The following is a 54588-nucleotide window of genomic DNA, read 5'->3' as shown; positions in this document are numbered from 1 at the left end:
AGGAATCGCCACAACCGGTCCAGCACGCTCTGTTTCAGGATGCCCAACCGGAGTCGCTCGTTCGCCTTCGACTTCAGTGGTGCCCGATTCAGCAGGGCGTCCAGGCGCAGGGTGAGGCACTCACCCTGCTGCGCGTACTCCTCTCGCGTACACACGCCCGCTCTCACGTTCCGGTGCAGTCGGATGCCGTCCCGGAAGACCTGTGCGACCCGCTGCCCGTACAGCTCTCCCCGCCCAGGTCGACCCTGCTCTCCAGCGGCGACATCATCCGCGTTGCGGATCAGGTGCGCCAGGCACTTCTGCTGCTGGACGTCCTGCAGGAAGCGGCTGTCATAGGACGAGGAGCGGTCGCTGACCAGCACACCCGCGAAGTTCTGCCCCAGCCCTTCCCGGACTTCCACATTGGTATGCCGCAGGTTCGCGCGGAACACCACGGTGTCTGCACTGCGGAAGGTGCCCACCCAGGCGTTCTGGGTGCCGATCGCCTGGATTTCACGGGTGAGCGGCACGGTCTGCTGGCCCGCTGGCGGCGGCAGATTCAGAAGATGACCGACGAGTACGAGCACGCCCGACGCTACGAAGATGAACTGCTGCGGGGCCGGTATCTGGTGGTCGTCCACGTCAGCCACGAGGAACAGGCCCCGCGGGTCTGCCACCTGCTGCGGTCGCACGGCGGGCACTTCATCCACTACTACGGGCCGTACATCGTCCAGCAGTTCTGCCCGGACCTGGACGCCTGAGACAGCGAGATGCCGACCAGGATGACTGAACGCATGACGGGAGCGGCCCAGATCCGGGTGATGATCGTCGATGACCACGCCCTGTTCCGCCAGGGGGTCGGGCGTCTCCTCGAAGCCGCTGGGATGAGGGTGATCGCCGGGGCCAGAGATGGCCGGGAAGGAATCCGGTTCGCGGCCAGTCTGCGCCCGGACGTGACGCTGATCGACCTGGAGATGCCTGGTCTGAGCGGCGTGCAGACCATCCAGGCCACCCTGCAGGAGCGGCCCGCGAGCCGCATCATCGCCCTGGCGTCGTCTGTTGATCCATTCCAGTCGATCCGGGCACGGGAGGCGGGCGCGAAGGGGTGCCTCACCAAGACAGCCAGAGGGGACGAGCTGGTGAGTCTGATCCGGCGGGTTCATGCGGGTGAGCCGGTTCTGGACGTCACGCGGCCCAAGAGGGTGGCTTTTCCAGACACGGCACTGAGCCTCCGGGAGTGCGAGTTGCTGCGGCTGGTGGCCGAGGGCCTGGGAAACCACGAGATCGCTGTACGCCTGAGCGTGTCCGAGAAGACCATCCGCAACCGCATGTCGCAGACGTTCGCCGCCCTCAAGGTGCACAACCGCACACAGGCTGCCGTGTACGCCCTCAGAACGGGCATCGCGGTGCTGCACTGAACCCGCACGAGCGCCGTGATGTGGGCGTTCAGCGTATCGGGATGGTCCACAGGTGCCCGCTCGGCTGTGCTGCCACCGGCTCACCCCGAACGACGACCAGCATCTTTCCATCTGCACTCCAGGCCGGAAAACGGTGTGGATCACCTGCGGTGACCTGCTGACGGTCCGTGCCGTCCATCTTCATCACCCAGACCTGGGAGGTTCCGGAGTGGGTACACGAGAACGCCACCCACTGCCCGTCCGGCGACGGGAACGGGGTGACATAGGCGGTTCCCTCGTCTTCAGGGCTGAGGCAGACCCGCCTCGCTCCGGGCCCGGTGGGCTGGAGGTAGATCAGGTTCTTCCCGTCTTCCTGAGCGTGGTACACGAACGAGCCGGCATCCGGGAGCAGCCAGGGCTGATCCTGCACGCCCGCTGTGTTCGTGAGCTGGATGGTGTTTCCGTCGGCGTCGCGCTGATGCACATGAAACGTCTGCCCCTCCGTCTGCTGGAAATACAGCAGCGTCCGCCGGTTGGTGGCGGCGACACTTGGACCGTAGCAGGCCTTGGGAGACTCCACCAGCAGCGTCACGGTTCCGTACGGCAGGTTGCAGCGCCAGAGGGCCGGTCGCCCGCTCCGGTCACTGACGAAGGCGAAGTCGTTCAGGCCGAAGAAGGCCGGACGCCCGGTGGCGTTGGTGCCCGGCAGGTTGCAGAGCGTCAGCTCGGTCAGCTCCGACCCGTCCGACAGCACCTGATAAAGACCGCGCGTTCCCCCCAGCAGGCGCTCGAAGACTACGCCAGCGCTGTCTGGCGTCCAGTTCGGGCGGACGTCCACGCCAGGCCCGGAGGTCAATTGGATGGCGGGGCCGAAGGTAAGCGGGGTCATGGGTCAAGCCTAACGGCCAAGGGCTGCCGCAGGGTTGGGTTCCCTTCCTCCAGTCTCTCTGGTCAGTGGTCAGGCTGTTTCACCAGCAGGCAGGGGCCCCTCACCGTCAAGTGAGGGGCCCCTGCCTGCATGTCTCTTCCTCAGCCCTTGGCGAGTTTGACGGGCGCGCAGATCGGAACCGCCGAGGGGTCGCTGGCGTAGTGCACATTGATGTACGCGCCTTTGTCGCCCTCGATCTTGACCTGCTCGGTTTTCACCGTCACGCTGGCATTCCCGCTGGCGTCTGCCGTGAAGTTCGGGAAGCCCACCGTCACCGGGCCGTTTGAGGCGCAGGGGTTGGTGCTGGAGTCCGGCCCAAAGGCGTGGTAGTGGGCGATGTACGCCTTGCCAGGCGTCAGGCCGGAGAGGCTGAGCACGGTGGTGACCATGCCGCCGCCCGACTCGGACGCGACGGCATTGCCGACTGCATTCGGATCAGCTTGGTTGGGGTTGTGCTTGAACAGGTAGGTGGTCGGCAGGCCAAACAGCGCGCAGGAGCCGAGCAGCAGGGGGCCAGCGATACCGAGTAATACGATCTTGTGTCCCATCATGATGTCCTCCGTGGTGCGAGTGTGCGTTGACGCCGCCTCAGCGGTTGGTCACAGTGATTGTGGCACTCATGCCTTCATGGTACGAGCAGTAATAGGTGAAGGTTCCAGGGGTCTTGAAGGTGTAGCTGTAACTCTCGCCGGGCTGGAGATCGGCAGAGTGAATCCCCGGCAGATCAACCGACAGCACGTTGTGCGTGACCTTCCCGGTGTGGAGCCAGGTGACGGTGGTGCCAGCTGCCACCGAGAGAGCGGCGGGCATGAAGAAGTTGTCACCGATCTTGACGGTCTGCTGGAGCGCGGCGGGCACCGCAGTGGTCGTGCTCTGGGCCGCCTGGGCCTTCCCAGTCTTCAGCACCGACGCGCAGAGTGGAACCACTGCCAGATTCGCGGCGGTATGGACATTGACATAAGCCCCGAGCGTGCCCTTGATCCGCGCCGGATCGGCCCGCAGCAGCACCGTGGCCTGACCCTGCGCATTGGACCTGAAGGCCGGGAAGCCGAGGGTGATGGGACCGTTGGAGGCGCAGGGGTCGCTGCTGGCCGCGCCCAGGGCGTGGTAGTGGGCCACGTACGGGGTGCTGGGCGTCAGGCCGCGCAGGGTCAGCACCGAGATGGAACTCGTGGGACTCAGGGTGCGAACGGTCAACTGACCGGAACCACCGCTGGTGGGCGTGATGGCAGCCTTGAAGGGGAAGGTCAGGGTGGGCGTGGCCGCCGCGCCCGCACTGCTCAACAGGAGCGCCGAAGCCAGTACTGAATTCAAACGGAAAAAGCGTGCCATGGTGTTCCTCCAGGGTCAGGGACAGAGTGAGATCGTGAGCGTATGGCTCGAATGAAGTTTCGCTTACGGAATCTGAGTGATTACGGCACCACCTCTTGGATACGTCGACATTAAACTATTGATATCTCCGGCTTTGTGGGATTCCACAAGAGTTGGAACGGAAAACGGCGCTAAACCCGGGTAGACTGGAGGTCAGCGGCACAGCTTCCATCCGGAGGATGAACGTGCCAGCTGACCCTCACCGAGAAGCCCCCGGGATGCCAGTCCGGGCGAAGCTCCGCGTCCCAGCGCCCGGCCAGCTTCTGAACCAGGGCCAGCCCCAGGCCATTGCCCGTCACCGCCTGAAGCGCAACCCCCCGCTCGAACGGCCGCAGGAGACGCGCCCACTGCGTCCCGTCCGGCCCGGACTCACTGTCCTCGATCTCGAGGACGCCGCCGCTCACCCGGACCCGCACCCGCGAACCGCCGTACTTCAGGGCGTTCTCCAGCAGGTTCTGCACGACCTGCTGCACGCCGGGCATCTCCGCCTGGACCCAGCTCTCCTCCACGTCCAGCTCCAGCCGCTTCCCGGCCGCTAGGAACGCCTCCCGCTGCGCCTCGGCACTGCTCAGGGCCACCGCCCCCAACTCGACAGGCATCAGGTTCAGCGGCGCGTCACTGCGCGCCAGGTCGAGAAGCCCCTCGCTGAGCCGCACCAGGGCGTTCACGCGGTTGCGCATGACCGACAGGGTCCTGAGGTACGTCTCGTTATCCCGAGGCCGTTCCAGCGCCAGGTCAAGGCGGCCCTTCAGGGCGGTCAGCGGCGTGCGGAGTTCATGCGCCGCGATGCGGGCGAATTCCTTCTCCCGGTCGATCATGCCTGACAGGTGATCGAGCATCAGGTTCACGGTGGCCGTCAGCCGCGCCATCTCATCCGACCCCGGCGCCTGCGGAACGCGCTCCAGGTACTGGCCGCCCTGCGCGATCCGGCGCGCCGTGCCGACCACCTCGTCCACCGGACGCAGTGCCCGGTCCGCCAGGACGTACCCGGCCGCGCACGACACCGCCACCATCAGCAGACTCCCGACCGTCAGAATCCGCCCGAGCGTTTCGAGGACCTCGGTCAGGGTGTCGCTGGGCCGCGAAACCCGCAGCAGCAGGTCCGCCCCGACCGGCAGCGTCAGCACCCGGCGCTCACCGCTGCTGCGCAGTCCAGGCGTCAACGGCAACCGCCGGACCGGACCGTGCAGACCGACCGTCTGAATCACGGTCCCACTCCCGGTGAGCAGTTCGATGCTCAGGTCCCCGGCAGGCCGGAGTTCCGGAGCCAGAAACACCCGGCCCTGTCCCGTCTCGATGCTGGCGCGCGCCACGCTCGCCGTCTCCTGCAACGTACGGTCGAGTGAGCGCTGCAGACTGCTGCGGGCCGTCACATACACGCCCAGCGCCCCCAGCAGAATGCACGCGCTAAAGATCAGCGCGTACCCGAAGGTGAGCCGCGCCCGCAGGCTGCCGTGCGGAACCAGCAGCCGGAACGCACCTGCCCCCGGAGACGGGAACCTCATGCCGGGTCGCCTGAAATGCGGCCCAGGCGGTACCCGTGCCCCCTCTCGATCAACGTCTCGTGCGTCTTGCGCCGCACGGTGCTGACGTACACGTCGATCACCTTCAACTCCACCCCGCCGTCACCACCCCACAACCGGTCAACGATCTCCTCCCGCGTGAAGGCACGCCCGGGATGCATCGCCAGCAGTTCGAGCAGCATGAACTCCCGCCGGTTCAGGTCGGTGCGCCGGCCCTCCCGGTACAGGTCACGGCCGCTCAGGTCGAGCGTGAAACCGGCCGGCAGCGCCACGACATTCTGCGGGTGACCACTCACACGGCGCAGCAGCGCCCGGATCCTGGCCCGCAACTCCCCGAAATCAAAGGGCTTGGTGAGGTAATCGTCCCCGCCCGCGTCGAGTCCCTCAATGCGGTCCTCCACCGTGCCGCGCGCCGTGAGGTACAGCACCGGCGTCGTCAGCCCGTGCCGCCGCAACTGACGCCCGAGCTGAAATCCGGCGTCCGCTCCTTCCGGCAGCATCACGTCCAGGATCAGCAGCCCGTACGGGAACAGCCGGGCGAGCTCCCCGGCCTCGGCGGCCGTGCCGGCCACGTCGCACTCGTACCCCTCCTCCGCCAGACCGTCGCTCAGCAGATCCGAAATGAACGGGTCATCCTCCACGATCAATACCCTCACGCGGCATGCTCCCCGTCACGGACGGCACCTGGACGGTACACGCCGTACACGCCCAGCACCCAGGCGACGCCGCTCAGCCACCCCGCCAGCACGTCCGTCGGGTAATGCACGCCCAGGTCGATGCGTGACCAGCCGACCGCCAGCGTGAAGAGCGTGCCGAGCACCACCGCCGGCCAGCGCCAGCGGGTGTTCCAGACGAGCAGCATCAGCGTGGTCACGAACGCCGCACTGTACATGCTGTGCCCGCTCGGGAACGACGCCCCGCTCTCCTGCGCCAGGCGGGGCCAGAGTTCCGGTCTTGGACGGTGGAAGGCGAGCTTCATGACGCCATTGAGCGCCGCGGCGCCCAGGACTGCAACCACGAAGAAGCGCGCGGACCGGTGCGAGCGCCGCCAGAGGACCAATGCCAGCACGGCGCTCAGCGGCGCGATCACCTGAATCCCGCCGACGACCGCCAGCGTCAGGGCGATCCGGTCCAGGGTGGGGGTGCTGTGCGCGTGCAGCCACAGCATGAACGGGGACTCGAACGCGAAACGCTGCCGCTCCAGGACGTCCTCCCCGAGCGCCCCGACGACGAGCAGCGGCAGCAGGATCCCCAGCAGCAGCCGCACCAACGCCGCCGGACGGATGCGATCGATGAACGGACGCGGAGAAGCGGACATTCCCGGAGTCTGATCAGCGCCCGTAAAACGTGGGTATACCCGGCCACCCCCAGCCATGACAAGCGTATACGGGGGTTTAACTCGCCGTTCATACACTCCCCCCGAACAGGAAGAAGACGCACCCGGACCCCACCGGACCCGGAGCACCAAGCCGGACCGACCGCCCGGACACCCCCCACGCACGGCACCCACGGAGGCCACCCATGACAACAGAAACCGCACGCCCACCCTCCACCCTCCGGACCATGCTCAGCAAGGTCCCCGAGGTCACGGTCTTCTTCTGGATCATCAAGGTCCTGTGTACCACGGTCGGCGAGACTGCCGCCGATTACCTGAACACCACGCTCAAGCTGGGCCTCACCGGCACCACGCTGGTGATGGGCGTCATGCTGGCCGCCGTGCTCGTCTGGCAGTTCCGTCTGCGCCGCTACGTGCCGGGCGTGTACTGGCTGGCCGTGGTGCTCGTCAGCGTGGTCGGCACGCTCATCACCGACAACCTGACCGACCACTTCGGTGTCAGCCTCTGGACCACCACCATCGTCTTCGCCGCCGCGCTGGCCGCCGTGTTCGCCCTGTGGTACCGCAGCGAGAAGACCCTCTCCATCCACAGCATCCTCACCACCCGCCGGGAAGTCTTCTACTGGCTCGCCGTGCTGTTCACCTTCGCGCTCGGCACGGCCGCCGGCGACCTCGTCGCCGAGCGCCTCGACATCGGGTACTGGCGGTCCGCCCTGCTGTTCGCCGGACTGATCCTGCTGGTGGCACTGGCGCACCGGTTCCTGAGACTGGGAAGCATCCCGGCCTTCTGGGCGGCGTACATCCTCACGCGTCCACTCGGGGCGTCCATCGGCGACTACCTCTCACAGGACAAGGACGCGGGCGGTCTGGCCCTGGGAACGATGGGGACCAGCGCCATCTTCATGGCGGCCATCCTGGCCGTCGTGGTGTACCTGAGCGTGACGCGCCGCGACCAGCTCCAGGCGTCCGACGCGGCCTGACCGCGCCGTCGATCGGGACACCTCTCCGTCCACGCTCACCCCTCAGGCGGAAGTCCCACTGAAGATACAGATCCGCTGCTCACCCGCCCGGTCGGCACAAACCACCTGACTTGAAGAAGTCGGACAGGGCAACAGATCTGCACAGATGAACATTCAGAACCCAATACAGGAGCTGCTCCTGTATTGGGAAAAAGGACTCATCAGAGCAAACGGCATGGTTTCCAGCTCCTCCAGACACAAGGTGGCAAAGTCATGCGCTGAGGAACGGTGGCTTCCGTTCCGGAAGATCACGAACGCACGGCAGTCACACCTGCCGTCATGGCGCGCGCGACCGTCCACTCTGCTGGAACGCATGTCGTCGTCCGACCCCGTCCCCTGCGAGGAGTCCACCCACACCGCGGCCCCCGTCCACCATGAGGCGCCCCCACTCCCCCCCGACGTCAGCGGCACCGTCGCCTTCTACGCCGCACACTATCTCCCGGACGGCCGCAAGACGCACGACGTCCGGTCCGGTCCCGTGGACACGCGCCTCCCGCTCGCCAGCGCGTTCAAGACCATGCTGCTGTACACCGTCCTCCAGCAGGTCGACGATGGCCACCTGCACCTCGACCAGCAGTTCGAAACCACCGACGCCAACCAGAGCATCGAAGCGTTCCCCCCGGACCGGATCAACACCCTCGACCGGCTCGCCGAACTCACCATCCGCAACTCCGACAACACCGCGAGCGACATCCTTCACCTGGCCGCCGACCCCGCACGCGTCGCCGAACGGACGACGCAGCTGAGCCCCTGCACCCACATCCACCTCACCACCAAAGCCTTCTGGGCCGCCATGAGCGGCCTCATCCCCGAAATCATCGACCCGTCCACACCGGAAACGCTCAGGAGCAGTGCGCGCACCTTCGCGGCGCTCCCCGCCCAGGAGAAGCGTGACGTCGCGGCCCGCATCAACACCCTCGCGCAGGGTGTGCATCAGCAGGCGGTGTACGACGGCCTGGACACGTACTTCAACGGCGCGAACTATCACCCGGAGAACGACGTGTCCCTCCTCAACAGCAGCACCGCACGCGCGTACAGCGACCTGCTGTCCAGGCTGTTCCTGCAGTCGACGCTGAAGCCGGCGACCCGGGCGCGTTTCCGGGAGATCATGGCGAGCGGGTGCTGCACGAAACCCACGGAAGGGGTGCCGTTCCCGTACACGTACTGGGGCGCGAAAGCGGGCAGCGGGTGGCGGCTGCTGACGATGACCGGCTTCATGGAGTTGCCGGACGGTTCTGGGATCGCGTACACGTACGTGAACCACGAGAGTGACGTGCAGGACGCCGAGGAGATCGAGGGCCAGTTGCGCCCGGTCCTGAACTGGATCGTGTCGGCCGTGACCCCGCTCGCGGAATCCACCGGCACGCCCTGATCACGGGAACGAACCGGGGGCCTCGCAAGCGAGGCGGCTGCCTTCCTCCTCGTGTCTTTCTGCACCCTGCAGGCCGGGAATGCTGGCGGTGGTGCCCCAAGGTCGCCTTTCAGGACCCAGGCGCTGATCTTCGAGGACATCCCGCGGGAAATCCTCCCTCCGCTCAGAACTGATCCCGTCGAACAGGAGGCGGCTGAGGGACGGCGCGATGGAAGCGGACACGGACAACCAGCGGGAAGCGTCGCGGGCGGTACAGGCGTCTATCCGGCATCAGGGGTGCCCGGTCGAATTCGAACGAGAACGCGTGGGCTTCCACCGGGTGCCGCGGGCTCCAGTTCTTTTCCTGCGCCAGGAGCAGCCTGAGGTCAGGTGAGCCGGTGCTGAGCGTGTGCCCCCAATCAACAACGACATTCTTGCTGTCAGGAGAAAAAGATGAAACGACTGGTTCTGTTTTCAGGCCTCGCCCTGCTCGCACTGACGAGCTGCAACACCCTCTTCGCCACGCACTCGCTGTCGGCGGTGTTCGTGGCGTACGCGCCCTCGGGAAGCTGCCCGGACCTGTCCATCACGAACCACGGCCGGGACAGCGTGTCCTTCCTGACGGCAAACACCAGCGTCTCGGTCGACCCCGGCATGAGCCGACCGCTCGCCCCCATCCTGGGCGGCGAGACCATCGGCGGGAGGTACCCCATTAACGGGGGAACACTCACGAGCAGCGACCCTTACTCCTACGATTTCGGCTTCAAATGCTCACCGAATACCCCTGAAGTGAGAGGGACGTACCGCAGCTTCGCGACCATCAACATCAAGGAAGACCCGTCCATCCCGAGTGGCCTCTCCATCACCGTGAAGGAATTCGATCCCTCGGTCCGCCCGTAAATCAAAGAAGCAAAGAAGCATGGTCTCTTGCCGACATGTCACCGCTCACCTGGACCCGCATGGCCCGCCCGGCACCGCGGCCACCTGCATTCGAGCTCGGACCAGGAAGCCATGCAGCCATGCTACGCCGTGGTGAGAGGAGTCCGCGCTGTCTTCGCCAAGACAGTCGGTTGAGGCTATAACGCGCACACGGTCTTCAGCACAGGTGTGCCGTACTCGTCCACCTCGTCCACCACGCGGCGGCCGCCCACATGGCCACCGAACAGTTCCTGGATCTCAGGGGGTGTCGGTGAACCGGTAAGCGCCGCCCACGTTCACCTGCTCCACGATGCCCGTCTGCTCCAGATGGAGGACGTAGGCGCGCAGCACCTCAGGTTCGTGCCAGATCCCGAACTCGGCTTCATGGCCCTCCGCAAGCTGAGCAAGGGCCCAGGGATCGAAGTGGTCCATGTTGCGGTCAGCCCACCAGTCCCACTTCACCGTGTAGTTATTCAGGGTGGCCGTGAAACCCAGGCCGTGGTGGTGGAAGGACAGCCCTGGCAGTTCTCCTGCCCAGGGTAAACGGTCGTCCCAGACATCCTCGATGTGCGAAATACCGTATTGAGCTTCGATGCGGCCCACCACCTCCCGAACCAGCGCGTGATAGTGATCGACGAGCGCACGAAACGCCACCAGGTCGGGAGGGAACGACATGGTGGCAGTGTCGCACAGAGGCTGAACGTGGTCATCCAGCTGGCCGGGAGGGGCTGGGCCGCACGAGCGCCCGCTCAGTCCCCTGCGGTCACGACAAACCCCTGTGGTCGTTGTCTTCGTCACAGGCTCCGTGCCCTGAACTGCGGATCGTTCGTGGCAACTCGCCAAGTGATGACCGACCGTCGTCGGCTGGAACGGCGAAGTTCACCGCCATGGTCTCCTGAGCGCAGATGGTGGTCCCGACGCTCACGCCCCCATCACAGCTGTTCCGTTTCCCAGGTCCGCAGGAAGGTCAGGACCTCGTGCCAGTAGCTCTCCCCGGACAGGAAGACCGACCCGATCCGGTGGCGCAGACCCACGTGGAGGCCGAGCAGCCACAGGGTCCGCGCCACCACGAACCAGGGGAGTGCCGAACGGTCGGCGGGCGTGAGCCGGTCCTGACCATACCCGTCGAGAAAGTCGTCCCAGACGTTTGCGGGTTGCTTCCCCGTGCTCATGCTCCACCAGAAGACGGCAATGTCGTACGAGCGCCAGCCGACACCGCCGCAATCGAAATCGAAATGCGTCCACATGCCGTCGTCCACGTGCACGTTGCCGCCGTGAAGGTCACCGTGACAGATTCCCTCCGACAGGCCCTGCGAGGCCAGCTCAGCCAGCCGCGCCCGTGTCCGTGCACCCAGAGCCGCGAGGTAAGTCGCGTCCTCGGGACGGTCCTTCAGGAGCGGGAGCACCGTCGCAAGCGGAGTGTCGATCAGGTGCTCCAGATTCAGTCGGAACCGCTTGATCGGGGTGTCGAAGGTCTCCATGGCATCGTGGAGCGTCGCGACGGACGCCCCGAAGCGGTGCCCGTGACTCCCCTCTCTCCACCAAGGACTGCGGCCTGCCGCGAACGTGAAGAGCGCCCCCGGGCGTGGCCCTTCGGGTGTGCTCACCCAGTGCTGATGACGGCCGGTCCGGTCCGGCAGGGCCACACTCACCTCCGCGCCCTGCGCCTGGAGGTGGGCCAGCAACGCGGTCTCCCAGGCGACGTCCGTTTCCGTTCGCCAGCCCAGTCGGTACAGGCGAAACACGACCGGTTCGCCGGCCGTGCGAACGAGGTAGGTATCGTTCACGCCACCGGAGAGCAGTTCGCAGGACACAGGGCCCTGCAGGGCGTACTGCTCCTGAAGGTGAGCGGCCAACGCTGCGGGGTCGAGAATGGAGAAGGCGACCGGCAGGGGAGGCGGGGGACGGAGGCCGGGAAGATCCTCTTCAGAACGGGTGCCTGTCATCCATCGATCCTAGGGCCGATTCCCCACTCACGGACGGACAGTTGTGGTGTCCATCACCGGTATCTACTGCCTACCGTCCTGCCGGGCCAGGAAGCCCAAACCGGAAAACGTGGTCTTCCACGACTCGCCCGAGAGCGCACAGCAGGCGGTACGGGCAGACCTTCACGCTGGACGAGAGGTGCCGGGCCGTTGCGGACCTCGTCAATACCGTCTCGCTCCCCATGAATGCCGACGGCGAGGCCGGGTAGGGCGACTCGCCTGCCGAGGTGGCCCGCAGCGTCACGGCGTTCACCGCTGTGGGCGCGGCGGGACTGAATCTGGAAGACGCGACCGGCCGGACGCCAAGCAGCGTGCGTCTGTTTCACACTTCGTTCCCTGCCGCCCGGGTACGTTCAGGTCCGGCACACGCGGTTCACGCACGCATGACCCCTCACCCTGTCAGCGGTGTAGCCTCAATACGCCCGCCGCTTTATACGACCGCCCATGAAGTTGGAGGCCCCGCGATGATCCCGGAACCCAGGACAGACGAGCATCACGAACCCACCACATCCCACGCCCCGGCCCCGAAGCGGTCGGGTCACAGGCCGGACTGGTCTGATCGGCTGCTGAGCGTCCTGTCGTTCGCATTCTGGGCGGCCCTGATCAGTTCGTTCTTCGACTCCTGAAGTGAGCACCAACAGGTTGAGGGGATGAATCCGGGCAGGGGTCCTGCAGGGCGTGTCGCCGTGAACGGAGAGCGGCAACTCTCACAGCTTTGCTCTGAAATCGGACGGCACCGTGCGCAGCTGGGGCAACAACGGGTACGGACAGCTGGGGAACGGCACCACCACCAGCAGCAGTACGCCGGTCAGCATCGCGCTCGATGGCGTGGCCCAACCGACGTCCTGATCGGCAGCGTCGCCTTCACCAGCCCAGGGGAAGCGCACGTGCCGTGACCGCTGCCAAGTCTGACCGTCACTGCTCTTGTGGGACCGCGTTCAAGGCCGATAACATTCCGGCGATCCTCCGCAGCGACCGCACGGACCTGATATGCGTCGTGCCGTCATCATCCAAGCGCGACAAGAGAACATCCAGGCCATCCGCGCTCTCCTTCCCGCACTGCTGCTCAGGGCCCACGTGCGCCAACCACACTTCCTTCCCAGCTCTCCCTTGTCGCCCGGTACCATCGGAGGTGCCATGGCCTCCTCTCCTTCCACGTCCATCCTCGACTTCCAGACAGGCGAAGACCGCGCCGAACGCTTCCACCTGCACCCTCAGCCCGGTTCGGCCGGCCTCATGCTGCAGGGGAACCCGGTCGGGACACTCACCACCGACCCCATCACCACCGAACCCTTCAATGAACTCCTGCCGTCCTGGAACGCCACCCTCGTTCCTGGCGGGACGCTCACCCTTCACGTCCGCGTTCAGGTGTCCGATGACCGCTGGACGAAGTGGTACAGCTTCGGAACCTGGCAGACCGAACCCGGCCGGAACAGTGAAGACGGTCAGGACGACGAGGACGCCCGCGTCCTCACCGATACCCTGCGCCTCGAGACGCTGGCGACCACCTACCAGGCCCGCGTCACCCTTCAGGGGGAAGGCAGCCAGCTTCACCTGCTCACGTTCGCGACCAGCGAGCGTGCCCACCTGACGGGCACCCCGCGCCCGGGCCAGCCGGAGCACTGGGGTGTGGAACTCGCGGTGCCGGAGTACTCCCAGATGGAGCACGAGGGTGGCAGCGGCTGGTGCAGCCCCACCAGCCTCGCCATGGTCCTGGGGGCGCTCGGCACGCAGGTCAGCGTTCCGGAAACGGCCGCCGCGGTGTACGACGAGGAGTACCCCGGTGCCGGCAACTGGGTCTTCAACGTCGCTCACGCCGGTCAACTCGGGTACCATGCCCATCTCACCCGCCTGCCGGACCTGCAGGCGGCCGAAGCGCTGATCGCGCAGGGTGTGCCGCTCATCCTCAGCATCCGGTGGGGGGAAGGGGAACTGCCCGGCGCCCCGATTCCGAGCTGCAACGGGCACCTGGTGGTGCTGCGCGGCTTCGACGGAGAAGGGCAGCCGATCGTCAACGATCCGGCGGCCGCGACGGCCGCCGAGGTGCGCCGCACCTACCCGCGCGCCGACTTCGAACGGCAGTGGCTGGTCCACTCCGGGGGCCTCGCGTACGTCATCCGGCACCGGGAAGGGCAATTGAAGGAGATCCCGGCGTCCACCACCGACCGCTGACCGGCACCGGGAGCAGGTCGATCAGGGTCGTACGTCTACAGACCGGTCAATTCAACTCCTTGGAGGCCCTGTGCGGCGCGCGCGTAGACTGCCCGGACATCGCGGACTGAGAGCCCCTGACGCCCACCGAACGGATCTCGCAGACTGGAGAGACCTTCGCCAGCGCGTTTGCCGTGTACGGGCGGGACCAGGACCGTCAGCGCCACGGACCAGAAAGCCGCGCGGTACCGCTGTCGCCTTCGAGGTTGAGCGATCCTGAACGACAGGCCGCAGACGATGCTGTTCCGGTCCCCGTCCGGGGACTGCGCGCCCCGTTTCAGGAGGTCCGATGCTTACCGATCCCGCGCCTGTCCTCCCGATCTCCACGGCTCTCGCCCGCCTGTTCCTGGCGCTGACCGAGACGCTGGACGAGCCTGACCTGCTCACCGCTCTCGACCCCTGCTGGGACGTGCAGCCGGGCGTCAGCACCCTCTCGTGGCCTGCCCAGCGCCGCGCCCGGGCGCGGCTGGCGGCCCTCGACCCGGCCGACCTGCACCGCAGGATGCTCGCTGGGGGCGTGGAGGCCTCCGAACTGCCCTGGACGCTGACCCAGTTCCGACTGCCGCTCACCGGTACCCCGCAGGCGCCCAGAACGGGCGGGTGGACGGTCTTCTGCGAAGAAGTCTCGGCGCAGCACGGTTTCCTGGTGTGGTCGCTCCATTCCCCTGATCCCGACCCGGAGAACGCACTGAACGGTTTACGGCAGGCCCTCCGTTCCGGCCGCTCCGGTCCCGGGGTGGACCGGGACGCGCTGATCGCTGTGCCTGGATTCTTCCCGAACCCGGGGACCGCGCCTGGCCTGGAGCGAGGTCAGGAGATCCTCTCCAGAGCGAGTGCAGAGGGTGACCCGCTCTTCCCGGGGGACGTGCCTGCTGTCATCCCGGACGCCGGGTCGGATGCCCGGGACCTGTCGACGGCCGCGCCCCACTTCACCCGCTGGACGCGGCTCACCCTGACGCGGGACGACGCGCTGCGGCTCTTCGCGGGAGATCTGCCGGTCCCGGCGGGGATCGCGACGCTGCCGAAGATCAGGGCCGCCTTACAGGACACACTTCAGCTGGACGACGGCGAGGTGGGGCGGCTGCTCGGTCTCGATGCCGGACCGACCGGGGCACGTGACCGGCCCAGCCTGGACGTGCTGGACCGGCTGTACGCGCTGGGCGGGTTGATCGACCGCCTCACGCGCGAGGGGGGCGCGTCGGCCGTGGGGTGGCTGCGCCAGCCGGTCCCGGTGCTCGGTTGGCGGCGCCCCATCGACTGTTGCGGCACGCGGTCCGGGCTGAGTTCCGTCGTCGAGATGCTGGAGGGTCTGAACGACGGGGTGTTTGCCTGAGCGGGTTCCGGAAGAGCGGTCCGAGGGTAGCTCTGATCGGTCGGGAGGCCGTGCCGGGCCATGCGGCACCTCACCGTTCACGGGACGCTGGGGCCAGACCGGTGATCGCCGAAGGAGGGCCTGCAGCGGGCACCTTCCGCGCGACAGGCGGTCAGGAACCTGCTGGAGGGTTCCGCGCGGCTGTTCACTCAACCGCACACTCCACCGGGCTGCCTGATGGAGACCGCGGCCGCCACCGGCTCGGACCTCTCGCAGCCGGTCAGGGCCGCCCTGACCAAGCGGCGGCAAGACCTGCAGGCCCTCAGCCCGCATCCAGCACGACATCCAGGCAGGGACGTTACCCGCAGGCACAGCTGTCCGGCCGCTGGCGGCATTGACGGTCGCCCTCATGCAGGGCCTGCCCACCCTCGCTCGAGACGGTGCGGGCCGCGAGGAACTGCTCACGAACGGAACGGGCTCAGGAACTCCTTCAAGGGCGCGGGTGCCCGTGAACGCCGCTCACCAGTGCCCGTGGACCTGGCCGCGGATCAGGTCGTCGTACACGCGCTGCACGGCCGCCATCTGCTCGGCGTTCAGCGGCGGCAGGTCGGCAGCGGCCGCGTTCGATTCGACCTGCTGGGGGTTGCGGGCACCGGGGATGGCGCAGGTCACCTCGGGGAACATCAGGATCCAGCGCAGCGCGAACTGGGCCAGCGTCGAACCCTCGGGCACCAGCGGTCTCAGGCGCTCCACGGCCTCCAGGCCGGTCGCGTAGTCCACGCCGCTGAAGGTCTCGCCCTTGTCGAAGGCCTCGCCGTGCCGGTTGAAGGCGCGGTGGTCGTCCGCCTGGAAGGGCGTGTCGGCCCTGAGTTTGCCGGTCAGCAGGCCGCTCGCCAGGGGCACCCGCGCCAGGATGCCCACGTCGGCGTCACGGGCAGCGGCAAAGAACGCGTCGGCGGGCTTGAGCCGAAAGGCGTTGAAAATGATCTGCACGGTCGCCACATTCGGGTGGCGGATCGCCTCCAGCGCCTCGTCCACGCGTTCCACGCTCACGCCGTAATGGCGGATCATGCCCTCCTGCACGAAGCCGTCGAGCACCTCGAAGACTTCCGGCTGGCTGAACACCACGCTGGGCGGGCAGTGCAGCTGCACCAGGTCCAGCGTGTCCATCTGCAGGTTCTGGCGGCTGCGGTCGATGAACGCCCGCAGGTTCGGCCCGTTGTACCCGCCGGCCACATGCGGATCGAGGCGCCGCCCGGCCTTGGTCGCCACCGTGAACGACTCGCGGCGCTCATGGCGCAGCTGCGCGATCAGGCGCTCACTGTGCCCGTCGCCGTACACGTCGGCGGTGTCGAAGAAATTGATGCCCAGGTCCAGGGCGCGGTGCAGGGCCGCCATGCTCTGCGCGTCGTCCACCTGCCCCCATGTGCCGCCGATCGCCCACGCGCCGAACGAGATGGTCGAGACGTCGTAACCGGTCTTTCCGAGCCTTCTGTACTGCATGCGTGCCTCCTGTTGACGTTCCCGATGCTAGCGGAAGCGAGGGATCAGGTCGGTGATGTGCCCCGAGTGAACACCTGGCGGGTCAGGACCTGAACTGGTTCTGGTGATGGCGGACCACTCTCCGGGCGGCGTGCCACTCCGTGCAGGGCTCATGATCCGTCAGAACCACTCAACCAGCCGCAAAGACGTGCCTCCTCTCGACTCCCCATGTGTCATTGCCCTCAGCCGCCAGTGGCGTACATTGGATCGGTCAGGGCCAGCAGGGTGTCGTCGGCACCTCGCGGTTCTAGGTTCAGCAAGCGTCGCGCCTCGAACGAGCCGTGCCATCGCTCCGTCTCTGGCCGTATCTGCGCCAGGCGCGCTCTGTCCACCAGTGCGATCAGTACACTGCCTGCCGGCAGGTCATCCAGATGCGGCGATGTCGCTCACTGGCCGCATCGTCGGCCCCAATCTGAGTCTCTTTATCGAAGACATCAGCGCTGCCCCAACTTCCTTCGACCCGGTGAGCACCGACGTGTCGTGGAAGAATCCGGAACCGGGAACAGCCACGTCGGTGCTCCTGGCGGCGTCGCCGTTGGTCGCTGGGATAACCGGCCGGTATTTCGAAGACTGCACTGAAGCTGAACCTTACCACCCGGGGGTGCGACGTGGCGTAGCCGGGTCTGCACTCGATCCAGCCCGCCTGTGGCAGCTTTCGACTGATCTGCTCAATTGCTGACCACGCTCTCTTCGATCCAGGCGTTCCCACGGCTGCGACCGTCTCCTCGCGCGCGTTAGGTCTAGGGAACGGGTGGCGGTTTCCACTCTGGATGCTTGCCCCCGATTTCATGTGTCTGACGGGGGCAGGGGACGGGTGCCCCCAGCGTTCCCGGTAGAGTGGAGGGATGCCCGGCACGCCTGCACCTCTCCGCCTGTACCCGACCGAAGCCGCCGCGAAGAAGGCGGGCCTCGCGCTCGCTGACCTGCGCGGGGAACGCCTCTCCACCGTCCTGTACGCCCTGCTTCCGGAGGGGGAGAAGAAGCCCACCTACCTGCTGAGCAGCGCGTACCGCCTGACGGTGGCGGAGCGGCGCTGGGTGGAGGAGCACCGGGCGACCGTCACGAAGCTCGGCAGCTTCCACCCGGGCCGGAACTTCGCGCCCCTGCAGACCCGGATGGTCCGGAATCAGAAGCGCGCTCCAGCGCAGCCGAATGAATAGTTTGACACCGGGCGCATACCGGGCTAGATTAGAGAAATCAAGGCGACCTTCGGGTCGCCTTCTTCTTTGATCGTAAAGTCTGAGGGTGTGACTCCGCCGCCGACGCCCTTCACTTCAGGCATATCTGTGATGATTCCAGCCCACTCCTTCTGAATCCAGGGCCAGAAAATGAGAAATTCCTCGCCTGGCTGCCCCAACGGGCCCTGCAGAGCAGAGTTTCAGCTCACCCCGGTCACGTCAATCTACGCTGGGTCGGGATGTCTCCACGATGAGCCTTGATGCCGGGAAGCTCCAGCGACCTGCATGTTCAGTGGACCGACCGGCTATGTGGAATGAGACTTCCCGGCGAGATGCAGTTCATTCAGGCTCAGTGAGACAGATGATTGGGCAGGTCGAGATGGGTGGCCAACGAAGAGCTGTTCTGGCAGTCATCCGGAAAGCTGGCCGTGTCGTCACGACCTTCATTTCCCCTGCTGGTGGCCAGGATCCCAGGGGAGGCCACGGCTGCAGGGCAACGAGAGCGGCGGCCGTCGGCACTGGGGATCGACCTGGCTGCGCAAATGTACTGCTGAGGGTGAGGAGACTGAAGATCGCCACTAGCTTCGCTGATTTCGTGGAGCGGTTCGTGTTCATACGGCCTCCTGACCTTCAACGGATTTGATTCAATCTACTTCGGCACCTGTGAATCTGCCGAGAATCGGCTTGACGGTGAGTTCCCGGGAGACTCGGCTGGTCGTGCGTACATGGGTTCCAGGACACGGCACACCTGTCCTATGTCCTATCTCTTCTGGATGAGGCCGAGCGCACGGTTGACGCGGACCAGTCCCATCTGCACAGCTTCAGACCAGGGGTCGAGTTCAGCGGCACGTCTGTAGACGGCCTGGGCTTCGCGTGGTTGATCGGCTTCGAGTCGGGCACCCAATGCCAGGGCGACGCGGACGGCGTCGCCCTGCGCCTGCACCCGAAGGCGTTCCGTCCAGTCCGCGTCGCAGCGCCCCATGAAAGGCCCGTCGTACAGGTCCAGGGCACGCTGCAGGTCCGTGACCGGAGCCGTGTCCGGCACGCCGGCAAGCGTTTCCACGTCCACGCGGAAGGACAGTTCGTCACTCAACTGATATTCGCCTTGCCGGAAAGGCAGGGGGTCGCTGGACACGGCACACTGTCGACTTAGAGCGTCCCGCACGCAGCGTACAGCCACCCGGAAGTAATTCAGGTGGCGCTCTTCTGTTGATCCGTCCCACAGTGCCGTCATCAGTCCGTCGCGTGATGTGGGGCCGTGCAGAGCGAGGTAGACGAGGAGTTCCCGCGCCTTGGCCAGCCGTACGTTGACGGAAACTCCACCCACCGTGACGTGTACTCGTCCCAGCGTGGCGAGCTGCACCTGCAGCCGTGTCGAAGGTGGAGTGGAGCTGGGCGTCCGTTCCTGTGGCGCACCCCTCAGGGCTGGATGCAGTCGGAGCAGACCGTCCAGGGGACCAGCGTCGGCCCGCAACACCGTTGGATTTCCGAGCTCCAGCATGCTCGTTTCCAGCGCGATCAGCCGCGACGGCAGGTCACCTTCCTGCACACGCCCGATTTCCGCGAGATAGGCGAGCGCCCTGGGCTTGTGGGTGCGGTCGAGGGACCCGGAGACCACCCGTTCAAAATGACCGGTGGCCACATCCAGATTCCCGGCGGCGAAGGCCGCCTGTCCCTGATACAGGTGCATGAACGGTGTCATCCAGCCGGGGCGCTGACCCGGCCTGCCCACACCCTGACTGAAGGCCACCTCCGCCTCTGCAGGCAGACCCTCGTGCAGCAGCGTGTCTGCCAGTTTGGTCCACAGACGGCCCGCCAGGACCGCGATATCCAGTTGCTCAGCGTACCGGAGAGCCTCGCGATACCCGGTGCTGGCCAACTTGAATTCGCCCTGGTGGAAGTGCACGTCCGCACGGACTTCCAGTGCAAAGACCATGGCCGCGCTGGGCTCCACCGGAGCGGGCGAACCGAACACGGTATCGAGCAGATAGAGGGCCTCTGAAAGCTGACCCTGCGTACGGTACTGGTCGGCCAGGTCAGCCCTCGCTTCAAGGGCAAGGAGCGGCTGATCGAGTCGGTCGTGCAGTTCGATGGCCTGCTGGAGCAGCACCTCACGTTCCGGCCATCGGCCCTGCGTCATGCAGGCGAACTGGGTGACCGCCAGGGCGTCGCCCTGATGACCGACATGAACGTTCATTCTGGCCAGGTGAAGGCTCTGCTCCGCGGCCTGAAGTCCGGCGGCCCCCTGACCGAGATTGAGGAGGGCCAGCGCACGGTGCAGCTGGAAGAACCAGTGCATCTGCGCCATGGTCGGCTGCGCGAGCCCCAGGTCAGCCATGGACAGCTGCGACCGGTGCTGGCCGCGGCGGTTCGCGAGAATGCACCAGCCGGTGAGCGCCCAGGACTGACTCGTCGGGTCGGCAGCCAGGCGACCGAGCGTCTCTTCACCGTGCGCCAGTTCGCCCGTTTCGATCAGGCTGTGGCCGAGGAGGGCCACGAGATCGGACGTGAGCCGTTCAGCCGGCACCTGGGTCAACAGCTGCTGAACCAGGCGGAACTGACCGCGCCGTGCCGCGACCGTCACGACCCCCCGCAGTACCCGGACCACGTCGTCTGCCGCGCCGGCGAGATGGTAGTGCGAGACGGCAGTGAGCACGTCCTTCGCGGCTTCTGAGCGCCGGGCCGCAGCGGTGTGCAGTTCAGCATGCCGGTCGGGCGTGTCGAGCAGGAGTTGATCCAGAATATCGAGCAGCAAGCGGTGCGGGCGATAGGTGCCGTTTCCCAGCGGCGACAACGGCAGACCGGCCCGGACCACTTCGGGGAGCCAGTTCCCCAGCAGTCGGCAACCTGCCTCGCGGGCCAGTCCTGCGCTCCAGACGGGCAGGACAGCCAGTTCCGGCAAGGCGGCGCTGATGTCCGGGGGAAGGGTGGTGAGCAGGTCTCGGATCAGGTCACTCGCCTGCCAGTGGGCGGAGGGCAGCTGACTCAGCGCGATCGCCGCGGGCCAGCCGTCCAGGGCGCCGCCGACGGGCGCGACGGTCGGCCGACCTGTGCCCTGACAGTGCAGGAACCGGTCCGTTTCGGCGGTCGTGAACGCCAGGTCGGTGTCGTGCAGGAACTTCACGTCACGGCGGAGCGCCAGCCGGGTCGCGGACAGTCCGCCGGTTCCGTGCCCGGCAAGCAGCACACGGTGCTGACTCGGCAGGTGGCTGAGCACCTCCATCAACCACAGGCCAGCTTCCGGTCCGAGCTCGTCAAGGCCGTCCAGGATCAAATCCATTGCCGGGATGCGCGTGAGATCCCGCGCGAAGGCACGCGCACTGCTCGCCGTCGGTCGCCGCTCTTCCACTGCAGCGCTCCAGGCCTCAAAAGGAACCTCGGGGAAGGTCAGGTTCAGGCCGTACCGGATGGACGCCGCGAGATGGACGGGTTCCGCATTGTCCTGGTACAGGGTCACCCAGACCGTGCGCCTTCGGGTGGAGCGCGCGTGTTGTGCGAGGAGGGTGGTCTTCCCGAAACCGAAGGGCGCGATGAGCAGGACCACGGAATAGGCGACGTCCGAAAGGACGGACAGCAGGGCGTCGCGGTGCAGCTCGGTCGGTGCACGCTCTGGGACGGTGAACGCAAACGGGTCAGTGATTGCGGGGAGTAGGGGCATCATTGTTCCACCGATCCAGAATGTGTGGCGAGACGTCGCCTCACCGAACGTGCCTGCGTGAACGACAGGTGCCCTGGGAGGAGGAGGTTGGGGCCTGGCGCTTCCTGCCCCCGGAGTGCGGACGGTCTGCACCGTGCCAAGTCACCATGTCCAGGTGGTCGGGAGTGCCAGCCGTCTGCCAGAAACGAGACCGTGCATCAGTTCAAGCATGGTAGTGCGAATTGTAGTCTCCTCAGCACCTGGGTGGGCGTGAGCCCCGTATGCGGGCAGGGCCGGACGGTTCCCTCTGTCTCTCCGCCCTCCAACCGGTCGGAGAGGCTCAGCCTGCGTTGAGGCCCCGAGCTGAACGCAGGCTCCTGTTCGAGCAGTGCACTGGGGCGTGTACGCGGCTCCGTCACCGTCAACCCCCTGCTGAGCATTATGCCAGAGCGTCCTCCTGCCGCTTCAGGCCCTGGTTAGAAGCGCCGCTGGCTTCCCTGTCGGCGGGCTGGCTGACCTCGCTGGGTCCAGAGTGCAGAAGGCGGTTTACCGGATCAGGGTGCGCACCATGCATGGACCGTCAGCTCAGGGGATGGGTTTCCCGCTGATGCGGGCGAGGTTCAGTCATTCCCAGGGGCATTCTCTGGCCGTTCACACCCTGTGCATTAAGGTGGCCTTGAGCTCGCTGGCCGGCCAGTCCGAAGCTCAAGAACCACCAGATCACCCGTGACCAGACGCAAGTCCGGTGGGGCTCGCGACCACACTCGGCAGGCGCCTCACGACCAAGGAGCGCAGTCATGAATCAGAATCAGCAGCCACAGATGAAGAAGTTTGCCATCCGTAAGACTGAGACCATCAAGACCACCGCCGCGGCCTACGGCGGCACCTGCGGGCCCATCCCGCCGCTTCCGCCCATCTGGTTCTGACCGGAGCGCTTGTCCGGACCGTACAGCCGCGACGCGGCTGTACGGTCCTCTTTGGAGGGGTATGACCGATTTTGCCGCCTCATCCTTCGGAAGTCTGTTTCAACCCTCGGCGCAGGTGACGGTTCAGCCGTTCACGCGGCAGCCGGACGGTGACCAAGTGGTGCTGGGCTGGCTGGACGCGGACGTGTTTCTTGAGCTGCCGAGTGACGCTGTCGAACTGCTGGACTGGCTCGCCGCAGGGCAATCTGTCGCTCAGGCCCAGGCCAGTTATCAGGCGCGGTACGGCGTGACACCGGATCTGGTGGATCTGCTCGAACAGCTCGGTGAAAGTGGCGTGGTCCATGTCCGCCAGGGCGCGCCGCAGGCCCCGCAACGGTCAACACCGAAGCCCGGTGTGCTGCTGCCCCTTCGCCTGAGTTCGGCCCTGTGGAGTCCAGCGGCACTGGTGCTTTACGCCTGTCTTGCGCTCGGCGCGCTGATCGGAGCGAGCGCGACGCCCGGCGCGGTCCCCAGTTGGCGGGCCCTGTTCGTGGAGCAGCATCTCACGGCCCTGGGGCTGATCCTGATGCTGTCCGGTCTGGGGATCACCGCTCTCCACGAGTTCGCGCATGCCAGTGCGGCGCGCGCCCGGGGCGTGCCGGTACGGTTCAGCCTGGGCCGACGCCTGTGGACGTGGGTGGTTCAGACCGACATGACAGGCATCTGGAGTCTGCCGCGCCGCCAGCGGTACCTGCCGTTGCTCGCGGGCATCATCATGGACCTTGTCGTCACGGCGCTGCTGGTCCTGACCCTGGTGGCCGACCGGCGAGACCTGATCTCCCTCCCGGACTCGGTCCGCCTGCTGGTGCAGGCGCTGACCTTCTCCTATCTGCTGACGGTGGTGCCTCAGCTGTACTTCTTCGTCAGGACGGATCTGTACTTCGTGGTCACCACGGCCTTCGGCTGCAGGAACCTGATGGGCGATACGGAGTCTTACCTGAGGAACACGGTGGCGCGCTGGCGTGGTCAGCCGCCGCCGGTCGACCAGTCCAGCCTGCCGGAACACGAATGGCGGGTCGTGCGCGGGTACGCCTGGGTATGGGTCCTGGGCCGTCTCGCTGCCCTGACCCTGCTGCTGGGGGTCACCCTGCCGCTGATCTGGACGTACAGCTGGTCGATCTGCCGCACCCTGTCAGCGGGTTACGCTTCCGCGCCGATGGCCTTTCTGGACGCGCTGGGCGCGCTGCTGCTGTTCGTGATTCCGCAGGTGCTGGGACTGCTCGCGTGGTCCAGGACCTTCAGCACGGAGGACAAAGCCTATGACGTTCGTTGATTTCCTTCCCCGTTCCAACCGCGTGAGGATCGTCGAGGCTGCCGCCGGTCCGGCCCGCTCAGCGTACCTGCAGCAGGCCGTGAGGGTCGAATCCCGTTCCGGGACCAGGGGCTGGTGCCTGAATGTCGATCTGGAGGTGGGCGGCCCCTGGGCGGGCCTGAACACCTGGCTGAGTGAGATGCTGCCGGACCTGCTGCGGCAGGCACCGGACCTGGTCACTCAGCATGACTATGAACTGGCCATGCTCCTGCCGACCGTGGTTCGCCGCATCCCGGTCCGCAACCCCAACCTGACGGACCTGAGCTTCGGAGCGGAACGCACCAGAAACTACGCGGCGGACCGCGCTTACCGGGTTGTGCATGGCCTGATCGACCTCCTGACAGCCTGGCATGCCCGGAGCCGGGCCGAACGGTGGGTGCTGGCCCTGGACGGCCTGGACCGCGCCGGTTCCCTGGTGCGGCTGCTCTTCAGCGAGTGGCTGCGGCGCTGCGGTGACCGACTCCCGCTGACCCTGCTGATCGCGGTCGACCCGGGCAGGGCAGCAGACGTCGAGACGTTGTTCCCGGCGTTTCCGGCGTCCGTCCAGGCGTTGCGTCTGCCGACAGACCCCCAGGACACGACCGCGCCGGGTGAGTACACCCGGCGAATGGTGGCCCTGGAAGCGTGCATCGGTGAGGACCCGCTGGAGATGGAGGCGAACCTGCCGGCGTTGATTCGCGGCTGGGACCGCAGCGACCACCCGGGGCGGGCGGACCTGTACCGTTACGAGGCGCTCGCGACGTACACCACCCGGGGCCTCTACGCTGATGCCCGCGTGTACGGCGAGGCGATCCTGCCTGCCCTCGAACGCTCCGGCACGGACCGGACACGGCTTCTGAACACCTACGTGAAGCTGTACAACTGTCTGGTGGGGCTGGGAGAGGCGGAACCGGCCCTCGAACTCACTTCGCGCGCCCTGGCCCTGTCGCCCGAGCCGAGACAGGCCCTCACCTGGCATTACCTGATGGCGATGCTGCACGCCCGTTACCTGCCCGTGCGCGACGTCGCACTGGCGGAGCACCACCTCGATCTCGGACTGCGTGAAATCGAGAAGGCGGACCTCACCCGCCACGAGCGGCTGTTCCAGACGGCCTTCAACCGCAACGGGCTCGCACTCGTACGTCACTTTCAGGGCCGCCGCGCTGAGGCCATCGCCCTGTGCAAGACCGCCTTCGACGATCTCGACGCCGAATTCAGGCCCGACGAGCATCAGCTGCACCGGTCTGTGCTGATCTACAACATCGCGCAGGTGTACGACGCGATGCGTGAACCGGACGAGGCCACCGCGTACTACAGCAGGGCACTGGCGCTGGATCCGAACTACTCCGAGTATTACAACGAGCGGGGCAACGTCTACCTGCGCACCGGGGAACTGACCCTGGCCGCTCAGGACTACGCGCGCGCCATTGTCCTCAGCCCACCGTACCCGGAGGTGTGGACCAACCTCGGGCAATGCCAGGCCCTGGCGGGACTTGACGATCTGGCGGTCCGCAGTTACTCCCGGGCGCTGGATCTGCTGCCCGGTCAGGGCCTGGCGCTGCTGGGACGCGCACAGTGTTTCGACGCGCTGGAGCAGCTGCAGGACGCGCTGTCAGATTACACCGCCGTTCTGGAACTGGACGGGCCCGACCCGATGGTGCTCGCCAACCGGGCGGGCGTGCTGTACCGGATGGGACGGCCCGAGGAAGCGCTGGCCGACCTGGACCACGCGATCGCCCTGGACCCGACCTCCGAGGAACTGCAGGAGAACCGGGCGATCGCCCTGGCAGGCGTGGCCTGAAGCCACCTTCACCACAGTGGGGAGTCAACGCATGAGAACGATGGTGGTCGAGGACGAAGCCTGCGTCCGGCACACGCTGGCAGCCAGTTTACGGGAAGCCCAGGTGGCCGTCGATGAGGCGGAAAGCGCAGGCCAGGCCCGCAACATGGCCGGATGCTATCCATACGACGTGTTCGTGGTGGACGTGAGACTGCCGGACGGACCGTCCGCAGGATTCGAGTTCGTCAGATGGCTGCGCGAGCAGCACATCCACACTCCAGTCCTGCTGCTGACCGCCCGCGACGCCGTGGAGGACCGGATTGCCGGGCTGGACGTCGGCGCCGACGATTACCTGACGAAGCCCTTCTCGATCGGAGAAGTCCACGCCCGGCTGAGGGCCCTCCTCCGCCGCTCCCGCCAGACCCCTGCCATTGCCTTCGAGAGCGGCCGTCTCCGGGTGGACTGGAATACCCGGACGGTCTCCGTCGACGGTCAGAGAGCGAACCTGACCGCCAAAGAATACGGCGTGCTGGAGCTGCTGGCCTCGCATCCCGGCCGGATCTTCACGCGGGACGAAATCACGAGCCGGGTGTGGGACGAGTGCTTCAGCGCGGTCACCAACATCGTTGACGTGTACGTCAAGAACCTGCGCAGGAAACTGGGTGACGGAACGGTCGAGACGGTTCGTGGACTGGGGTACCGGTTCCCCTCGGCATGAGCCTGCGCACCCGATTGATCCTGCTCTCAAGTCTGTTCCTGACCCTGACGGTTGTGGCCGTGACCTCCATGTCGCTCCTCACTCTGGAGCGCGAAACCCGCAACACTGTGCACGCAGAGCTGAACACCCAGGTCAATCTGCTCCTGTTTGAACTTGCGACGGTCGGCGTTCCACCACCGGCCCTCAGCACCGCGTTGAGGGCCGACGACGGCATACCGGCCGCACAGATCTACCGGGACGGTCAGCTGATCTGGAACGGAGGGAGTGCCGACCGGCGTGTCCCCCAACCCCTCGACGCCCGGTTCCTCGCGGAAACCGAAATGGAGCGCTCCTGCATGTGTGCGCGGTGGAATGTCTACAGCGTGCGGCAGGGCCACTGGGTGATCCAGGTGGGCCGACCGTCGTCCGAGCAGAGCCTGATGATCCGGCGGTACCTGGGCAGCGCCGCCCTGATCAACGTGTTCTGCGTGCTGGTGTTCGGCGTCCTGATGATCAGGAGCATGCGGCGGATCATGTGGCCGCTGACCGCGCTGGCGGAACGCGTCCGGCGACTGGACGCCACGGACCCCATCCCCTGCCTGCGGGAACCGGGGGAGGTCGGCGTCCTCGCCCGGGCGCTGAACGACAGTGTGCGGGAACTGCGCACCGTACGGACGACGGAAACGCAGTTTCTCGCGGACGCCTCCCACGAACTGAGGACGCCCGTCACCGCGCTGCTCGTCGTGCTGGAGCACGCGGCGAAACGGTCGCGCAGCGAGGCGGAGGTCCGGCAGGCGCTGGATCAGGCGCTGCGCAGCGCCAGTCATCTGAAACGGCTCACCACGGACCTGCTGACGCTGACGAAATCCCGGAGTGCCCCGGCGCAACTGCACCTGGATCTGCTTGACCTGGCCAACGAGGTGATCGATCGCCTGATGCCGCTGGCCTGCGAGAGGAGGCTCGATCTGGACATCGACGGGGAAGCCACGCCGTTTCAGGGGGATCCTGTGCTCATCAGTCGGATGATCGAGAATCTGGTCGCCAACGCCATCAAGTTCACGGACGAGGGTGGGATCCGGGTCAGGGTCCACCCGGTCAACGAGCATGCGGAGCTGTCGGTCACGGATGACGGCATCGGTTTTCCCGCCGGGCAGCTGCGTGAGCTTCAGCAACCGTTCCGTCGGGGGGACACGGAGGGCCGGGAAGGGTTCGGGCTGGGCCTGGCCGTGGTCAGGAGCGTCGCCGAGGCACACGGAGGCGAGCTGGCGGTGGAAAGCCGAATCGGTCACGGTGCACGCGTGACGGTCCGGTTGCCCCTTCCGTGCCTGAACGGCGCCTGAGGAACACGGAACACACGCGCCCCTGACGGCGAGGCCAGTCGTCAGGGGCGTTCACGCTGCCCATTCACCGTGCCCGTCTCTGGCGCGGCGCCGTCTCCCACCGGAGGTCAGCGGTTCCCCGGGAGACAACTCAGTTTCTGGTCCAGGCCATGATGCCGAGACCGGCGACCAGGAACGCCACCGCCAGGCCAAGCACAGGGTCGGCAAAGGTGGGCCTGTGAACGACGAAGCGCAGGACGAAATTGACGATCAGGCCAAGCAGCCCGAGGACCACGAACACATGGGGGGGAATCTTCATCATGGTTTGCTCCCTGACGCACACTATTCATATCTCAGACAGGTGATGGGATCGAGCGAGGACGCCCTCGCTGCAGGCCAGACGCCGAAGAACAGACCACAGAACATGCTGATCCCCAGGGCGGCAGCAACGACACCGAATTGTACGGTGAAGGGTCCCAGAAGCGGCACGAGGATGCTCACGCCCCAGAGGGTCAACTGTGCGGCGATCAGGCCCAGGCCGCCCCCGAGGCACGACAGGATGAACGCCTCGAAGATGAACTGCCGGTTGATGAAGGCAGGCGTCGCGCCCAGCGCCATCAGCAGTCCGATATCCCGGGTCCGCTCGGTCACGGACGCGAGCATCACGTTCATGATGCCGATCCCGCCCACCACCAGCGCCAGAGAGCCGCTCACCCCGAAAAACAGCTGCAGGATGCGGCCCACGCCCTCCACGACACTCCTGAACACGGCGGAGGACTGCACGGTGAACATCTCCTTTCCGTGCAGGGCATCGAGTCGGCCCTGGATGCGGTCGGCGACCGTATCCGCGTCCAGTTGAGCGGCGAGCACCAGCTGAACGATGTCGAAGTCGTTCTTCCGGGTGACCGGAGACACCCGCCAGATGTAGGGGTTGGGCACCATCACCTGCGGCGTGCTGAGCGACTGGAAAATCCCCGGCACAGGCTGCAGGACCCCGATGACCGTCAGCGTGATTCTCGTACCGTTCGGGTAATGCAGGGCCAGCGATTGCCCGATCGGATCCCGCTTCCCGTACAGGTCGCTGGCCGCCCGGTTGTTGAGGACGGCCACCGCCTCGCCGGACTGGGCCTCCATACGGCTGTAGAACCGGCCAGTCTGAACGTGAACGGTAGGATCGAGACGGGGGGTGTCGCCGGGCGAACCGTTGAGGGTCACTGCCCGCTGGCGTTGCCCGTCGTCGTACTGGACAGTCTCGAAGACCTGAGGGACCACGGTGATGCCGTACAGCCCACTCAGGGCGTCCACGTCGGTCTGACTCAGCCGGGTGCTCGAAGGTCCGCGGTTGGAGACGCTCTGCTGCGCGAACACGCTGTTGCCGGAGACGGTGGCCAGTTGGCTCAGGACAGCGCCCGACACCAGGCTGCTGACGCCCAGCAGCACCGAAACGGAGTAGGTTCCCAGCCCGATGCCCAACAACGCCAGGCCACTGCGGAGCCGGTAATCGCGCAGGGTCTGAGCGGCCATCCGGAGCGCCTCCAGGAAAGGCATTCCGCCCGGCCGGTCAGTCGGTGCCACCGCTGATCACCGTCCCGTCCGCGACCTGAATGACGCGCTGCGCACGGCGGGCGACGGCCAGGTCGTGGGTCACCGTGATGATGGTCGTCCCCAGGGCATGCAGGTCGTCGAAGACCTGCATGATGTCGAGGGTGGCACCTGAATCCAGGTTACCGGTGGGCTCGTCCGCCAGAATCACCGCTGGCTGCTGAGCGAGGGCCCTCGCGATCACCACCCGCTGCTTCTGTCCGCCGGACAGCTGCGGGGGCCGGGACGAACTCCACCGCAGCATGCCGAGCCGCTCCAGGTACTGCCGTGCCAGGGCCTCACTCTCGGGTCTGGACGCACCCCGCAGGCGAAGGGGCAGCACGACGTTCTGGAGGACAGTCAACTTGGGAAGCAGGAAGAAGGTCTGGAAGACGAACCCGATGCTCCGGTTGCGCTGACGAGACAGGTGTTCGGTGGACATCTCCTGCACCCGCTGCTGTCCGAAAAGGTACTCTCCCTGGCTGGGACGATCAAGCAGACCGATCAGGTGCATCAGGGTGGATTTCCCGGACCCGCTGGGACCGATCACGGCCGCGTATTCACCCGGCCGCACCTCCAGGTCGACGTCGCGGAGCACCCGCACGAGGGGCGCGCCCGTTCGGCCCTCCTGACCGTAGGTTTTCCCGACGCCGGTCATGCTGATGATGGGCAGCGGCGAGCGGACCCCGGCTGGCGGCCGTTCAGGAGCGGTCAGGGTGCTCATTTCGGTGCCAGCTGTGCCGTGACCGTGATCCCGTCCCGCAGGGCCCCCGCATCGCCCGGGGAGCGGACGACAAGCTCACCGGATTTCAGACCGGAGACCGCCGCGTTGATGGTGTTCCGGGCCAGCATGGTCACGGTCCGGCGGTGCACGGTCCGGTCGGCGTCCACCACCCACACCCGCACCACACCCGGATCCTGCTCGTCCTGCACCACCGACTCGATCGGGACGACCGTGGCGTGCGGCAGCGTGAGTGTCGTGATGGTCGCGTCGGTCGAGAGGCCAGGCTTCAACGCCGCCGGCCAGGGCGAGATCCGGATCGTGACCGGAACCACGGCATTCCCCCCCTGGGTGGCGCTGGCGACCGACGCGACACGCGAGACGCGCCCGCTGAAGGCTGGGCCGTCTGCCAGCAGGTTCACCTGCACCGCCTGCCCCGGCTTGACCTGAGCGACGACGGCCTCCGGCACGTCAACCCTCACCCGCCCGGTCCGGTCGGCGTACAGTTCGATCGACCCGGCGCCTGAGTCCTGCCGTACGTTGTACCCGACCCGCGACACCGTGCCGTCCACCGGCGCGTAGATCCGGGTGTCCTGAAGGTTCCGGGTCGCCTGAACGACGTTCTCCTGAGCCTGCGCGAGCTGCTGACGCAGGGAACTCTGCTGGTCACTGTTGTCTGCCATCTCCCGCTGCACGTCCAGCTCCAGTCCCCGGAGGGTCTGCTGCGCCTTGCCGAGGTCCTGAGCGGAGAGGCCACCGACCGCGTACACGGCACTCGCGCCCGCCGCGTCATGACGCGCCTGGGCCAGCTGGAGAGAGAGGCGGGTCAGGGTGATGTCGTGAAGCCTGGCCTGCTCCACGAGGCTCGAACGGAGCGTCTGCGCACTGAACTGCGCGGCCATCAGCGCCTGACGCTGCAGCAGGTCGTCGGTCTGTGCGAGCAGCTGATGCCGGTGGACGTGGTCGCCTTCTTTCACATTCAATTGACGCACGACGCCGGGCGTCCTGAATCCGGTCACCAGCCGGTCCCCCTCCACGGCACCGGAGCCCTTCACCTGCCGCTGAAAGGTGCTCGGCACCACGCGGGTCACCAGCAACACCTGCGGCAGGGGACTCCGGAGTTTCATGTCGATGACGACACCGGTCACGCCCAGACAGGCGACGATCACGCCTGCGTAGACCCAGCGCCAGTTGAAGGGACGCGACTGCATCGGGCGGTCCGCACGCAGGGCGGAAGCCTGATCAAGGTCATGGAGCTCACGGGCCGACATGACCGCTCAGATGATCCGGGCGATGAACAGCCCGAGATAGATGGCGAGGCAGATCAGCACAGCGGCACCGGCACGGACGGCGGAGACACTTCTGGCCAGTCCGAAATAGGTGAACACCATCTGTACGCTGAAGATCAGCAGCTGGGTGTACCGGTAGGTTTCCATGGCGACGCTGGTGCGCATGGCGGTCATGGCCGCGCGGGTCCCGGTCAGCTCACTCAACGACGCGCCCGCCGGAATCTGCGGCATGAAGTAGATCAGGACAGGCAGCGCGATCAGGTACAGCACGACCGCGACGAGGAAGGAGCGGGCGTAGATGCGGTAGGCCTGCCCCCCACTCTGCGTCACCAGGCTGCAGATCAGGCCGACCACGCCCAGGAAGGCCAGATTCCCGACCAGGCCGCCGAGCACGCCCATGAAGAAGGCGACGCTGCCGAAGGCCAGCTGCGAAATCAGGTTGAAGAAGACGATTGTTCCGAGGAGGCCCCGGAGGAGACCCGAGACCACCACGGCCGGCCACACAGGTTTTCTGACATCGAACAGACCGCCCTGCACCATCTCTGCCTGCATACATCCTCCCCGATCAGAATGAGTGAACGAAACTCCGGACGCTCCAGCGCGTCAGCATGACCAGCACGCTGAGCAGCAGCATGCACAGCGCCACCGCCACCACCCCGGCCCCCACCCGAAAGATCAGGTTGCCGGAACTGGACAGCACGAACTGGACGGCCACCACCCCCGTCAATCCGAGCCCGAAAACAGCGGCGAACAGTCCTGTTCGCCCGTCACCGGCTCCGGGCGCTGCCGGCCACCCGATCAGGAGGAGCAGCACGAAGACCGGCAGCAGCGTCGGCCAGAGTCCCCCGGTGTGCTGGACTTCGACCACGCCACAGGCGACGCCTGTCAGCAGGCTGAGTCCCAGGCCAGCCAGCAACTGGCCATGGCGCCCGCTGGAGGCCGCGGTGGGAGGCACCGCTCAGACCGTCTGCGGCAAGCGCAGATCCTGCACGAACATGCGGCCAGTCAGCCAATCGAGCAGCACCGCCCGGTCGAGCAGTTGCGGAGGCGCCACCCTGGTCAGGTACCGGATGATGTCGGACGTGACGTAGGACGCCAGCCAGAAGGCGAGCGGGCCGAGCACCGGGCCCTTGTAGTAGGAGGCCGCCGTGAAGTCCTTCCCGCCCAGACTGGCGTTCAGTGGCACGCTTTCAGGCGTGCAGAACGGCCCGGCCGTACAGACCGTCTCCACGAAACCGCCCCCAATGTGCGGAATCCCCAGCGAACGGCAGGCCTCGTCGATCTCGAAGGCGATGCCGAACGGCTGATCCACGGCACGCACGACCACGTCGCAGCCGCGCACCAGTTCGGCCACCGTGTCACGGTCGAGCAACTGCGTGTTCCGGACGCTGACCTTCACCTGTGGCGCGATCCGGCTCAGCGCCTGCTGGGCCGCATCTACCTTCAGCTGCCCCAGGCTGTCTTCCGTGTACAGGATCTGCCTGTTGAGATTGGAGCGCTCCACCACGTCGTAATCGCACAGCACCAGTTCCCCGACGCCGGCAGTGGCCAGAATGTACGCCACCTGCGAACCCAGCCCACCGACCCCCAGCACGGCCACACGCGCACCGGCGAGTCGGTCCTGGTACAGCTGTTCCGCTTCACCGTCACCACACAACGAAAAGAACCCGAGCTGCCGATCGACCAGACTCTCATTGGTGGACGTCCAGTCGATAAAAACATGTTCCCGGACCAGCACGGCCCTTTCCTGATCCGTGAGGAGTGCCAGGTCCGCCGCACTCACCTCACGCTGATGCAGCAGGAATTCCAGCCGCGGGTGGTAGGGCAGGGTGACCGCACTGTGCGGTGATCCCAGCAGAATCAGCCCCTGATGCAGGGCGCGGAACTTGAAGGGATTGAGTTGATACGTCATGGTCATACGGCTTCTCCTAGCGCGTTTGGTCGCTGACGCTGGCGGCTTCGGGCGGCCCTGATCCCCCAGCGCACGGCAAAGTACAGGAGCCCAGTCACGGGCACGAGCGGTGCGAGCAACTGAACACGTGCGGGCAGGTACGAAAGCAGGTATCCGGCCCCCAGGAGGTAGGTCCCCACGGTGTACATCAGGGAAGCGAGCCCAAGCACGGCGTACAGTTGTCGCCTGCCCGGACGCTGCGCGAACTGAAGCGGATCCCGGACCGCCCCGTGCAGCTCCTGAAGACAGCTCTGCATGAGTGCCGGCTCATTCAAAAGGTTGACCAGTACCCAGTACCCGTCTGTTCTGAGCAGCGGAATCATGTTGATGGCGAAAAAGCCCAGGTTCGTCACGCAGTAATACCCGAAGATCGACTGGTGCGTCGCGGCCCAGGCCAGGCTGAAGATGAACAGGGGAACCACCTGAGCCATGAATCCGCCCAGCGCGGTGTACAGCCGGGCCCGCGAACTGCTCAGCCAGCCGTTGCTGACGTCCGCGTACCCGGCGGGCTGCAGAACGAAGATCGCGATCCCCATCGAGCGTGTCCGGATCCCGAAGTGTGCCGCCACCAGGGCGTGCCCGAGTTCATGAACCACTGTGGTCAGCGTGAACAGACTCCACAGCGTCAGGTAACTGGTCCACGGGAGGGTCTGCCCCATGGCGACCGGGAGGGTGTTGATCCGGCTCACGATGACGACCATCGACAGGACGAGCAGCAGGACGCTTCCCGCGACCGTGAAAGGCGTAAGCACACGTCCACGCCACCTGTCGGTCCAGTCCTGCGTGGGATAGACCAGCGGAATCTTGACGAAGCCCCGCTGAATCTGCCGCCACAACCGCCGCGGCCCGGACTCACGCGCGAGATAGCTCAGCAGTTGCGCCGCCAGCTGCTGAGCCTGCGAGACCGACAACCGTACGCTCAGGCGCGTTGCGGTCGCGCCCACTTCGGCACGGAGGTCCGACCCCTTCAGGTCCTGAAGAATGTCCTTCAGGGTCGTTCCGACCGTGAAGAACCGCTCACCCACCCTCACCGCGACCTGGCCAGCGGCGACTTCCTCACCGATATCAATTTCACGCGACCATGCAGGCGGGCGCGAAGAAAAGTCATTTCGTTCTGGGAGCATTCCGTCGGTCATACGTCATCCCCTGTCACCGAGAGCAGCTGTCGGAATTTACTGTGCCGAACATGAAATCAGCTCCACGGATCCGAGCGCGAAGGCACGCGGACGTACCTTCAACTGGACCGTGGAGCCGCACCTTAGAGCTGGTTGAGGCTCAGGCTCCGCCGCAGAGCAGCATGCCGATGGCGATGCCGGTCCCCAGTCCAGTCAGGAAGTCGGCGAAATCACCGGCCACATCGAGCGGCGTGAGCTCGATCAGTTCCAGCTCGGCGGTGGGACGTTCAGCAGCTTGGATCGTCGTGAGTTCCATCACAGCTCCTTCCGGACGTGGGCCGTCCTGGCGGTCAGGCAGGAGAATGTCTTCAGGAGGAGCAGACGATGGCCACCAGCAGCAGTCCAGCGACCAATCCGATGGCCGCAGATTCGTCGCTGGCAGTGTTCAGCTCATCGAGGGGCTGAAAGCTCAGCTCGCTCTGTGCCAGCAAAGGCTTGACCTCAACCGCTTCAAACGTTGCTCCGAAGTGATGCATGGTTCTCCTCCTGTTCTGCCTAACTTGTGAGTGAATTCGTGAGGCCGATACGGACATACAGCTGGTCTCAGCTCGACTGAGAGCCGGGAAGCGGCGGTACCCTCATCGTTGCCAGGCCTTCGATGCACCGAACGGGTGACACCGGCGTGGCCTCAGATCAGACGGTGGATACGGTGCTCACCGACAGACAGAGCAACTCCTACGATGAACAGAACATGCGGAACGGCCCGTCGACTGACCGACCCTCGATGTCTCACCCATGCATTTATCGCCTGCCTGGCACTGTTCTACCGGGTCAAGATGGAATGAACATGGAACGTCTGGAGAGGGATCTGGGGTGGTGTTTCATGGAGGACTTCGAGTGGTCTGATCTGGAAGAACGCTGGGATCAGCCGGCGTAATTTGAGGGCGGAAATGGCGCATGCATCGCGGCCGTCCATCCCCCGTTCCGATCTTGAGCGCCGACGAACGCCGAGTGTTGAGCGGCTTGGTCCGACGTCGCCAAAACCCTCGGGGTTTGGCGACCCGTGCGAAGGTGATTCTGCTGGGCGCAGATCATCCGGAGTGGACGCTCGCAGAGCTCGGTGCGCAGGTCGGCCGGTGTGACGACACGGTTGGCACCTGGCGCAAACGCTTCGTGGCCCAGCGGTTGAAAGGGTTGAGTGGCGCGCCCGATCTGGGCGCGCCACGAACGCTCCAGGATGAGGCCATCGAGTGGGTCGTGCATCTCGCACTGGACACCGTGCCAGAAGGCGAATCCCACTGGAGCACCCGCAGCATGGCACAGGCCAGTGGGATGACGCAGAGTGCGGTCCGTCGGATCTGGCGAGCCTTCGGGCTGGGGCCGCATCTCGTGCCGTCCTTCGCGCTGCTGCTTAGGTAGTGCTCCACGAATGACTTCCAAATCTTGACCCTTTTGAGACGAGGGACGAGCACACTGGAGATCACCATGGGGAAACAACGCAAGACCTGGAGCACCGACGTCAAGGAAGCCATCATTCTGAACGTGCTGCGAGGTGAACTCGGCGTTGCGGAAGCGGCCCGTCAGCATGGGGTCAATGAAAGCCTGATCCACACTTGGAAAACCCAATTCCTGGAGGCGGGCCGTGCCCGCGTCTTGGGCAGAACGGCACCTGTATGGGGCCTGCCCGCCTCTCTGGCGACCGTCAGGATCAGGGCGTGACCAGCCTCGAACGGGAGAATGACCGTCTCAAGCGCATCGTGGCCGAAAAGGAACTGGAGTTGGATATTGCGCGAAAAGTGCGGCGGCTCTGACGCTGATTGATCTGATCGTCCTCTGGCAGAGCCGACCCCAACTCAGCCTACGACGGTTCGCTCAGTATGCCAGCGTGCCTAACTGGCGGTTACGGGACCATCAGCACAACGCGCCAGCACGTTGTGCCAAGCAGCAGTACCGCGACGCGCTCTACGAGAAGGTGCGCCAGGCGGCGCTGCAACACCCCACCTCCGGATACCGATTGCTGTATCAGGACTCAAGGCCCAGGGCGAGGAGATCGGATTGCACAAGATCCGCGTGGCCTTGGGCGAGCTGCATCTCCACCCACCGCTGCCTCGGAAGACCCGGAAACCTTCACCGAAGGTTTCTGTGCCGCAAGATTGGCCTGTAGGTCGACGAGTGCAAATCGACGCAACACGGTTGTCGCTTCCTGATGGGGTCTGTTGGATCTACTTCGTGCTGGACGTCATTTCACGGGTGGTGCTGTCCAGCCGGGTCGTGCGGAGCCTGTCCATGCACCTCGCCAAGCTGACGCTTGACGAAGCGGTCGCCGTGCTGCGTGCAGAGGGACACCATGCGGCCATCCTGGTACAGAGCGATGGGGGCAGCGATTTCACCAGTAACCTCTTTCAACAGGGCTGTTTGAAGTATGGCAGCTGGGTGCGCTGCAAGGTCTCCCAGCCGGGAGGTACAGGGCTCCTGGAACGCCTCAACCGAACGTACAAATATCAGTTCGCTTTCTGGCAGGACTGGCAGTCCATGGCCGATGTGCGGGCGGCCATGCCGGACGTTCACCGCTGGTACAACCACGAGCGCCGTCATTCGGCGCTCGGCTACGCCACGCCTTGGTCTACACTGACGTCAACGGCGAATGCTCGCAACGCCGCTTGAAGTCAAACCTGGAGCATTGCCCATCATTCTCGCTTACCTGGGAATTCGCCAACAGAGTCTAATTCCAGCCCACTACCGCAACAAGAAAGGCGGCCCGAAGGTCGCCTTGATTTCTCTAAGATAGCCCGGTATGCAGCGGGTGTCAACTTATGCTTTCGCCTGCTGGACACTGACCTGTCCGCTCTTCCAGCTGACCTTGTCCGCTTTGCCCCAGTGCGGCCAGAACTCCTGCGGCGTCTGACCCGGCACCTCGTAGCGCAGGTACAGGCACCCGGACTCGCTGCACGGCACGCCCCGGTTCATCTCGACGCGTGACAGTGCCGGGGACGGCAGCGCCTGGAAGTGCGGATCGGCCTGCAGCAGCGCGTGCGCCTTTGTGACGATCTCGCGCTCCTCGTCCGTCGGGGTCCCACCGGGCGTGCCGTCCGCCTGCGTGACCATCCAGGGGATGTCTGCGTGCTCTTCGGGACTGGGGGGGGTGGTCGGAGTGGTCTGATCCTGCACGGTGGCCTTCGTCTGGTCATCAGTCATGGATTACCTCGCGGCCCGGAAGCCCGCACTCTGTGCGGCGGCGGGCGTGGTGAAGCACGCTTCAGCGTGCGTGCGGCGGTAGTTCGGGTCGCCCTGCGGCAGGTGGTAGATCTTCCCGTTGCTGCCGATGTTGCCCTTGATGGGGGCGCTGGCCGGGCACGCACCACCGCTGGGCGCCACGCTGGCCGCCGTGGGGGCCGGGACCGGGGTGGTCGCGGCCACAGGAGGGCTGGGTGGTGTGCTGGTAGGCAGGACCGGGACGGTCGCGGCCCCGGACGTCTGACCGGGCTTCGGGGCGGGGGGCGGCGTCACGCCGCCCGGGAGGGGACCGACGTACTGGACGTACGCAGCCTGCCAGTTGCTGGCGATGGCCTGCTGCGCCTGCTGCAGGGTGATCTTCCCGCTGCACGCCAGGGCGTGCAGTTTGTTCTCGAGGGTGTCCTTGACGTGGGCGTTGAGGGGGTTGGTCTTGTAGCTCTCGGGCCAGAGGTTCCGCACGGAGTTGCTGCCGCCGAGTTCGAGGCTGATCAGGTGATCGATCTCGTACTCGCCGGACTCCCGGGAGGTGATGCCGTAACTGCGGTACACCTGTTCCTTGAGGGCCTGGGGGACGTTGCGGACGGTTTTGGTGTACCCACTGACGCAGACGACCCTGGGGTCGCTGGTGAGGACGTCGCCGGGTGTCCTGACAGGGTCAGGGTTGAGGGGCGCGTTGAGGTTGATGGCGAGGGCGGCGGGGGAGAGCGCCAGCAGCAGCAGTGCACTCAGGGATCGCATGCCCGCAGTGTGACAGACGAACGTATAGAACTCGCCTCGACAGGTGCCGGGCGCCCTCATGCTTGCTGGCGCTGACAGGGGCTGGAATCCGATCGGAACCACTGCTGATCAGAAACCACTGGACTGACTCCCCACCAAACTCCACCCACATCAATGTCGCTCTGGGCGGCCCTGTCAGGTGCCGCAGAAGGTGCGGTAACAGGCCGTGACTTCCGCGCTGGCCGGTGTGGCGTAACCCGCCTGTTCCGGCGTCTCGTCATACGGCCGCCGGAGGGCGGCCAGCAGCCGCCTGAACGGCTCGAGATCCCCGTGATCGGACGCCGCCGCCAGCGCCTCCTCCACCCGGTGGTTGCGCGGAATGACGACCGGACTCACCCGGCGCATGAGCCTGGCCCGTTCCGTCCAGTCCGCGGCCGTGTTGCCCTCACTCCCCGCCCGTTCCCGCCAGCGGGCCAGCCAGGTGTCCAGCGCCTGCGGGTCCGTGAACAACGCCCGGAGGGACCCCTCGTCCCCGCCTGCCGCGTCGGCCAGCCTCCGCCACCCGAGCGTGAAGTCCACCCGCTGCCCGTGCAGCAGGGTCAGCCAGTTCCCGGCGAGCGCGCGGTCCGTCGCGTCGTCCCCACCGTGCAGGCCCAGCTTCGCCCGCTGACCCGTCAGCAGCGCGTCCTCGTACCACACCGGGAAGGCGTCGATCACCCCGGTCGCCTGCAAGGTGGCCTCCGACACGGCCTCCTGACTGTCCTGCCCGGCGATTAGGGGCAGCAGCGTCTCGGCCAGTCGCGCCAGGTTCCAGCGCGTCACGGGCGGCTGGTTGCGGTAGGCGTACCGTCCACCGTGGTCGATGGAGCTGAACACCGCGTCCGGGTCGTACGCTTCCAGGAACGCGCACGGACCGTAGTCGATCGTCTCACCGGAGAGGGCGACGTTGTCGGTGTTCATCACGCCGTGAATGAACCCGACGTTCATCCACCCCGCCACCAGCGTCGCCTGCCGCTGCGCGACCCGGCGCAGCAGGCCGAGGTAACGGTCGTCCGTTCCAATCAGGTCGGGGTCGTGCCGCGCGATGGCGTAGTCAGCCAGCTGCCGGACGCGGTCCGTCTCGTGCCGGGCACTGAAGAATTCGAAGGTGCCGACCCGCAGGTGACTGGCGGCCACGCGGGTCAGGACCGCGCCGGGGAGGGCCCTCTCCCGGTGGACGGTCTCGCCGGTGGCCGTCACGGCGAGGGCGCGGGTGGTGGGGAGGCCGAGCGCGTGCATCGCCTCACCGATCAGGACTTCCCGCAGCATGGGCCCGACGGCAGCCTTGCCGTCGCCCCGTCGGGAAAAGGGCGTGCGCCCGGAACCTTTGAGCATGAGGTCGCGGCGCCTTCCGAACGGGTCGATGACCTCGCCGAGGAGCAGCGCACGGCCATCGCCGAGTTGCGGGGAGAACCCCCCGAACTGATGGCCCGCGTACGCCTGCGCGAGCGGCTCGGCCCCCCCGGGGACCTGGTTGCCAGCGAAGATGGCGGCCCCGTCAGGTCCGTCCAACTCCTCGGGATCAAGGCCCATCTCGAGAGCGAGGGTGCGGTTGAAGAACAGCAGGTGTGGCGCGGGCACGGTGGCCGGTTGCCAGGGCACGGCGAAGCCGGGCAGGTCCCGCGCGTAGGAGTTGTCGAACTGGAACGGGGAGAGGGGCATGGCAGACAGTCTGACGCCTCCCCGCACATCGACTGGACCCTGGACACAGTCCGGTGGCAGCAGCCGGATGACCGTACGCCTGACGGCCCATCTGGAACCGCACAGTGATCTCCCCACGGCCCCCCAGGGGAGAGCGCCAGCGCGGATGCACGAGGTGGTTCAGGGAATTCGCACCCGACGTCAGGCGGCGCAGCAGGGGGCCGTATTCATGAAGGCGCTGCCGGCCGTCCTCAAGGTGCAGACACGGCAAGCGGAGCAGCCCCGGCCTGACCCGCCTGCCACGGAAAGTCGTTGCTGCCGGTTCAGGTGTCCGGCGCGATCACGCGCCGCTGCACGTCGTCACCGGGCCGCACGAAGTGCCTGGCGTTGAGGGTGACCAGCCCCGTCACGTCGGCGTGCACGGCCGCCTGCGCGATCAGGGGGTCGTAGACTGCGCCGCCCTGCAGTCCCAGGTTGCGGCAGCGGGCCATGGCGTTCAGGTCGTCCGTCTCACCCAGCGGAAGCACGGTCCAGCGCACGGTCAGGTCGCTCAGTCCTTCCACGAACCGGGCACCTCGTTCAGCCGCTCGTTTCTCAGGTCCTGCACTGGATCGCCGGTGATGACGCCGTCCGCGCTGAGGATCAGGCAACCGTGATGCCGGTTGACCTGTGCGTCCCGCGCGGCGGGGCGCAGGTGGATGGCGCCGCCTTCGAGTTCGACTTCGAGCTGCGCGCCGGGCTGCAGGGCCAGCGCGTCACGCAGGGACCTGGGAATGAGGCTGCGGCCGAAGCGGTCGATCTCCAGGTATGCGCCCACACCTGTCAGTTTAGGTATTTCCTTGCCAATTCACTGCGGCGCCGGTCATGTGCCCTTGCCCGGACTTCCCCCACCGCCCGAAAGACCGCACAGTTGCACGGACGCCAGCACCGGAACAGTCCACAGGAAAGACCAGCCAGGAGAGAAAGTGATGCAGATGGGGGGAGGACGACGGGCTTCACGACGGCCCCGGAACGCCACGATGCAGGACGTGAGCATCCGGAACTCAAGTCCCGCCGCACGCGGCGGGACAGCCGATCGTCTACAGCGAGGACGGTCTGGCGGTCGAGTCCCATGACGGGCGCCGGGTCAGGACGGAACGCTCTGAAGTGCACGGCGACACGGGCGAGTTTGAACGGGACCGGTACGAGATCACGGCGCAGCGTCACGTGGCCTTCGTGGATGCTCATGCCACCCGCCACTGAATCCTGGCTGCGTGACCCGGACCCCGATCAGGAGTTCGCGGCCATGCGTTCGGCGAGCTCCAGCACGACCTTCGGGTTCAGCACACCCTTGAAGAACACCACGCGCTCCCCGAAATCGGTGGTCTTCACGCCCGCCTTCTCCAGGTTCAGCCGTTCCGACACCGCCACGATCACGTCCGTCCGCCCCGATCGCCGCAGCAGCTCGAACTTCTTCCGCAGGTACTCCGGCCGCCAGTACCCCACGATCTCCACCAGCACGCTCCGCCCGTCCGGGTGCACCAGCCGGAAGTCCGGGATGATCACCCCGCCCGGCACTGGCACCAGATCCACCTCCCGCTCCAGCGTCCACGGCGTGCCGAGCTTCTCGAACCGTTCCGCGAAACCGGACTCCAGGGCGCTGTCATGTTCCTGCGGTTCCTTGTAGTGGCTGACGTACCCGTCCTCGCTCGTCAGCTGGAACGACCACTCCTCATCCGAGGGGTCCACCCACGCCAGGTCCTTCCTGGGCTTGACGGCCGCCGTGAGGTCCCACCGCGTCACGTGCAGCAGGGCCGGCAGGAACTTCGCGAGCGCCAGCCCGTACCGGGTGGTGCTCCCGAACAGGCTCGTCGGGCCGTCCATCGTCAGGGTGAAGCCCGTGTCCGCGTCCCCCTCCACCGTCACCATCAACCCGAACAGCTTCGTGTACCGCAGCAGCTGCTTGTAGCGCGCCGGTTCGTTCCGGTGCGCGGTGATGATCAGGCTGTACGCCCGGTACAGCACCCCCTGCGCCTGCGCGAGTTCGAACCGCTGCAGCAGCGGCACCGGGTCCGGAGCCTCGAAGCTCACCAGCCGCTGCTGGTCCGGCAGGTCCGCGTACAGCAGGTCGAGCGCCTCCTCCGCACTGCCCAGCCCGAGACGGGTCGAGGCGTCCTCCAGGATGCGTGCCGATCTCGCCCGGCTGGGCGGCTGACCCTGCGCGAGGGAGAACACCGTCTCACGCACCGTGCCCGGCTCGACCGTGCCGCCCGTCTCGAACACCGCGTGGTCCTGGGCGAGCAGGTGCGCGAGACCCCGCACCACCCGGTAGTCGCTGCGGCCCGCCTCCAGTGCCCGCAAGTCCTCCTCGAGCTGCGCGCGCTTGTCGTTCACGTGCGCCTCGAACGCCCCACACAGCGCCGCCACCAGCGTCAGGTGACCGGGCGTGGGATTCAACCGCCTCGGCTCGACGATCCCCGCCTTGACGCGGAACATCAGCAGTTCAGTCGGGAGCATTCACCGACTCCCACACCGGACCCGCCTGACTTCCCGGCGTCCACTGCCCCCGGCGCTGCTGACTCACGCGTTCCTCGCTGGTGCCCTCGGTGACCACCTCGTACAGCGTCGCCTTCTTCCCCCTGGCCCGCCGCAGGATCCGCCCGAGCCGCTGGGTCTGCTCGCGCTCGGTGGCGGTGCCGCTCAGGATCACCGCCACACTCGCCTCCGGCACGTCCACGCCCTCGTTCAGCACACGGCTCGTCACGAGCACCTGGTACGCACCGGACCGGAAGCGTTCGAGCACGGCGTGGCGTTCCTTGACGGGCGTCTGGTGCGTGATGGACGGGATCAAAAACTCCCGGCTGACGCGGTACACGGTGGCGTTGTCATCCGTGAAGATCAGGGTGCGTTCGCCGGCGTGGTTCGCGAGGATCTCCTCCAGCACCCGCAGCTTCCCGTCCGTGCCGTACGCGAGGCTCTTCGCCTGCCGGTGGGCCAGCATGGCGCGGCGGCCGTCCGGGGTGCCGCTGCTGCGCAGGAACTGCTGCCAGCCGTCCAGAGAGCCGAGCTGGATGCTCATCTTGAACAGGAAGCGGTTACGGAACGCGATCAGCTCGTCGTACTGCTGGCGTTCCGCCGGGCTGAGCCGCACTAGGATCTGCACCTCACGGTAATCGGCCAGCGCCCCGCCGCGCAGGTCCTCGGGACGCCGCCGGTACACGACGCTGCCGATCAATGTGTCCAGGTCCGCTTCGCGGCCGTCGGAGCGGGCGGGCGTGGCGGTGAGGCCCAGGCGGTACGGGGCGAGGCTCATCTCGGCGATGGCGCGCGTGAAATCGCTCGGCAGGTGGTGCGCTTCGTCGAACACGATCAGGCCGTACCGGTCGGCGAGGCGTTCGGCGTGAATGGCGGCGGAATCGTAGGTGCTGACGAGGACGGGCGTCTCGTCGTGACTGCCGCCACCGAGCAGACCGACGCTGGCGTCGGGGAACGCGGCGAGCAGCCCGGCGTACCACTGGTGCAGCAGGTCGAGGGTCGGCACGCAGATCAGGGTGCTGCGCGGCGTGTCACGCATGGCGAGCTGCGCGACGAGGGTCTTGCCGGCACCGGTGGGGAGGACGATCACGCCCTGACGCCCGGCGCGCTTCCAGGCGGTGAGGGCTTCCGTCTGGTGCGGGTAGGGGGTGACGTCCCGCCCGAAGGTCAGGTCGAGCTTCTGGAAGGCGGCCGCCTCGTCCCGGTACGGGGCGGCGTGGGCGCGCAGCACCTCGCTGATTTCGCGGTAGGCGCGGCCGGGAGCGCGGTACACCTGACCGCGGGCGTCCCAGGTGAAGAGGGAGCGGACGACGTCCGGCACGTCACTCATCACGAGGGTGCCGCGGTCGTGTCGGAGAAGAGGAACCACGAACTCAACGATAGCGGCCCGCCGTGAGGAAAACGCCCCGCGCCCGTCCCGGCGGGTCGCGGACGCGCGTGCAGCGCACCGAAGGCTCCGGCACACTGAATCCCTGGCCCGAACGCAGATGACGTTCAGGCCGCCGTTCCCCGCTGGTACCGTGAAGCATGAACCGCAGTGACGCCGGACCCGCAGGGCCTGCCCTCCTTCACCAGCACCCACAGCACGAACGTGGTGCAGCCCTGCTCGCCGCGCTGTCCCGCGACCCGGCCTTCACCACCGATCACGTCCACCTCAACAGCATGCACCTCACCGTCCTGCCCAACACCCTGCACAGGTGCAGGAGAGCGCGCGTGTTCAGCGCGTACAACAACCACCTCACCGGCGTGCCCGACTGGCTGTGGACCTTCACCGACCTGCGCACCCTCAACCTCTCCGCCAACGCCTTCGATGTCCTCCCGGACGCCCTCGGGCAACTGACGGCGCTCGGGATGCTCGACCTCGGGCACAACGCCCTGAATCACCTGCCGGACGTCTTCGGGACCCTGCACGCCCTGCAGTTCCTGTACCTCAGCAACAACCGCCTGCGCCACCTCCCGGCGTCGATGCGTTCCCTCACGGCCCTGCAGTACCTGAACGTCACCGACAACGCCCTGGACCACCTGCCGGACTGGATGGGCGAACTGGGTGAACTCGAGGAGGTCCGGGCATACAACAACCGGATGACGGTCCTGCCGGACAGCATCGGCGAACTCGGGTCCCTGCGCGAACTTCACCTGATGAACAACCGGCTCTCCAGGGCGCCGGAAAGCCTCGGGCAGTGCGCGCAGCTGGAGAAGCTGTCGCTGCAGGGCAACGCCCTGACCGGGTTGCCGGAGAGCCTCGGGAACCTGGAGCGGCTGACGGAACTCGACCTGCGGTTCAACGCGCTGGAGGCACTGCCGGCCTCGCTCGAACAGTGGACGGCCCTGCGGGTGCTCGACCTGCGCGCCAACGCCCTGTCGGTGCTGCCGGAGTGGCTGGCACGGCTCCCGAACCTCGAACGGCTGGATGTACGGTGGAACAGGCTGACCCGTCTGCCGGAAGCCTTCAGCGCCCTGCGCGAGCGCGGCTGCCTGATCTACGCGTGATCCCTGCGCGGCAGGACGGTCACCGCATCCACCCTCGACCATCAACAGCACCCCCGGAGGCTGCGTGGGGCGTGCTGGGGCAAGAATGCGACGAGGCTGCTGGGATGTCCGGACGGAGACGGGGCGTCTGCGAGGATGGGTGTCGGATGGTCATCGAGTCCGCAGACGTCTCCGTACGTGCCGCCGGCGTCGGTGATGTTGACGAAGCGAGCGAGTGCAGGGCTTTCAGTCTCAGGAAGCATGCACGGGGCTTGCCGTGGCACACCGTCCCATGGAGTGCTTGAATGGGAGGTACGGGGGTTCAAGGAGATGCCGGAGAGTTACCCGCTCGTGTGGACGTGGATGCTGCTCGCCCTGTCGGCCCTGTTCGTGGGGGTGTTCGTGTCGGCCACGTGGGCGCACGGGACCGTGTTCGAATTCCAGCAGGGCCTCTGCGTGGTGATGGTGGGCGTGCTGTACAGCGTCTGGAAACGCACCGTCCCTGCGCGCCCGCGCTGAATCTTGAGCGGAGGGCCCGCATGTATCGTGCGGGGCCTGCAGACGCTTGCCCCCACCCCGGAGACGACCTAGCCCGCGACGTTGAGGATCTGTGTGCGCGGTCCAGCGCGTGTTCTCTTCCCGCACATCGGTGTTGAAACGCGGCGGCCCGCGACGGTGCGGGACTGAGCAGACATGAAGAATGCGCCGCTCCCTGTCGAGGGATGCGGCGCGTCTCAGGTTCCGGGTTCAGTGGGCGAGTGGGAGGGGGCGGAGGTACGGGTAGGCCTTCGCCGCGCGCTTCACGCCGCGGTAGTTGTGGAGTCGCCCGACCTGGCGCCTGAACTCCTCGACCGTCACTTCCCGCGCGAGGTTGTCCCGGTCGTACAGCAGGTGCGACAGGTACGTGGAGTCGCCCTTGAAGGTCTTCGTGCCGCGCTGAAACACCTTGACCTTCAGTCCGCCGCGGGGGGTCGGTTCGAGTTTGACGGGCAGGCCGTCGTACACGTAGTACTGCGGGGTTTTGATTCGGTTCACTGCGGTCCTCCGTTCTCGGCGTCGAGAATCGCCTGCCAGATCTCAGTGTACATCTGGCGACTTGCCGCGTTCAGCGCGAGCACCACGATCTCCTCCGGCACGTCCAGCTCGTCGGAGGCGGCGGCCAGGATACCGCGGCTGATCTCGTACACGCGGTGCTCGTACCGGTCGATGTGGTCGAACTGGGCGTGCACGATCTTCAGTTCCGCGAGGTGTGCCCCGAGATCGACCGTGAACTGCAGGTCGCCATACCCGGAGTTCGCTCGTTCGATCATGCGGTCCCGGAAGCCGACTACGTGGAAGGCGTTCGGGACGAGGACGGCCGCGTCGTACATCTGATCGACGCTGGTCGCGGTGAGTGTCGCGGCGAGCAGGTCGACAGGAACGCGGTCCGGCGCGTTCTTCATTTTTTCGACGCTGCGGTTGGCGTCCTTGACGGTGCCGGGCCGGGTGCGGGACGTGAGGCCGTGCGCGTCCGCGAACGCCCGTACCTGCGCGTAGTACGTGTCGGCGTCCGTTCTGGCCTGCCAGTACGCCAGGACGAGGTTCTTCTGGTGCTGCCCGGGTGCCAGGTGGTGCGGGGTGGCGCGCGTCAGGTCGAGGCTGATGCGTGCCTGCCGGTCCGTGAGGCCCGCCCGGCGTGCCCGGTTCAGGGATGCGCGGTCGTCGGCGGTGTGGTCGGTCATGCGTCCGCCGAGTGTACCGTGCGTCGCCGTTCGGCTGAAATCCGAGCGCGGCGTTATACCGTTCGGGCAGGTCTCCAGCAAGGTTCTGCTCGGCCCGTGGGGCCCGCTCGTACGCGCTTATCAGCCGGTCCATCAGGGCGTGCGGTCCACGTCGTGCAGGTGACTTCCAACGCAGTGAGTCGAGCGAGCACCCGGAACTGCGTACCTTCAAGCTCGCCGTAACGGCCGACCTGGGGGATCGTCCGTCACGGTGGAGATCGACCTGCTGATCCCGGACGGCGTGACGCTGACCAGACACCGGCCGCTGTGGGTCCGGGGGCTGCGGACCATGGCGATGAGAGGCGTCGGCCAGGTGCTCCGGCATGGGGCGGAGCCGCGGATCGTCAGGCGGACCCGGGATGTCTGGCGCTGCTGGGTCGCCGGGAACCGAAGGACGCTTACGACATCTACTCCATGATTCGGAACTTTGAGGAGGGCGCAGGCGCGCTGGGGCGCCGGCGCCGGGCCTTGCCGGGTGATGTAGACGCCCGGTGAACTTACTGGGAGATCGCCCTGAAGTTCGCTGAGACGGACAGCTACAGGCCCTGAGAGGTTCTCGATTTCCTGCGGGGCGGCTGCGAAAAGACTGAAGTGGTTCTGGATGGCGTGAGTATATGGCGGCCGAAGGACGGAAGCTTATTCGGGCTGTGCTCTTCTGGCAAGTTATTTTTCAGAGTATGTTCTTCGTGCCGGGCAGAGCAACTGTGGTCCGGAAGGGTTGGGTACGCCCAGGAAAATGTGTAAGTGTACCGAGATGGGTTCCCCTGATGGCCCTAATTGGAAATTCGTGCTGGCCCGGGCTTCGCTGATCAATGAGAGGCACTCCGAAACATCACTTATAGCCTATATACTTCCGTCCCGAAAAACTTCTTCATTGTCTGGTGCGTTCGCCTCACCCGATCCGTTTTCAACTGGCCCACAACATGCGGGCCTTCAGGAAACAGGTCGGGATGACCCAGGAACAACTCGCGGCCTCCGCCGGACTTCACGTCACCTACGTGAACGAGATCGAGCGAGGCAAGAGAAACGTTGCGATCGACAACATCGGCAGGATCGCCGAAGCGCTCAACGTCGCACCAGCGTTACTGCTTTCGTCCGCAGAACCTGACCTGTAACGTCTGCCAGACGTGTGTCGACGGATGCGGCTTCCTGCCGTACATGGCCGCCAGGTGTCGTGCCTGATGGACAGCCCGGGGTTGAGATTCGGGGTCAGGACCGAACGGCATGCCCGATCACGTGCTCGCAGGGAGCTGGTCTGGATTGATCGGAAGTTCCGGTTGATTCGTGACTGAGCCGGGCGGGAAGAATTCGAAATCCGTCTGTCGTGGCGCATGCAGCTGCAGCGTGTTCAGGGTCTTGAGGAGTGCCTGCGTGAACTTGTAGATCGACGTGGCCATCAGTACGGGTGTCACGTTGAGAATCTTGCAGAGTTCCATCGCAGAGGCCGCTGGGTATTCCTGCGCGATCACTGTCATCTTCGTCCACTCGGCTTCTTTGGTGGTGTTCGTCCCGGTCGGGGGTGACGAAGTCCCATTCTGACGAATCAGGTAGAGGTTCCAGTTCTCGATCAGCATCTGCCAGTGCAGTGCGCCCGGGACGGAGGGCTGTGGGGTGATGCCAGGCAGGATATTCGAGGCCAGGGCGTACAACGTGTTGTAGATCAGGTGGTCAAATTCGTTCATCGGTCGGAAGCGGTATACGACCGGGGCGGGAAGTTCATGGCTATATCGGCTGATCACCAGCTGCTCGAGAAGGGAGCCGCAGGCGATCAGGGAAGGTGCGGCCCGGTGTGGGGCCTGGGGAAGAAGGTGGACGGCGTTCAGGAGCAGCCACTCCATTTCCCTCGTCAGGGTCGAGGGGTTATTGCCGACGAGTTGAAGGCGCTGTCTGACTTCCAGCGGGAGCTCGGAGAGCGGGTGGTGATCCTGGGTCAGGAGGGTGGTGCCAATCCCGACGATCAACCGCGAGAGCTTGAGGCAGTCTTCGGCTTGACTTGCCAGCAGTGATTCGCCGGGATCGAGCCCTTCGAGGAGATTGAGTGCCCGGTAGGCGGAGAGTACGGCGCGGGCGCCTGCCATGACGGCGTTTGGGTTCGTGGGATTGCCCTCGTTTGGCAGGCGGGCTGATGAAGACACGGCTCAAAATATCACTTATAGTCTATTTTTGTTCGGCGATCGGCGTACCCCTGATGCGCCAAGCATTGACAGGCAGCGGAGAGGGGCGACACCGACGATGTCGCCCCTCTCCGCTGCCTGCCGCCGTGCGGCCACCGCTCAGCTCTTCTTGCCCTTCAACCTGGCGAAGCCCCGCAGGGCCAGCTGACTGACCAGCAGATCGGTGGACTTGTGATCCCCAACCACCAGAGCAACAGCAATAATCGCCTTGATGCGAGGGTCGGTCCACATGGCCGGGTACGCTTTGTCCACATCGGTGGTGCTGAGGCGAACAGCCTGTTCCATGCCCCAGATGTGCAGGTCCTGCCGGAGCCTGAACCGCTCCGCTGCGGAGGCCTGGACTGGTCCTGGTTTTGCCTTGCCGCGAACTGAATCAGAAATCACGAGTTCAGCCGCTCCATCGGCGGGCAGGCTCGAAGGATGAAAAAGCACCGTGAGCGCTTTGGTGCTGATCAGTCGAAGTGAGCCTGAACCTGCATCGAGGACAGGAGAAATCGCAGTTTGACGCAGGCACGCCCGCCTCAGCACTTGTATCAGGTCGACCGTAAGAGGAGCTTCCCCCTGTTCATCGCCTCTCACAATCACGAGCCCCCCCGAAGAATGCAGTGCGCTCGTCAGGACGTCCAGACCCACCTGAACCGGGAGCTCAACGGCGTTACAGCCGAGCGCGTGAAGTTCCATAGCCAGCCGATCCTGCACGTGCGGGAGATCCACGCGAACGACTGGCAGCACAGGAAAGATCGCCTGAACATACGAAAGGAAAAGAGTGTACGCCAGAATCAGGCTTTCTTCCTGCTGCAGTTCAGGGACGGACGTCGACAGTGCCTGACGCACTGCATCCAGCAGCTCACGCCCAGTCCGGGATCCTGCCGGACGCCGGTTGATCTGGCCCGTCTGGAAAGCTTCGATCGCCTTATGGCTGAAGGTCACCACGGATGCCGGCGTGGCGGGCAGGTCTTCTATGAGCGAGCCGTCGTCGAGCATCAGAGTCGGTCCCCCATCCATCGGGCGCGCCGGGAGTGGCACGACCCTGAGAACCTTCCCGTCGCTACGCAGAACACAGCGTTCGATCGTCGGAAGGGGCACCTCAGATTCCATCAGTGACATCGTCGGGCTGGCCGCCCTGTACCGGTAGAAGGGGTAGTGGAGGGCCCCGTTGCTGAAGGTCATGTTGACGTCCAGCAGGGCATTGGTCGGCACCTCTTCGAGTGGGGGCGCGGGTTCGCTCTCCTCGGTCAAGGGGAGGCCTGCGGTCTGGAGTTGCTTGACGAGCAGTTCGTCCGTGCCTCCAAGAGCCATGAATCCACGCCAGGTCTGGCCAGTGGGGGGAAGGAGCAGGTGGAGTTGTCTTGAGGCCATCCCGATACTTGCGTGGGCTTCCGTGAGCAGTTCAGCCTGTACTTCGTTGTCGCAGGCGAAGTAGATCTCCTGCCAGGTCGCCCAGAAGTTCGGATCCGTCCATTCCTCCGGCAGGGTGTCGGGGTTGCTGCTGGTGATCAGGCAGACCTGCTGGGCGAGTGACGTGCCGGCGATGAACTGCGCGAACCGCCAGGTCATGGTGAAGCCGTGGCAGATGATGACGATGGGTTGCTGCTGGATGGGCGTAGCCCAGTACGTGGTCGGTGGGCCGAGCGTCCACGTGTTTCTGGGTGGGCCGGTGAACCGTGTGATGCCGGGCAGACCATGGTAGATGCGGCGTGTTCTTGGCTGCCCGGATGCGTCGATCAGAGGGAAAATCAATGCACGTGAGTAATTCTGGCCGCTTTTCAGGCCGAAATGGAACCTGCGGGCAGTCTGTAAGTTGAACGCTTCGTTTTCGAGCCACCGCATCACGGCGGCGTCTCTGACGAAGTGTTGACTGTCGGTACGTAGGGTGTGGTCGTGTGCGTAGTCGACACGTGCTCCTCTGTGTCCACGTGGCTCCGAGAGTTGATCTGCGGTGATGGCAGCGACGTCTGCCTCCAGGTCGAGGGACTTCCGCTTGAGACTTCGTGGTTGAAGTTCATGTGCGGTACTTCTGGCAGTGGTGAATGCGTTGCCGTAGAGGAGATTCTGGGTGATGTGGGTGGTGGCGGGGTCGACAGTGATGACACGAGCTGTAAAAGTGCTTTTTCCCTGATGATGAGGCTGATCGTTCATTTTAATCTTCCTTCCAGGGCTTTGCGGCGATTGATGTTGTTCTGAATGGCTTCCTGGCAACCTTCGCTCGGCAGGTAGGCCGAGTAGAATTTCAGGACGGAAGTTAGGGTATCGAGGAGCAGGTCAGCTGCGAGTTGGGGCGACTTGTAGAGTCTCAGTATGGTGGTGGCGCAGATGTGCCTGAAGCTGTGGACGCCGAACAACAGTGGTCTGGCTATTCCCATTTCGTCACAGACTGGATGTAAATATCGCTCTTGCCATTTTTTGCAGCTATCGATTAGAGTAGATTCGCTATTGTAAAACATGACTCCATTTTTTAATCCAAGAAGGGGTAAATAGGCTCTAACGTATAATTTTATCAGATCTATCAATTCTTTTTGGTCGGAATACTTTATAGGAAAAAATATAGGTTCACCTTTGTATTTCATTTTCTTGAACATACGGGAATTTCTGTTTTTAAAATCTTCGACCGGAATTTGTATAACAAGATCTCCAGATTCAGAGAGATGAATATGACCAGAATTGTCGATAGAGTATCTCATATTAAGCCAATGTGACCTCCTCAACGGCCATAGACTAATCAAATAAACGAAAATAAGATCCCTCATAAGTCTTGCCGTAGTAATATCTGGTGGAGATCTTTTAATTAAAAGTATTTCTCTCATATTTTTAATTAGGGCAATTGAGATAGGCTCAGACGGATCATGAAGTTCCAGAAGAGATGAAATAGGTAGAAAAGGATTTCTAGTCATTCCTATTTTCCGTAATTCGATTTCGTATTTTTCCGTAATCTTTTTTGTGTGAGAGGCAGTTTTATCGAAATAATCTTGCTTTGCTAGATTAGTGAATATAACCTTTTCGTCCAGCGTCAATAGATTAAAAATATTCGATCCTACTTCTGAGAGCTCAGCTTTTCTAAGAGAAAATTTTATATCTCCTGTTTCATTATATTCTTTCTCCAGAATATCTAGAATTCCTCTTCTTGCTGATCTTTGCGCCGAATTTCTTACTTCATCGTGATGTGAATTTAAAGGATCCGCGTATAAATTTAGCCATTCTGTTTCGCTACTAAAGGCCTGAGTTATAGTTCTGAGAGTATCGATAATCGTTAAGGTTATACTCCCTCTCCTCGAAATCATAAATTTTACAAATCGCTCGGTATTTTTCGGGTTTATAATGTCAGATAAGTTCTGTGAAATCTCACAGTAACTTACAGCGACCCCCGACTCCATTCTACTTTCTATCTTATCAATACTCCCAAAATATCGAGATAAATCTGTGAGCCTTTTCAACTTTGTGGGATTGCTCAGTTCGATATTGGATTTTTCGTAGTCTTTTTGAAAATCTTTAAAAAATTGAGTAGATTTTTCGAATTTGAAGACGTACCCAATTTTATTTGAAGAGTTTAGTATCTTCCTTTGTTTTTTGGCAGCGTTCACTCCATAATGAATAACCGCGTTGTCGATCTCCTTTTTATAAATTACGTCCTTACTTTTCGCCTTGTTGCTTGAAACTATAAGATATTTTTTTACGGTTGACATTATCGTATCTGTAAAACCCCGAGAATCTCTCTCAGATTTTTTCAGTTTCATTAGCCGTGAATAAGAATCTATTGAAATACGATCACTTATACCAAAAAACTCCTTCTGACAAGTTAGGTACTTTTTAAGATTGGAAATATATGTTTTGGTTGAACCTTTCGCTAGATCTAAATCATTTGAAGAAAACTTAATCAGCTTTTCAACAGAAAGATCTACTTCGCTGTACGTTGGCGCGCCCAAAATATTTTGCATCCATTGCCCGCCGCGTCTGGTCATATATTTAGGCTGCGCACAAAAAGTTCGCTTTGTCAACTCGGGCGGATTTCACGCAGGCCTACCATCTGCCAAGCCGTATTGGATTCCAATTGCCTTCATGTTTCCTAAAAATTTTAGCTTTGGACTAGTATTTTGAATTAAGTTGTGGTAAAATGTTCCCAGCCTCGTTCCTGGAGGCCGTCTAGCATTGTCCAAATTTAACTCTCGATAGAATGCTAAAGTACAAGCCATGAACCGCCAGATAAAAAGTGCGGAATGAGTCCATACAGAACGCACGGACGCATGGTTGCGCAGCTTCTCGGACAAGAAATTAGAGCTTTGTGCTGTGATATGCCGTAAGGCAATTTTACTTCCTTTAGAAAGCATCTATATTTTACAGTCTTATTTTTTTCGCCGGACAGTAAAAAACACAAAATATCGTAGGCCTGTTGCTCCCGCTCCAGGAGCGAAAAAACGCTGGTTTGGAAGAAGATTCAAATCCAGCTACCTGATCATCGACGTGGTTAGGATAATTATTGGTCAGCAGTCAGCGAATATTCGATGAGCCGCACTGGGAGAGGAAAAATTTCTCCGTCGTAAAAATAGATTCCTTGGTTCCAGGCTGCTGATTTGAAGTTATTTTTTGACTGATAGATTGAGGGTTTTACAGCCATGTGCTTGACTCCCGTCCGGTGTGCGGAATACTGCTCCACCCACCGCTTTTTCTGGCATTTGGGAGTAAATTTGACAGTACCTGAGGTACCGTTCAACTGCGGAATGGGTTAAAAGCCTGCGCTCAAAACCGGTTTGGGTAGAGTGGCTGAATGCCCGAGGTCGGTGATTAGCGGTCGTCTGAAATCAAGGACCCGGTCAGCGCATCAGGCCAGTTAGGACCGCGACGGGGTCCTGGCCGCGCAACCGCGCGGTCTCCACCGTGGAATTGATCCACATGTTACGTCTGTGCACCCACCGCGTTCTTGCTGCACTGCAAGACCTTCCTCGCCATCACCACCGTCCGCAGGCTCCATCTCGCTGTGTTGTTTGTTGGTGGAATGTCCGGGTCCTTCAAACCGTCACACTCGGTCCAGCAAGCTCTGCGTCAGGATTCCCAGTCGGAGTCGCTCGTTCACCTTCGACTTCAGCGGCGCCCGGTTCAGCAGCGTGTCCAGACGCAGGGTGAGGAACTCACCCTACTGCGTGTACTCCCCTCGTACACGCTCCCTTCGTCACGTCCCGGTGCAGTCGGGTGCTGTCCCGGAAGACCTGCGCCACCCGCTGCCCATTCAGTCTTCGAGAACGCGTGGGTGAATAGCACGTGGATGCGCGTGGTCGTGACCCTGTCACCCGCGGGTGACAGGGTCATCGCCGCTTCGGATTGACCCGTACTGGACACACGTTTGACCGACCAGAAACGCTGGTGCGTATGCTCACCCATTCGGGCCACCCGCGCTCAGTCGACGTGGCCACCTGTGCTGAGCTGATCGGGCCACCGGCGCTCGGGTTATCGGTCCACCTCTCTGCCAGCACACGAGACTCCACGGTCATCCTGAAGGATGACCAAAAAAGAGAGTGTCGATGCGAAAAATCCGGGATGTCCTTCGACTTAAGTTCGACCACCACCTCAGCGACCGAGACATCGGTCGCAGTGTCAGGCTGGGACGAACTACCGTCCAGAACTACGTCAAACGCGCCCTGAACGCTGGACTGGT

Annotated in this window: 54 protein-coding genes and 1 pseudogene; 22 read left to right on the top strand and 33 right to left on the bottom strand. The window is 64.6% G+C overall.

Annotated features, from left to right (window positions below):
- On the bottom strand, positions 1 to 566 hold a 566-nt coding region (locus IEY33_RS17130), incomplete at its 3' end, for an IS66 family transposase (RefSeq protein ID WP_229671118.1).
- Here IEY33_RS17130 and IEY33_RS17125 point away from each other — a divergent pair.
- Together IEY33_RS17125 and IEY33_RS17120 are read left to right on the top strand one after the other, a co-directional pair.
- Positions 546 to 740, top strand: a complete 195-nt coding sequence (locus tag IEY33_RS17125; RefSeq protein WP_188964509.1) for a hypothetical protein — start codon at positions 546 to 548, stop codon at positions 738 to 740. The two genes, IEY33_RS17130 and IEY33_RS17125, sit on opposite strands and share 21 nt — an antisense overlap.
- A gap of 21 nt (positions 741 to 761) precedes the next feature.
- A complete protein-coding gene (locus IEY33_RS17120; RefSeq protein WP_229671117.1) occupies positions 762 to 1397 on the top strand; it encodes a response regulator in 636 nt (211 codons plus the stop codon).
- Between the two features lie 28 nt (positions 1398 to 1425).
- Here IEY33_RS17120 and IEY33_RS17115 read toward each other — a convergent pair whose 3' ends face one another.
- From IEY33_RS17115 to IEY33_RS17090, 6 genes are all read right to left on the bottom strand, one after another.
- Positions 1426 to 2265: a TolB family protein gene (locus IEY33_RS17115; protein ID WP_188964507.1), complete on the bottom strand. Its 840-nt coding sequence runs from the start codon at positions 2263 to 2265 to the stop codon at positions 1426 to 1428.
- Between the two features lie 140 nt (positions 2266 to 2405).
- Positions 2406 to 2855, bottom strand: a complete 450-nt coding sequence (locus IEY33_RS17110; protein WP_229671116.1) for a CHRD domain-containing protein — start codon at positions 2853 to 2855, stop codon at positions 2406 to 2408.
- A 37-nt stretch (positions 2856 to 2892) separates the two neighbouring features.
- Positions 2893 to 3636, bottom strand: a complete 744-nt coding sequence (locus IEY33_RS17105; protein ID WP_188964506.1) for a plastocyanin/azurin family copper-binding protein — start codon at positions 3634 to 3636, stop codon at positions 2893 to 2895.
- Between the two features lie 170 nt (positions 3637 to 3806).
- Positions 3807 to 5180, bottom strand: a complete 1374-nt coding sequence (locus IEY33_RS17100; protein WP_229671115.1) for a sensor histidine kinase — start codon at positions 5178 to 5180, stop codon at positions 3807 to 3809.
- A complete protein-coding gene (locus tag IEY33_RS17095; RefSeq protein ID WP_188964505.1) occupies positions 5177 to 5854 on the bottom strand; it encodes a response regulator transcription factor in 678 nt (225 codons plus the stop codon). Before IEY33_RS17095 ends, IEY33_RS17100 begins: the two co-directional genes overlap by 4 nt.
- Entirely contained in the window at positions 5851 to 6516 is a 666-nt protein-coding gene (locus tag IEY33_RS17090; RefSeq protein ID WP_229671114.1) for a phosphatase PAP2 family protein, read from the bottom strand. Before IEY33_RS17090 ends, IEY33_RS17095 begins: the two co-directional genes overlap by 4 nt.
- A gap of 245 nt (positions 6517 to 6761) precedes the next feature.
- Between IEY33_RS17090 and IEY33_RS17085 the strand changes: the two genes are divergently transcribed.
- The 3 genes from IEY33_RS17085 to IEY33_RS17075 all read left to right on the top strand — a co-directional run bounded on the left by IEY33_RS17085 (position 6762) and on the right by IEY33_RS17075 (position 9804).
- Positions 6762 to 7514 (top strand): COG4705 family protein, encoded by a 753-nt coding sequence (locus tag IEY33_RS17085; protein ID WP_188964503.1) that lies wholly within the window; start codon positions 6762 to 6764, stop codon positions 7512 to 7514.
- A gap of 352 nt (positions 7515 to 7866) precedes the next feature.
- The gene (locus IEY33_RS17080) at positions 7867 to 8925 is read left to right on the top strand and encodes a serine hydrolase (RefSeq protein ID WP_188964502.1); all 1059 of its coding nucleotides are present in this window, start codon (positions 7867 to 7869) and stop codon (positions 8923 to 8925) included.
- A gap of 432 nt (positions 8926 to 9357) precedes the next feature.
- A complete protein-coding gene (locus IEY33_RS17075; RefSeq protein WP_188964501.1) occupies positions 9358 to 9804 on the top strand; it encodes a hypothetical protein in 447 nt (148 codons plus the stop codon).
- Positions 9805 to 10080: 276 nt separating this feature from the next.
- Here the strand turns inward: IEY33_RS17075 and IEY33_RS17070 are convergent, their stop codons facing one another.
- Both IEY33_RS17070 and IEY33_RS17065 read right to left on the bottom strand, forming a co-directional pair.
- A complete protein-coding gene (locus IEY33_RS17070; protein ID WP_188964500.1) occupies positions 10081 to 10497 on the bottom strand; it encodes a DUF6896 domain-containing protein in 417 nt (138 codons plus the stop codon).
- A 257-nt stretch (positions 10498 to 10754) separates the two neighbouring features.
- Positions 10755 to 11768, bottom strand: a complete 1014-nt coding sequence (locus IEY33_RS17065; protein ID WP_188964499.1) for a phosphotransferase enzyme family protein — start codon at positions 11766 to 11768, stop codon at positions 10755 to 10757.
- A 43-nt stretch (positions 11769 to 11811) separates the two neighbouring features.
- Here IEY33_RS17065 and IEY33_RS17060 point away from each other — a divergent pair, with 43 nt between their 5' ends.
- The 4 genes and pseudogenes from IEY33_RS17060 to IEY33_RS17045 all read left to right on the top strand — a co-directional run bounded on the left by IEY33_RS17060 (position 11812) and on the right by IEY33_RS17045 (position 15351).
- Positions 11812 to 12255: an Ada metal-binding domain-containing protein gene (locus IEY33_RS17060; RefSeq protein WP_188964498.1), complete on the top strand. Its 444-nt coding sequence runs from the start codon at positions 11812 to 11814 to the stop codon at positions 12253 to 12255.
- Between the two features lie 257 nt (positions 12256 to 12512).
- Positions 12513 to 12656, top strand: a pseudogene (locus IEY33_RS19510) (hypothetical protein); the annotation flags it as partial.
- A 288-nt stretch (positions 12657 to 12944) separates the two neighbouring features.
- Complete coding sequence (locus IEY33_RS17050; protein ID WP_229671113.1) at positions 12945 to 13979, top strand: C39 family peptidase; 1035 nt, start codon at positions 12945 to 12947, stop codon at positions 13977 to 13979.
- 328 nt (positions 13980 to 14307) lie between these two features.
- Positions 14308 to 15351, top strand: a complete 1044-nt coding sequence (locus IEY33_RS17045) for an MbcA/ParS/Xre antitoxin family protein (protein WP_188964496.1) — start codon at positions 14308 to 14310, stop codon at positions 15349 to 15351.
- 498 nt (positions 15352 to 15849) lie between these two features.
- Here IEY33_RS17045 and IEY33_RS17040 read toward each other — a convergent pair whose 3' ends face one another.
- Positions 15850 to 16833, bottom strand: a complete 984-nt coding sequence (locus IEY33_RS17040) for an aldo/keto reductase (RefSeq protein ID WP_188964495.1) — start codon at positions 16831 to 16833, stop codon at positions 15850 to 15852.
- Positions 16834 to 17251: 418 nt separating this feature from the next.
- Between IEY33_RS17040 and IEY33_RS19115 the strand changes: the two genes are divergently transcribed.
- Together IEY33_RS19115 and IEY33_RS17035 are read left to right on the top strand one after the other, a co-directional pair.
- A complete protein-coding gene (locus IEY33_RS19115; protein ID WP_229671112.1) occupies positions 17252 to 17551 on the top strand; it encodes a hypothetical protein in 300 nt (99 codons plus the stop codon).
- A 166-nt stretch (positions 17552 to 17717) separates the two neighbouring features.
- On the top strand, positions 17718 to 18032 hold the full coding sequence (locus IEY33_RS17035) for a hypothetical protein (RefSeq protein WP_188964494.1): 315 nt from the start codon (positions 17718 to 17720) through the stop codon (positions 18030 to 18032).
- A 778-nt stretch (positions 18033 to 18810) separates the two neighbouring features.
- Here IEY33_RS17035 and IEY33_RS17030 read toward each other — a convergent pair.
- The gene (locus tag IEY33_RS17030) at positions 18811 to 21711 is read right to left on the bottom strand and encodes an AfsR/SARP family transcriptional regulator (RefSeq protein ID WP_188964493.1); all 2901 of its coding nucleotides are present in this window, start codon (positions 21709 to 21711) and stop codon (positions 18811 to 18813) included.
- A gap of 773 nt (positions 21712 to 22484) precedes the next feature.
- Between IEY33_RS17030 and IEY33_RS19505 the strand changes: the two genes are divergently transcribed.
- From IEY33_RS19505 to IEY33_RS17010, 5 genes are all read left to right on the top strand, one after another.
- On the top strand, positions 22485 to 22613 hold the full coding sequence (locus IEY33_RS19505) for a hypothetical protein (protein ID WP_268238849.1): 129 nt from the start codon (positions 22485 to 22487) through the stop codon (positions 22611 to 22613).
- A gap of 61 nt (positions 22614 to 22674) precedes the next feature.
- Positions 22675 to 23925: a hypothetical protein gene (locus IEY33_RS17025; protein WP_188964492.1), complete on the top strand. Its 1251-nt coding sequence runs from the start codon at positions 22675 to 22677 to the stop codon at positions 23923 to 23925.
- Positions 23912 to 25744 carry a tetratricopeptide repeat protein gene (locus IEY33_RS17020; protein WP_188964491.1) on the top strand — a complete coding sequence of 611 codons (1833 nt, stop codon included), beginning with the start codon at positions 23912 to 23914 and terminating at the stop codon, positions 25742 to 25744. The genes IEY33_RS17025 and IEY33_RS17020 overlap by 14 nt, the downstream gene beginning before the upstream one ends.
- Positions 25745 to 25775: 31 nt before the next feature.
- Positions 25776 to 26441: a response regulator transcription factor gene (locus IEY33_RS17015; protein ID WP_188964490.1), complete on the top strand. Its 666-nt coding sequence runs from the start codon at positions 25776 to 25778 to the stop codon at positions 26439 to 26441.
- Positions 26438 to 27760, top strand: coding sequence for a sensor histidine kinase (locus tag IEY33_RS17010; protein WP_188964489.1), 1323 nt, complete (start codon positions 26438 to 26440; stop codon positions 27758 to 27760). Before IEY33_RS17015 ends, IEY33_RS17010 begins: the two co-directional genes overlap by 4 nt.
- A gap of 130 nt (positions 27761 to 27890) precedes the next feature.
- On the opposite strand, the gene IEY33_RS17005 is transcribed toward IEY33_RS17010, so the two are convergent.
- The 10 genes from IEY33_RS17005 to IEY33_RS16960 form a co-directional block, all read right to left on the bottom strand.
- Positions 27891 to 28061 (bottom strand): hypothetical protein, encoded by a 171-nt coding sequence (locus IEY33_RS17005; protein WP_188964488.1) that lies wholly within the window; start codon positions 28059 to 28061, stop codon positions 27891 to 27893.
- A 20-nt stretch (positions 28062 to 28081) separates the two neighbouring features.
- Positions 28082 to 29263 (bottom strand): ABC transporter permease, encoded by a 1182-nt coding sequence (locus IEY33_RS17000; protein WP_188964487.1) that lies wholly within the window; start codon positions 29261 to 29263, stop codon positions 28082 to 28084.
- A 37-nt stretch (positions 29264 to 29300) separates the two neighbouring features.
- Positions 29301 to 30044: an ABC transporter ATP-binding protein gene (locus tag IEY33_RS16995; protein ID WP_188964486.1), complete on the bottom strand. Its 744-nt coding sequence runs from the start codon at positions 30042 to 30044 to the stop codon at positions 29301 to 29303.
- Positions 30041 to 31312 carry an efflux RND transporter periplasmic adaptor subunit gene (locus IEY33_RS16990; protein WP_188964485.1) on the bottom strand — a complete coding sequence of 424 codons (1272 nt, stop codon included), beginning with the start codon at positions 31310 to 31312 and terminating at the stop codon, positions 30041 to 30043. Before IEY33_RS16990 ends, IEY33_RS16995 begins: the two co-directional genes overlap by 4 nt.
- Positions 31313 to 31318: 6 nt before the next feature.
- Positions 31319 to 31882 (bottom strand): hypothetical protein, encoded by a 564-nt coding sequence (locus tag IEY33_RS16985; protein WP_188964484.1) that lies wholly within the window; start codon positions 31880 to 31882, stop codon positions 31319 to 31321.
- A 13-nt stretch (positions 31883 to 31895) separates the two neighbouring features.
- Positions 31896 to 32246 carry a hypothetical protein gene (locus tag IEY33_RS16980; RefSeq protein ID WP_188964483.1) on the bottom strand — a complete coding sequence of 117 codons (351 nt, stop codon included), beginning with the start codon at positions 32244 to 32246 and terminating at the stop codon, positions 31896 to 31898.
- A gap of 42 nt (positions 32247 to 32288) precedes the next feature.
- Positions 32289 to 33242, bottom strand: a complete 954-nt coding sequence (locus IEY33_RS16975; RefSeq protein ID WP_194517280.1) for a HesA/MoeB/ThiF family protein — start codon at positions 33240 to 33242, stop codon at positions 32289 to 32291.
- Positions 33243 to 33244: 2 nt separating this feature from the next.
- Positions 33245 to 34417, bottom strand: a complete 1173-nt coding sequence (locus IEY33_RS16970) for a M50 family metallopeptidase (protein ID WP_188964481.1) — start codon at positions 34415 to 34417, stop codon at positions 33245 to 33247.
- Between the two features lie 139 nt (positions 34418 to 34556).
- A complete protein-coding gene (locus IEY33_RS16965) occupies positions 34557 to 34712 on the bottom strand; it encodes a hypothetical protein (protein WP_188964480.1) in 156 nt (51 codons plus the stop codon).
- Positions 34713 to 34764: 52 nt separating this feature from the next.
- The gene (locus IEY33_RS16960; protein WP_188964479.1) at positions 34765 to 34932 is read right to left on the bottom strand and encodes a hypothetical protein; all 168 of its coding nucleotides are present in this window, start codon (positions 34930 to 34932) and stop codon (positions 34765 to 34767) included.
- Positions 34933 to 35449: 517 nt separating this feature from the next.
- Here IEY33_RS16960 and IEY33_RS16955 point away from each other — a divergent pair.
- The 3 genes from IEY33_RS16955 (at position 35450) to IEY33_RS16945 (ending at position 37060) form a co-directional block, all read left to right on the top strand.
- Positions 35450 to 35815: a helix-turn-helix domain-containing protein gene (locus IEY33_RS16955; RefSeq protein ID WP_188964478.1), complete on the top strand. Its 366-nt coding sequence runs from the start codon at positions 35450 to 35452 to the stop codon at positions 35813 to 35815.
- A 66-nt stretch (positions 35816 to 35881) separates the two neighbouring features.
- On the top strand, positions 35882 to 36115 hold the full coding sequence (locus IEY33_RS16950) for a transposase (RefSeq protein WP_229671111.1): 234 nt from the start codon (positions 35882 to 35884) through the stop codon (positions 36113 to 36115).
- 453 nt (positions 36116 to 36568) lie between these two features.
- Entirely contained in the window at positions 36569 to 37060 is a 492-nt protein-coding gene (locus IEY33_RS16945; RefSeq protein ID WP_229671110.1) for an integrase core domain-containing protein, read from the top strand.
- Positions 37061 to 37207: 147 nt separating this feature from the next.
- Here IEY33_RS16945 and IEY33_RS16940 read toward each other — a convergent pair whose 3' ends face one another.
- The 7 genes from IEY33_RS16940 to IEY33_RS16910 form a co-directional block, all read right to left on the bottom strand.
- Complete coding sequence (locus IEY33_RS16940; protein ID WP_188964477.1) at positions 37208 to 37591, bottom strand: hypothetical protein; 384 nt, start codon at positions 37589 to 37591, stop codon at positions 37208 to 37210.
- A 3-nt stretch (positions 37592 to 37594) separates the two neighbouring features.
- On the bottom strand, positions 37595 to 38368 hold the full coding sequence (locus tag IEY33_RS16935; RefSeq protein ID WP_188964476.1) for a sunset domain-containing protein: 774 nt from the start codon (positions 38366 to 38368) through the stop codon (positions 37595 to 37597).
- Between the two features lie 174 nt (positions 38369 to 38542).
- Positions 38543 to 40048, bottom strand: a complete 1506-nt coding sequence (locus IEY33_RS16930) for a protein adenylyltransferase SelO (RefSeq protein WP_188964475.1) — start codon at positions 40046 to 40048, stop codon at positions 38543 to 38545.
- Positions 40049 to 40350: 302 nt separating this feature from the next.
- A complete protein-coding gene (locus IEY33_RS16925) occupies positions 40351 to 40590 on the bottom strand; it encodes a PIN domain-containing protein (protein ID WP_188964474.1) in 240 nt (79 codons plus the stop codon).
- Positions 40578 to 40844, bottom strand: a complete 267-nt coding sequence (locus tag IEY33_RS16920) for an AbrB/MazE/SpoVT family DNA-binding domain-containing protein (RefSeq protein ID WP_188964473.1) — start codon at positions 40842 to 40844, stop codon at positions 40578 to 40580. The genes IEY33_RS16925 and IEY33_RS16920 overlap by 13 nt, the downstream gene beginning before the upstream one ends.
- Positions 40845 to 41296: 452 nt before the next feature.
- On the bottom strand, positions 41297 to 42523 hold the full coding sequence (locus IEY33_RS16915) for a DUF790 family protein (protein ID WP_188964472.1): 1227 nt from the start codon (positions 42521 to 42523) through the stop codon (positions 41297 to 41299).
- A complete protein-coding gene (locus tag IEY33_RS16910; protein ID WP_188964471.1) occupies positions 42510 to 43910 on the bottom strand; it encodes a DEAD/DEAH box helicase in 1401 nt (466 codons plus the stop codon). The genes IEY33_RS16915 and IEY33_RS16910 overlap by 14 nt, the downstream gene beginning before the upstream one ends.
- Positions 43911 to 44068: 158 nt before the next feature.
- Between IEY33_RS16910 and IEY33_RS16905 the strand changes: the two genes are divergently transcribed.
- Positions 44069 to 45031, top strand: a complete 963-nt coding sequence (locus tag IEY33_RS16905; RefSeq protein WP_188964470.1) for a leucine-rich repeat domain-containing protein — start codon at positions 44069 to 44071, stop codon at positions 45029 to 45031.
- Between the two features lie 276 nt (positions 45032 to 45307).
- Positions 45308 to 45529, top strand: a complete 222-nt coding sequence (locus IEY33_RS16900) for a hypothetical protein (protein ID WP_188964469.1) — start codon at positions 45308 to 45310, stop codon at positions 45527 to 45529.
- Positions 45530 to 45757: 228 nt separating this feature from the next.
- Here IEY33_RS16900 and IEY33_RS16895 read toward each other — a convergent pair whose 3' ends face one another.
- Both IEY33_RS16895 and IEY33_RS16890 read right to left on the bottom strand, forming a co-directional pair.
- Positions 45758 to 46045: a hypothetical protein gene (locus IEY33_RS16895; RefSeq protein ID WP_188964468.1), complete on the bottom strand. Its 288-nt coding sequence runs from the start codon at positions 46043 to 46045 to the stop codon at positions 45758 to 45760.
- Positions 46042 to 46731 (bottom strand): hypothetical protein, encoded by a 690-nt coding sequence (locus IEY33_RS16890; protein ID WP_188964467.1) that lies wholly within the window; start codon positions 46729 to 46731, stop codon positions 46042 to 46044. Before IEY33_RS16890 ends, IEY33_RS16895 begins: the two co-directional genes overlap by 4 nt.
- Positions 46732 to 47651: 920 nt before the next feature.
- On the opposite strand from IEY33_RS16890, the gene IEY33_RS16885 reads away from it, so the two are divergent.
- Positions 47652 to 47885, top strand: coding sequence for a helix-turn-helix domain-containing protein (locus IEY33_RS16885; RefSeq protein WP_229671109.1), 234 nt, complete (start codon positions 47652 to 47654; stop codon positions 47883 to 47885).
- Positions 47886 to 48002: 117 nt separating this feature from the next.
- Here IEY33_RS16885 and IEY33_RS16880 read toward each other — a convergent pair whose 3' ends face one another.
- The 3 genes from IEY33_RS16880 to IEY33_RS16870 all read right to left on the bottom strand — a co-directional run bounded on the left by IEY33_RS16880 (position 48003) and on the right by IEY33_RS16870 (position 52900).
- Positions 48003 to 48905 (bottom strand): hypothetical protein, encoded by a 903-nt coding sequence (locus tag IEY33_RS16880; protein WP_188964466.1) that lies wholly within the window; start codon positions 48903 to 48905, stop codon positions 48003 to 48005.
- A 138-nt stretch (positions 48906 to 49043) separates the two neighbouring features.
- Positions 49044 to 51083 carry a hypothetical protein gene (locus tag IEY33_RS16875; RefSeq protein WP_188964465.1) on the bottom strand — a complete coding sequence of 680 codons (2040 nt, stop codon included), beginning with the start codon at positions 51081 to 51083 and terminating at the stop codon, positions 49044 to 49046.
- Positions 51080 to 52900 carry a site-specific integrase gene (locus IEY33_RS16870; protein WP_188964464.1) on the bottom strand — a complete coding sequence of 607 codons (1821 nt, stop codon included), beginning with the start codon at positions 52898 to 52900 and terminating at the stop codon, positions 51080 to 51082. Before IEY33_RS16870 ends, IEY33_RS16875 begins: the two co-directional genes overlap by 4 nt.
- Between the last annotated feature and the right edge of the window lie 1688 nt (positions 52901 to 54588).

The organism is Deinococcus aquiradiocola, from assembly GCF_014646915.1.
GTDB classification, from domain to species: domain Bacteria; phylum Deinococcota; class Deinococci; order Deinococcales; family Deinococcaceae; genus Deinococcus; species Deinococcus aquiradiocola.
This window is presented reverse-complemented; position numbering and strand designations above follow the sequence as displayed.

Bases quoted from the DNA above. Each gene is read 5' to 3' on its own strand.
- IEY33_RS17125 (WP_188964509.1), top strand. From the start codon at position 546: ATGACCGACGAGTACGAGCACGCCCGACGCTACGAAGATGAACTGCTG.
- IEY33_RS17120 (WP_229671117.1), top strand. From the start codon at position 762: ATGACTGAACGCATGACGGGAGCGGCCCAGATCCGGGTGATGATCGTC.
- IEY33_RS17115 (WP_188964507.1), bottom strand. From the start codon at position 2,265: ATGACCCCGCTTACCTTCGGCCCCGCCATCCAATTGACCTCCGGGCCT.
- IEY33_RS17110 (WP_229671116.1), bottom strand. From the start codon at position 2,855: ATGATGGGACACAAGATCGTATTACTCGGTATCGCTGGCCCCCTGCTG.
- IEY33_RS17105 (WP_188964506.1), bottom strand. From the start codon at position 3,636: ATGGCACGCTTTTTCCGTTTGAATTCAGTACTGGCTTCGGCGCTCCTG.
- IEY33_RS17100 (WP_229671115.1), bottom strand. From the start codon at position 5,180: ATGAGGTTCCCGTCTCCGGGGGCAGGTGCGTTCCGGCTGCTGGTTCCG.
- IEY33_RS17090 (WP_229671114.1), bottom strand. From the start codon at position 6,516: ATGTCCGCTTCTCCGCGTCCGTTCATCGATCGCATCCGTCCGGCGGCG.
- IEY33_RS17085 (WP_188964503.1), top strand. From the start codon at position 6,762: ATGCTCAGCAAGGTCCCCGAGGTCACGGTCTTCTTCTGGATCATCAAG.
- IEY33_RS17080 (WP_188964502.1), top strand. From the start codon at position 7,867: ATGTCGTCGTCCGACCCCGTCCCCTGCGAGGAGTCCACCCACACCGCG.
- IEY33_RS17075 (WP_188964501.1), top strand. From the start codon at position 9,358: ATGAAACGACTGGTTCTGTTTTCAGGCCTCGCCCTGCTCGCACTGACG.
- IEY33_RS17070 (WP_188964500.1), bottom strand. From the start codon at position 10,497: ATGTCGTTCCCTCCCGACCTGGTGGCGTTTCGTGCGCTCGTCGATCAC.
- IEY33_RS17065 (WP_188964499.1), bottom strand. From the start codon at position 11,768: ATGACAGGCACCCGTTCTGAAGAGGATCTTCCCGGCCTCCGTCCCCCG.
- IEY33_RS17050 (WP_229671113.1), top strand. From the start codon at position 12,945: ATGGCCTCCTCTCCTTCCACGTCCATCCTCGACTTCCAGACAGGCGAA.
- IEY33_RS17045 (WP_188964496.1), top strand. From the start codon at position 14,308: ATGCTTACCGATCCCGCGCCTGTCCTCCCGATCTCCACGGCTCTCGCC.
- IEY33_RS17040 (WP_188964495.1), bottom strand. From the start codon at position 16,833: ATGCAGTACAGAAGGCTCGGAAAGACCGGTTACGACGTCTCGACCATC.
- IEY33_RS19115 (WP_229671112.1), top strand. From the start codon at position 17,252: ATGTCGCTCACTGGCCGCATCGTCGGCCCCAATCTGAGTCTCTTTATC.
- IEY33_RS17035 (WP_188964494.1), top strand. From the start codon at position 17,718: ATGCCCGGCACGCCTGCACCTCTCCGCCTGTACCCGACCGAAGCCGCC.
- IEY33_RS17030 (WP_188964493.1), bottom strand. From the start codon at position 21,711: ATGATGCCCCTACTCCCCGCAATCACTGACCCGTTTGCGTTCACCGTC.
- IEY33_RS19505 (WP_268238849.1), top strand. From the start codon at position 22,485: ATGAATCAGAATCAGCAGCCACAGATGAAGAAGTTTGCCATCCGTAAG.
- IEY33_RS17025 (WP_188964492.1), top strand. From the start codon at position 22,675: ATGACCGATTTTGCCGCCTCATCCTTCGGAAGTCTGTTTCAACCCTCG.
- IEY33_RS17020 (WP_188964491.1), top strand. From the start codon at position 23,912: ATGACGTTCGTTGATTTCCTTCCCCGTTCCAACCGCGTGAGGATCGTC.
- IEY33_RS17015 (WP_188964490.1), top strand. From the start codon at position 25,776: ATGAGAACGATGGTGGTCGAGGACGAAGCCTGCGTCCGGCACACGCTG.
- IEY33_RS17010 (WP_188964489.1), top strand. From the start codon at position 26,438: ATGAGCCTGCGCACCCGATTGATCCTGCTCTCAAGTCTGTTCCTGACC.
- IEY33_RS17005 (WP_188964488.1), bottom strand. From the start codon at position 28,061: ATGATGAAGATTCCCCCCCATGTGTTCGTGGTCCTCGGGCTGCTTGGC.
- IEY33_RS17000 (WP_188964487.1), bottom strand. From the start codon at position 29,263: ATGGCCGCTCAGACCCTGCGCGATTACCGGCTCCGCAGTGGCCTGGCG.
- IEY33_RS16995 (WP_188964486.1), bottom strand. From the start codon at position 30,044: ATGAGCACCCTGACCGCTCCTGAACGGCCGCCAGCCGGGGTCCGCTCG.
- IEY33_RS16990 (WP_188964485.1), bottom strand. From the start codon at position 31,312: ATGTCGGCCCGTGAGCTCCATGACCTTGATCAGGCTTCCGCCCTGCGT.
- IEY33_RS16985 (WP_188964484.1), bottom strand. From the start codon at position 31,882: ATGCAGGCAGAGATGGTGCAGGGCGGTCTGTTCGATGTCAGAAAACCT.
- IEY33_RS16975 (WP_194517280.1), bottom strand. From the start codon at position 33,242: ATGACGTATCAACTCAATCCCTTCAAGTTCCGCGCCCTGCATCAGGGG.
- IEY33_RS16970 (WP_188964481.1), bottom strand. From the start codon at position 34,417: ATGACCGACGGAATGCTCCCAGAACGAAATGACTTTTCTTCGCGCCCG.
- IEY33_RS16965 (WP_188964480.1), bottom strand. From the start codon at position 34,712: ATGGAACTCACGACGATCCAAGCTGCTGAACGTCCCACCGCCGAGCTG.
- IEY33_RS16960 (WP_188964479.1), bottom strand. From the start codon at position 34,932: ATGCATCACTTCGGAGCAACGTTTGAAGCGGTTGAGGTCAAGCCTTTG.
- IEY33_RS16950 (WP_229671111.1), top strand. From the start codon at position 35,882: ATGGGGAAACAACGCAAGACCTGGAGCACCGACGTCAAGGAAGCCATC.
- IEY33_RS16940 (WP_188964477.1), bottom strand. From the start codon at position 37,591: ATGACTGATGACCAGACGAAGGCCACCGTGCAGGATCAGACCACTCCG.
- IEY33_RS16935 (WP_188964476.1), bottom strand. From the start codon at position 38,368: ATGCGATCCCTGAGTGCACTGCTGCTGCTGGCGCTCTCCCCCGCCGCC.
- IEY33_RS16930 (WP_188964475.1), bottom strand. From the start codon at position 40,048: ATGCCCCTCTCCCCGTTCCAGTTCGACAACTCCTACGCGCGGGACCTG.
- IEY33_RS16915 (WP_188964472.1), bottom strand. From the start codon at position 42,523: ATGCTCCCGACTGAACTGCTGATGTTCCGCGTCAAGGCGGGGATCGTC.
- IEY33_RS16905 (WP_188964470.1), top strand. From the start codon at position 44,069: ATGAACCGCAGTGACGCCGGACCCGCAGGGCCTGCCCTCCTTCACCAG.
- IEY33_RS16890 (WP_188964467.1), bottom strand. From the start codon at position 46,731: ATGACCGACCACACCGCCGACGACCGCGCATCCCTGAACCGGGCACGC.
- IEY33_RS16875 (WP_188964465.1), bottom strand. From the start codon at position 51,083: ATGAACGATCAGCCTCATCATCAGGGAAAAAGCACTTTTACAGCTCGT.
- IEY33_RS16870 (WP_188964464.1), bottom strand. From the start codon at position 52,900: ATGACCAGACGCGGCGGGCAATGGATGCAAAATATTTTGGGCGCGCCA.